General features: G+C 35.5%; 48 protein-coding genes and 2 tRNA genes (1 of these 50 running past the window's edge). 32 read left to right on the forward strand and 18 right to left on the reverse strand.

The genetic code is table 11. The features are described 5' to 3' along the window. On the forward strand, positions 1-1,452 hold a 1,452-nt coding region (locus HOO91_01205), incomplete at its 5' end, for a tetratricopeptide repeat protein (GenBank protein NOU16164.1). A gap of 157 nt (positions 1,453-1,609) precedes the next feature. Here the strand turns inward: HOO91_01205 and HOO91_01210 are convergent. Then, positions 1,610-1,683: transfer RNA gene (locus HOO91_01210), tRNA-Arg, on the reverse strand. Between the two features lie 141 nt (positions 1,684-1,824). Here HOO91_01210 and HOO91_01215 point away from each other — a divergent pair. Continuing rightward, positions 1,825-2,955, forward strand: coding sequence for an alpha/beta hydrolase (locus HOO91_01215; GenBank protein NOU16165.1), 1,131 nt, complete (start codon positions 1,825-1,827; stop codon positions 2,953-2,955). 173 nt (positions 2,956-3,128) lie between these two features. Further along, positions 3,129-3,872 (forward strand): toxin-antitoxin system YwqK family antitoxin, encoded by a 744-nt coding sequence (locus HOO91_01220; GenBank protein NOU16166.1) that lies wholly within the window; start codon positions 3,129-3,131, stop codon positions 3,870-3,872. Positions 3,873-3,887: 15 nt separating this feature from the next. Here the strand turns inward: HOO91_01220 and HOO91_01225 are convergent, their stop codons facing one another. Continuing rightward, entirely contained in the window at positions 3,888-4,580 is a 693-nt protein-coding gene (locus HOO91_01225) for an aspartate/glutamate racemase family protein (protein NOU16167.1), read from the reverse strand. Between the two features lie 480 nt (positions 4,581-5,060). On the opposite strand from HOO91_01225, the gene HOO91_01230 reads away from it, so the two are divergent. The 4 genes from HOO91_01230 (at position 5,061) to HOO91_01245 (ending at position 10,765) form a co-directional block, all read left to right on the forward strand. After that, positions 5,061-6,227 carry a DNA cytosine methyltransferase gene (locus HOO91_01230; GenBank protein ID NOU16168.1) on the forward strand — a complete coding sequence of 389 codons (1,167 nt, stop codon included), beginning with the start codon at positions 5,061-5,063 and terminating at the stop codon, positions 6,225-6,227. A 139-nt stretch (positions 6,228-6,366) separates the two neighbouring features. Next, positions 6,367-6,855, forward strand: coding sequence for an RDD family protein (locus HOO91_01235; GenBank protein NOU16169.1), 489 nt, complete (start codon positions 6,367-6,369; stop codon positions 6,853-6,855). A gap of 173 nt (positions 6,856-7,028) precedes the next feature. After that, the gene (locus HOO91_01240) at positions 7,029-8,981 is read left to right on the forward strand and encodes a DUF3857 and transglutaminase domain-containing protein (protein NOU16170.1); all 1,953 of its coding nucleotides are present in this window, start codon (positions 7,029-7,031) and stop codon (positions 8,979-8,981) included. An 11-nt stretch (positions 8,982-8,992) separates the two neighbouring features. Beyond that, positions 8,993-10,765 carry a DUF3857 domain-containing protein gene (locus HOO91_01245; GenBank protein NOU16171.1) on the forward strand — a complete coding sequence of 591 codons (1,773 nt, stop codon included), beginning with the start codon at positions 8,993-8,995 and terminating at the stop codon, positions 10,763-10,765. A 67-nt stretch (positions 10,766-10,832) separates the two neighbouring features. On the opposite strand, the gene HOO91_01250 is transcribed toward HOO91_01245, so the two are convergent. Next, a complete protein-coding gene (locus HOO91_01250) occupies positions 10,833-12,083 on the reverse strand; it encodes a hypothetical protein (protein NOU16172.1) in 1,251 nt (416 codons plus the stop codon). A gap of 291 nt (positions 12,084-12,374) precedes the next feature. Between HOO91_01250 and HOO91_01255 the strand changes: the two genes are divergently transcribed. From HOO91_01255 to HOO91_01275, 5 genes are all read left to right on the forward strand, one after another. Beyond that, complete coding sequence (locus tag HOO91_01255) at positions 12,375-12,863, forward strand: hypothetical protein (protein NOU16173.1); 489 nt, start codon at positions 12,375-12,377, stop codon at positions 12,861-12,863. A gap of 56 nt (positions 12,864-12,919) precedes the next feature. After that, complete coding sequence (gene dprA / locus HOO91_01260; protein NOU16174.1) at positions 12,920-14,005, forward strand: DNA-protecting protein DprA; 1,086 nt, start codon at positions 12,920-12,922, stop codon at positions 14,003-14,005. Positions 14,006-14,127: 122 nt separating this feature from the next. Continuing rightward, complete coding sequence (locus HOO91_01265) at positions 14,128-14,913, forward strand: TatD family hydrolase (protein ID NOU16175.1); 786 nt, start codon at positions 14,128-14,130, stop codon at positions 14,911-14,913. After that, positions 14,910-15,944 carry a type I asparaginase gene (locus HOO91_01270; GenBank protein NOU16176.1) on the forward strand — a complete coding sequence of 345 codons (1,035 nt, stop codon included), beginning with the start codon at positions 14,910-14,912 and terminating at the stop codon, positions 15,942-15,944. Before HOO91_01265 ends, HOO91_01270 begins: the two co-directional genes overlap by 4 nt. A 76-nt stretch (positions 15,945-16,020) precedes the next feature. Further along, positions 16,021-16,109 (forward strand) — tRNA-Ser (locus tag HOO91_01275). An 82-nt stretch (positions 16,110-16,191) separates the two neighbouring features. Here HOO91_01275 and HOO91_01280 read toward each other — a convergent pair. The 4 genes from HOO91_01280 to HOO91_01295 all read right to left on the reverse strand — a co-directional run bounded on the left by HOO91_01280 (position 16,192) and on the right by HOO91_01295 (position 21,005). Next, positions 16,192-17,313 (reverse strand): DUF5009 domain-containing protein, encoded by a 1,122-nt coding sequence (locus HOO91_01280; protein NOU16177.1) that lies wholly within the window; start codon positions 17,311-17,313, stop codon positions 16,192-16,194. A gap of 2 nt (positions 17,314-17,315) precedes the next feature. Further along, positions 17,316-19,763, reverse strand: coding sequence for an alpha-N-acetylglucosaminidase (locus tag HOO91_01285; protein ID NOU16178.1), 2,448 nt, complete (start codon positions 19,761-19,763; stop codon positions 17,316-17,318). Positions 19,764-20,005: 242 nt separating this feature from the next. Continuing rightward, positions 20,006-20,809 carry a PIG-L family deacetylase gene (locus HOO91_01290; protein ID NOU16179.1) on the reverse strand — a complete coding sequence of 268 codons (804 nt, stop codon included), beginning with the start codon at positions 20,807-20,809 and terminating at the stop codon, positions 20,006-20,008. Further along, complete coding sequence (locus tag HOO91_01295; GenBank protein ID NOU16180.1) at positions 20,778-21,005, reverse strand: hypothetical protein; 228 nt, start codon at positions 21,003-21,005, stop codon at positions 20,778-20,780. Before HOO91_01295 ends, HOO91_01290 begins: the two co-directional genes overlap by 32 nt. A gap of 125 nt (positions 21,006-21,130) precedes the next feature. Here HOO91_01295 and HOO91_01300 point away from each other — a divergent pair, with 125 nt between their 5' ends. The 7 genes from HOO91_01300 (at position 21,131) to HOO91_01330 (ending at position 28,781) form a co-directional block, all read left to right on the forward strand. Further along, the gene (locus HOO91_01300) at positions 21,131-22,561 is read left to right on the forward strand and encodes an alkaline phosphatase (GenBank protein NOU16181.1); all 1,431 of its coding nucleotides are present in this window, start codon (positions 21,131-21,133) and stop codon (positions 22,559-22,561) included. Between the two features lie 252 nt (positions 22,562-22,813). After that, positions 22,814-24,070: a hypothetical protein gene (locus HOO91_01305; GenBank protein NOU16182.1), complete on the forward strand. Its 1,257-nt coding sequence runs from the start codon at positions 22,814-22,816 to the stop codon at positions 24,068-24,070. A 20-nt stretch (positions 24,071-24,090) separates the two neighbouring features. Beyond that, complete coding sequence (locus tag HOO91_01310) at positions 24,091-24,609, forward strand: hypothetical protein (protein ID NOU16183.1); 519 nt, start codon at positions 24,091-24,093, stop codon at positions 24,607-24,609. Between the two features lie 164 nt (positions 24,610-24,773). Next, positions 24,774-25,727, forward strand: a complete 954-nt coding sequence (locus tag HOO91_01315; protein NOU16184.1) for a hypothetical protein — start codon at positions 24,774-24,776, stop codon at positions 25,725-25,727. 31 nt (positions 25,728-25,758) lie between these two features. Further along, a complete protein-coding gene (locus HOO91_01320) occupies positions 25,759-26,727 on the forward strand; it encodes a hypothetical protein (protein ID NOU16185.1) in 969 nt (322 codons plus the stop codon). A 54-nt stretch (positions 26,728-26,781) separates the two neighbouring features. Next, positions 26,782-27,360 (forward strand): hypothetical protein, encoded by a 579-nt coding sequence (locus tag HOO91_01325; GenBank protein NOU16186.1) that lies wholly within the window; start codon positions 26,782-26,784, stop codon positions 27,358-27,360. A 128-nt stretch (positions 27,361-27,488) separates the two neighbouring features. Then, positions 27,489-28,781: a hypothetical protein gene (locus tag HOO91_01330; protein NOU16187.1), complete on the forward strand. Its 1,293-nt coding sequence runs from the start codon at positions 27,489-27,491 to the stop codon at positions 28,779-28,781. Positions 28,782-28,827: 46 nt separating this feature from the next. On the opposite strand, the gene HOO91_01335 is transcribed toward HOO91_01330, so the two are convergent. The 4 genes from HOO91_01335 to HOO91_01350 all read right to left on the reverse strand — a co-directional run bounded on the left by HOO91_01335 (position 28,828) and on the right by HOO91_01350 (position 32,733). Continuing rightward, positions 28,828-29,208 carry a DUF1987 domain-containing protein gene (locus HOO91_01335; protein NOU16188.1) on the reverse strand — a complete coding sequence of 127 codons (381 nt, stop codon included), beginning with the start codon at positions 29,206-29,208 and terminating at the stop codon, positions 28,828-28,830. A gap of 156 nt (positions 29,209-29,364) precedes the next feature. Further along, positions 29,365-30,264: an oxidoreductase gene (locus HOO91_01340; GenBank protein ID NOU16189.1), complete on the reverse strand. Its 900-nt coding sequence runs from the start codon at positions 30,262-30,264 to the stop codon at positions 29,365-29,367. A gap of 127 nt (positions 30,265-30,391) precedes the next feature. Next, a complete protein-coding gene (locus HOO91_01345) occupies positions 30,392-32,215 on the reverse strand; it encodes a U32 family peptidase (protein ID NOU16190.1) in 1,824 nt (607 codons plus the stop codon). 74 nt (positions 32,216-32,289) lie between these two features. After that, a complete protein-coding gene (locus tag HOO91_01350) occupies positions 32,290-32,733 on the reverse strand; it encodes a nucleoside deaminase (GenBank protein ID NOU16191.1) in 444 nt (147 codons plus the stop codon). Positions 32,734-32,873: 140 nt separating this feature from the next. On the opposite strand from HOO91_01350, the gene aspS reads away from it, so the two are divergent. After that, a complete protein-coding gene (gene aspS, locus HOO91_01355) occupies positions 32,874-34,625 on the forward strand; it encodes an aspartate--tRNA ligase (protein NOU16192.1) in 1,752 nt (583 codons plus the stop codon). Positions 34,626-34,697: 72 nt separating this feature from the next. On the opposite strand, the gene HOO91_01360 is transcribed toward aspS, so the two are convergent. Next, a complete protein-coding gene (locus HOO91_01360) occupies positions 34,698-37,970 on the reverse strand; it encodes a peptidase S41 (GenBank protein ID NOU16193.1) in 3,273 nt (1,090 codons plus the stop codon). 380 nt (positions 37,971-38,350) lie between these two features. Between HOO91_01360 and HOO91_01365 the strand changes: the two genes are divergently transcribed. Beyond that, positions 38,351-39,193 carry a hypothetical protein gene (locus tag HOO91_01365; GenBank protein ID NOU16194.1) on the forward strand — a complete coding sequence of 281 codons (843 nt, stop codon included), beginning with the start codon at positions 38,351-38,353 and terminating at the stop codon, positions 39,191-39,193. Between the two features lie 77 nt (positions 39,194-39,270). Here HOO91_01365 and HOO91_01370 read toward each other — a convergent pair whose 3' ends face one another. Next, complete coding sequence (locus HOO91_01370) at positions 39,271-41,244, reverse strand: KUP/HAK/KT family potassium transporter (protein NOU16195.1); 1,974 nt, start codon at positions 41,242-41,244, stop codon at positions 39,271-39,273. A gap of 194 nt (positions 41,245-41,438) precedes the next feature. Between HOO91_01370 and kdpF the strand changes: the two genes are divergently transcribed. The 8 genes from kdpF to HOO91_01410 all read left to right on the forward strand — a co-directional run bounded on the left by kdpF (position 41,439) and on the right by HOO91_01410 (position 51,074). Next, entirely contained in the window at positions 41,439-41,576 is a 138-nt protein-coding gene (gene kdpF / locus HOO91_01375) for a K(+)-transporting ATPase subunit F (GenBank protein NOU16196.1), read from the forward strand. A gap of 61 nt (positions 41,577-41,637) precedes the next feature. Next, complete coding sequence (locus HOO91_01380) at positions 41,638-42,402, forward strand: hypothetical protein (protein NOU16197.1); 765 nt, start codon at positions 41,638-41,640, stop codon at positions 42,400-42,402. A 12-nt stretch (positions 42,403-42,414) separates the two neighbouring features. Beyond that, on the forward strand, positions 42,415-44,109 hold the full coding sequence (gene kdpA, locus HOO91_01385) for a potassium-transporting ATPase subunit KdpA (protein NOU16198.1): 1,695 nt from the start codon (positions 42,415-42,417) through the stop codon (positions 44,107-44,109). A gap of 12 nt (positions 44,110-44,121) precedes the next feature. Beyond that, positions 44,122-46,200, forward strand: coding sequence for a potassium-transporting ATPase subunit KdpB (kdpB, locus tag HOO91_01390; GenBank protein NOU16199.1), 2,079 nt, complete (start codon positions 44,122-44,124; stop codon positions 46,198-46,200). A 13-nt stretch (positions 46,201-46,213) separates the two neighbouring features. Then, complete coding sequence (gene kdpC, locus HOO91_01395; GenBank protein ID NOU16200.1) at positions 46,214-46,807, forward strand: potassium-transporting ATPase subunit KdpC; 594 nt, start codon at positions 46,214-46,216, stop codon at positions 46,805-46,807. A 12-nt stretch (positions 46,808-46,819) separates the two neighbouring features. Continuing rightward, positions 46,820-47,596, forward strand: a complete 777-nt coding sequence (locus tag HOO91_01400) for a hypothetical protein (GenBank protein NOU16201.1) — start codon at positions 46,820-46,822, stop codon at positions 47,594-47,596. A gap of 102 nt (positions 47,597-47,698) precedes the next feature. Further along, on the forward strand, positions 47,699-50,377 hold the full coding sequence (locus tag HOO91_01405; protein ID NOU16202.1) for a sensor histidine kinase KdpD: 2,679 nt from the start codon (positions 47,699-47,701) through the stop codon (positions 50,375-50,377). Next, the gene (locus HOO91_01410; protein NOU16203.1) at positions 50,370-51,074 is read left to right on the forward strand and encodes a response regulator; all 705 of its coding nucleotides are present in this window, start codon (positions 50,370-50,372) and stop codon (positions 51,072-51,074) included. Before HOO91_01405 ends, HOO91_01410 begins: the two co-directional genes overlap by 8 nt. A 60-nt stretch (positions 51,075-51,134) precedes the next feature. Here HOO91_01410 and HOO91_01415 read toward each other — a convergent pair whose 3' ends face one another. The 3 genes from HOO91_01415 to HOO91_01425 form a co-directional block, all read right to left on the reverse strand. Further along, positions 51,135-51,785 carry a DUF47 family protein gene (locus HOO91_01415; GenBank protein NOU16204.1) on the reverse strand — a complete coding sequence of 217 codons (651 nt, stop codon included), beginning with the start codon at positions 51,783-51,785 and terminating at the stop codon, positions 51,135-51,137. A gap of 40 nt (positions 51,786-51,825) precedes the next feature. Then, positions 51,826-52,812 (reverse strand): inorganic phosphate transporter, encoded by a 987-nt coding sequence (locus HOO91_01420; GenBank protein NOU16205.1) that lies wholly within the window; start codon positions 52,810-52,812, stop codon positions 51,826-51,828. A gap of 614 nt (positions 52,813-53,426) precedes the next feature. Continuing rightward, entirely contained in the window at positions 53,427-53,567 is a 141-nt protein-coding gene (locus HOO91_01425; protein ID NOU16206.1) for a hypothetical protein, read from the reverse strand. A 147-nt stretch (positions 53,568-53,714) separates the two neighbouring features. On the opposite strand from HOO91_01425, the gene HOO91_01430 reads away from it, so the two are divergent. Then, complete coding sequence (locus HOO91_01430) at positions 53,715-54,905, forward strand: RNA methyltransferase (protein NOU16207.1); 1,191 nt, start codon at positions 53,715-53,717, stop codon at positions 54,903-54,905. 35 nt (positions 54,906-54,940) lie between these two features. Here HOO91_01430 and HOO91_01435 read toward each other — a convergent pair whose 3' ends face one another. Then, the gene (locus HOO91_01435) at positions 54,941-55,267 is read right to left on the reverse strand and encodes a helix-turn-helix transcriptional regulator (protein ID NOU16208.1); all 327 of its coding nucleotides are present in this window, start codon (positions 55,265-55,267) and stop codon (positions 54,941-54,943) included. A 133-nt stretch (positions 55,268-55,400) separates the two neighbouring features. On the opposite strand from HOO91_01435, the gene HOO91_01440 reads away from it, so the two are divergent. After that, positions 55,401-55,871 (forward strand): SnoaL-like domain-containing protein, encoded by a 471-nt coding sequence (locus tag HOO91_01440; protein ID NOU16209.1) that lies wholly within the window; start codon positions 55,401-55,403, stop codon positions 55,869-55,871. 94 nt (positions 55,872-55,965) lie between these two features. Here the strand turns inward: HOO91_01440 and miaB are convergent, their stop codons facing one another. Continuing rightward, entirely contained in the window at positions 55,966-57,444 is a 1,479-nt protein-coding gene (miaB, locus tag HOO91_01445; GenBank protein NOU16210.1) for a tRNA (N6-isopentenyl adenosine(37)-C2)-methylthiotransferase MiaB, read from the reverse strand. Between the two features lie 176 nt (positions 57,445-57,620). Between miaB and HOO91_01450 the strand changes: the two genes are divergently transcribed. Continuing rightward, positions 57,621-57,671, forward strand: partial view of a YebC/PmpR family DNA-binding transcriptional regulator gene (locus HOO91_01450; protein ID NOU16211.1) — the 5' end (the start) only. It continues 699 nt past the right edge of the window; the window shows 51 of its 750 coding nt (coding positions 1-51); its start codon is at positions 57,621-57,623; the stop codon falls past the right edge of the window.

Raw genomic sequence — 57,671 nt, forward strand, 5'->3', positions numbered from 1 at the left:
AATGCAGTTGAGTTAAGAAAGACGCTATCTAAGGATATATACGAGTTGGACTACTATTATGAATATCTTGCTATAGCGTATTCCAAAGCAGGCAGGCTGAAGGAATTCATAGATATTTTCGAAAAGTCAGGTGACTTAAATGATAAACCAGATAAGAAGGCAATCATATACAACCGAATTGGCAATCTATTTGCTGATTCTAAAAAAGAACAGGAAGCGATTCCATATTATGAGAAAGCGATAGAACTTGATCCGAACAGGTCAATATATCTGGGTAACATGGGATTAACTTATACAAAACTTGAACAATGGCAAGAAGCCATAAAATATTACCAACAGGCAGTTGAACTGAGAAAGCAGTCACCTGACGATCCTTACGGTTTGGATTACTACTATGAATTTCTTTCAGAAGCATATTTCAAAGCAGGCAGACTGAATGAATTCATAGAAATTTTCGAAAAGTCAGGTGACTTAAATGATAACCCTGATAAGAAGGCAATCGTTTACAACCGTATTGGTAATCTACTTGCCAATTCTTATAAAGAACAAGAGGCGATTCCATATTATGAGAAAGCGATAGAACTTGATCCAACCAGGCCAATCTATTTATGTAATATGGGATTAACTTATACGAATCTCGGACAATGGCAAGAAGCCATAGAAAATCACAAAAATGCAGTTGAGTTAAGAAAGACGCTATCTAAGGATATATACGAGTTGGACTACTATTATGAATATCTTGCTATAGCGTATTCCAAAGCAGGCAGGCTGAAGGAATTCATAGATATTTTCGAAAAGTTAGGTGACTTAAATGATAACCCTGATAAGAAGGCAATCGTTTACAACCGTATTGGTAATCTACTTGCCAATTCTTATAAAGAACAAGAGGCGATTCCATATTATGAGAAAGCGATAGAACTTGATCCAACCAGGCCAATCTATTTATGTAATATGGGATTAACTTATACGAATCTCGGACAATGGCAAGAAGCCATAGAAAATCACAAAAATGCAGTTGAGTTAAGAAAGACGCTATCTAAGGATATATACGAGTTGGACTACTATTATGAATATCTTGCTATAGCGTATTCCAAAGCAGGCAGGCTGAAGGAATTCATAGATATTTTCGAAAAGTCAGGTGACTTAAATGATAAACCAGATAAGAAGGCAATCATATACAACCGAATTGGCAATCTATTTGCTGATTCTAAAAAAGAACAGGAAGCGATTCCATATTATGAGAAAGCGATAGAACTTGATCCAACCAGGCCAATCTATTTATGTAATATGGGATTAACTTATGCGAAGATCGAACAATGGAATGAGGCGATAGAATGCCACAAGCAGGCAATTGAGCTAAGGAAAAAGTCGCTTGACGATCCATATGGGTTGGATTATTATAATAGCTTTCTTATTGAAGTATATGATAAAATTGGTAAAAAAGACCCTTAAGTATGCATTAGTAGATTTAGGATTTATTCACAGTAATTATAAAAAATAATTAATCCTTTAAATTATTCATTAAGGAGCTCATGATCCCTCATTTATGGTTTATTTCTTGTAATGTTAAACGAAAACGAGAGTCCCAAATAATGGTAACTCTCGTTTGTGACCCCGGCGGGATTCAAACCCACGACCTTCAGAACCGGAATCTGACATTCTATTCAGCTGAACTACGGGGCCAAAAAAGTTTACAAATGTAAGTCCCTTTTTCCTCTTTTGCAAGGGAGTTGAGCCTTTGCATTTTCACTTACTCAAAGATCTCCTTTGCTTTAATTTTGACCCAACTCAGGTTTTGCTTACCTTTATCAAAACTTTACCAATATGCAAAGATTACCATTTTTACTACTTTTCGTTTGCCTTTCCGAAGTTATATTGGCTCAAGTTACATTTACAATAGAATTTCTGCCTGCTAAAACTCCAATAAAAGATACCATTTTCATGACATCCACTTTAAACAAATGGAATCCTCATGATAATGCGTATGCTTTTAAACAAACTGGCTATGGAAAATTATCATTAACAATTAATAATGCAATAGATTCCTTTGAATACAAGTTATGTAGAGGAAATTGGAACGAAATTGAGGTTGATTTAACAGGTCAAGATTTTAAAAATCGGAATTATACAACCAAACTTGGTAATCGAATTGAAATTAAAGTACTTGGGTGGAGAGATTTATCGCCCAAGCGAAAATCAACTGCTACAAAAGGAGTAAGTTTTGTTCCCACCAGTATTGAGATGCCTCAGTTCAACAGAAAAAGAACAATCAGAATGTATTTCCCTCCCAACTATTCATCGGGAAAGCGATTTCCAGTAATCTATATGCACGATGGGCAGAACTTATTCGATTCTGCAACATCATTTTCTGGGGAGTGGAAGGTTGACGAAATCCTAGATAGTCTTTACAAATATCACAATTTTTCATGTATTGTTGTTGGAATTTACAATGGCGAGAATCAAAGATTAAACGAGTTTTCGCCTTGGCATAACGATTCATTAAATGCAGGTGGAGATGGGGATAAATATGCAAAATTCATTGTTAAAATTTTAAAACCTTTTATTGATAGCCACTACAGAACCTTAATCGATAGGGAGAATACAGCAATCATAGGAAGTTCTATGGGTGGACTAATATCATTGTATATAACATTACAATACCCCGAAGTATTTGGCAAAGCGGCTATCTTTTCTCCATCACTATGGTTTTCTCCAAAGGTCTTTGAGATGATGCAAAAATATAATCTTAAAAAGATTCAAAAAATTTATCTAATTTCGGGAGCAAAGGAGGGTGAACAAACAGTGTACAATACCCTTAAAGCTGATAGTTTGTTGAGGAGTGTTGGTTTTGACGAGAATTACTTAAGATGTAAAATATCAAAGGATGGTGAGCATATTGAGTGGTTCTGGAGTCGTGAATTTGGTGATGCCGTTAGATATTTATTTAGTTTATAATAAAACAATTAAGTATGAAATGTCCATGTAAAAATGTACACCAAAGGTGATATTGTAATATGGACATTTAGCTTCGCTGAACCCTTCGGGGTTCATGAGAATAAATTTGTAAATGAAACTAAATTTGAAACTGAATATTATTGATAATATATAACTTAAAAAGATATTAACTCATGAATAGAATAATTTCAATTTCATTTATTGCTATTTTAGCATTAAGCAGTTGCATAAATAATAATAGTAATAGAACTCCTGGTCAACCCTATGAGGAGTTTGAAGGCACAGTGGTTGAAGGTCTTAAAAAGATTTATAATGCCGAAGGAAAACTTGAAACGGAGATTCCTTATAAGGATTCATTACCAAATGGAATACAGAAGGAGTATTATAAAACAGGCCAATTATTCCGTGAAACCCCTTTAACTAAGGGTAAAGCAAACGGCATTGTTAAAGAGTATAGCACTAATGGTAAAATTTACAGAGAGATGCCTGTTGTAAATGGCAGGGCAAATGGTATTATTAAGAAATATTACGAGAATGGTACTTTGTTTTCCGAGGCTCCTTTCGAAAATGGACAACCTGTTGCAGGTTTAAAGGAATATAATGATAAGGGAAATCTTTTAGAAACTCCTAAAATGGTTTTCAATGCTAAAAACATGACAAGAATTGATGGGACATACATCTTGGAGATTTCATTATCAGACAAGACTATTAAACCCGGCTATGCCCAAGTTTTGGTTTTTGATAATAAGGAGATTGTTAATAAAATACCCACTTCTGATGGCAAGGGAATATTAAAATTTTCAATACCAGCAGGTGCGATGATGGTTAAAAAGTTAACCTTTGAGGCAAAGTATACAACTCTTCGTAATAATGTTTGTATAATCCGTGATTCGTTTAATTTAGTGATTGGCAATTAAACAACCTATTCCATGCTATTCGCATAAGGCAAAATCAACAATTGCTTTCACATGAATTTCAAGAGTATTGAATACTGGTATATTTATATCAGATTGTGTGATTAGCAATGGAATCTCTGTACAACCAAGGATAATCCCTTCAGCACCCTCCTGCTTAAGATTTGACATAATTTGTAGGAATTGTTCCTTGGTTTTATCAATAAAAATATTTTTAATAAGTTCTGTGAAGATAGAACGGTGAATAAATGCCCTCTCTCTATTATTTGGAATTAGGGTTTGAATTTGAAAGTTACTTAAACGATTTTTATAAAAATCCTCTTCCATGGTGATTTTTGTCCCCAATAACCCAACTTTGGTAAGACCTTTTTCTCTTATTTTATCGGCGGTTGCTGAACCAATATGCACAATTGGTTTGGAAATTTTATTTTGAAGATCATCTGCATAGAAGTGAAGCGTATTTGCACAAAGGGCAATACAATCGACCCCTGCACCTTCGAGTTTTTGAGCAGCATCGGTTACCATTTTAAGAACCCCAGCATGATCATTTTTTTGATTTAAATCAGCAATATCGGCGTAGTTGAAAGAATATAATAGACAACGAGCAGCATTTAAACCACCAACCCTATCATTAATACCTTGATTTATTAAGCGATAGTATTCTATGGTTGAAATCCAACCAGTACCTCCAATTAACCCAATGGTCTTCATAGTAATTGTTGTTTTAAAAAGTTTTTACATACGGATAATCTTGACGGTAAATGCGATTAATAGAAAAGTTATTTGATTTTGGACAATCAAATATATTCTTAAAATTCTTTTAAATTCTACTTTTGAATATATCTATTACATATATAATGTCAGTTCGATGTAAGATGTCATCCTGAGCGAAGCGAAGGATCTAATTATCTATAAAACAGATGCTTCACTTCGTTCAGTATGACAAAGCATCAATCTATTGTTATGCTTAAAATCAAGATGTTATACTTAGATCAAACTCACGTTATATAGCATTTTAATAATTAATGGCAGAAAATTTTTCGTATTTCCCTGAGCCCATTTAATGTTCTCCTAAAATAATTTGTTCTTGACTAGCGATAATTGATAGTTGCAATTTAATGAAAGCCCAATGTTTTAATTAGTTTTAAGAATCACTAGCTTTTGAGATTACCATTTTATATATTTGGCAGCATGGAACAACTTAAATTTATCGATCTTTTTTGTGGGGTTGGTGGTTTTCATATCGCCCTTGAATCTATTGGGGGTACTTGTGTTTTTGCTTCTGACATTGATGAAGAATGTAGAAAGGTTTACTTTGATAACTTTGGACTTGAACCTGCTGGGGATATTACTAAGATTGATGAAAAGGACATTCCAATGCATGATGTTCTATGTGCAGGATTTCCTTGCCAAGCATTTTCCAAAGCAGGTTATAGGAGGGGGGTTAACGATCCCCGGGGAACACTTTTTTTTGATATTGTTCGTATTGCAAAGTTCCATAAACCGAAATACTTGATTCTTGAGAATGTACGAAATCTTGCTAGCCACGACAAGGGCAACACTTGGCGTGTTATTCGTTACAACCTTCGAGAGTTAGGCTATAATGTTTCTGATGAACCAATCATTTTCAGCCCTCATTATTTAGGAATTCCTCAGCACCGCGAGAGGGTATTTATACTCTGTAAACGTAAAGATTTAGGCGATTTACCCATTTTTACTTTTGATAAAAAAAATCGACCAGCAAGTGATGCTTTTTCAATCCTTCAGCCAGATGATGAGATAGTTAATCTGGAAAAACATAAGCTGAGTAAACGAGAGATTGCTTTAATCAACCTTTGGAACGAATTTTCATCAATAGTAAAAAACGAACTACCGGGCTTCCCCGTTTGGAGTGAGTGGTTAAAGGAGTTAGACGATATCGATTATCTCCACTTCTATCCAAAATGGAAGCAGAATTTTATTTATAAAAATAGCAAATTATACTCTGAGCATAAAAAGGAGATAGATTCTTGGCTAATGAAAGCCCTAAAAAATAAAGATTTTGTAGGTGCTAAGGCTAAATTCGAATGGCAGGCAGGGAAGGTTTCCTCGCCTAATCTTTGGGATACAATAATGCATTTTCGCCCATCCGGATTGAGGGTAAAAGCACCAACACACTACCCAGCTTTAGTTGCCATTACTCAAACATCTATTGTTGGCTCACTTAAAAGAAGACTTACTCCAAGGGAGTGTGCCCGCTTGCAACGAATCCCTGATAGCTATAAATTACATTCGAACGATAGAGTTGCTTATAAGCAACTTGGGAATTCTGTTAATGTTGATGTGGTTATGATGTTTGCAAAACTACTGCTTAAGTAAATAACATGCCTATTAGTACATTCCTTACCAGATTTTACTATATAATATTTTTCTTAACACAAAGTTCAAATCCATATAACCTCACTGTTTTTTTATTATATTGCAAGGTGAATTCTTGATTAACCTAAATCTAAATTTTATGGAACAAGTACAAGTTGAAAAGAAATTCGCAGGTTTCTGGTGGAGATTCCTAGCGATTATTATCGATGGTTTAATCCTCGGTGTTGTGAAATGGATTATCATTACGCCCATTCTTGCTACGTTAGGCTTTGGTGCTTACAAGGCCGCTACATCAGGAGAAATGGATGAAACTGCAGCAATAGGCATGTTAGGAGCATTTGCAGGAGCAATGGCTATGGTATGGGTTTTCACAATTGTTGCTGGATGGTTATATTTTTCTCTTATGGAATCGTCAAAATTCCAAGGTACAATAGGTAAACTTGCACTTGGTATAATTGTAACCGATATGGAAGGGAATAAAATTAACTTTGGAAAGGCAACTGGTCGCTATTTTGGTAAAATAGTTTCAGGTATTATTCTATATATTGGTTTTATGATGGCTGGATTTACTGAGAAAAAACAAGGATTACACGATATTCTTGCAGGCACATTAGTTTGGAAAAAATAGAAATTGAAGATTTCTTCAAGAAAGGGAGTCCGTAACGACTCCCTTTCTTTATTCAATAAGGTAAACGAATCGCTTCATTATATTTAAGAACTTTTTATAGCATAGTCAAACTTTTGCCAAATTTGATAGTCTATATAACATTAAGTTATAAATAACCTCTAAATCAAACAATCATGCGTATTAAGTTACTAACCTTATTTGTTCTGATTTTATTTGGCTCTCAGGCATCAGCACAAACTGTTGAATTGCTTCGACAAGCAGGAACAACAAAGGAATACCCAGGTGCAGGATACATTGTTGTGTACGATAGTACCAGCGTTAATGTACAGGAAACAGGTTTGAGTTATTATAGCAACTCCAGACTTTTCAAAGCCTTAACTCTAAGTGGAGCAAAAGAGCTTGCAGTAATTAAATTTGATTACGATCCTCTTACCGCATTTATTCGAATTGAAAAGGTGCGTATTATCAGAAGTAATGGAGGCGTTGAGGTGATTGCTAATGATAAAGTATATGACTACCCAGCCCCGGCCCATTCAATATACTGGGGAGCCCGTCAGAAAATGATTGCTATTGGACGGTTAGAGCCAGGGGATGGTGTTGAAGTTAGGTTTTTTAAGAAAGGATTTGCTTATGCACTGTTAGCTCAACAGGAATTAAGCGATGAGTACTATATTCCTCCAATGCGTGGTCATTTTTACGATATCGTAGAGTTTTTCGCTTCATTTCCGATTAAGGAAAAAGTATATAATTTGATAATCGCCAAGGAGAAAAAACTACAGTACAAGTTTTATAATGGTAAAGTTGATGAGAAGGTAAGCGAAAAGAATGGTAAAATTTGCTACACATTCTCAGTAAAGAATATCATGCCAATTAAGCAAGAGCCAAAAATGGTAGCACTTTCAGATGTTGCTCCTAAACTTCTTATATCCACCAGTCCCGATTGGGAGACCAAATCGAAATGGTTTTGCGGTGTAAATGAAGATTATGGGAGTTTTAAATCTATTCCCGAAATCGATAAAAAGGTAAAAGAGATATTAAAGGGTGCAAAAAATGAGATGGATTCAATCTCAAAATTAAATCATTGGGTTGCTGATGAAATCCGCTACAGCGGTCTAACGATGGGAAAAGGTGAAGGGTTCACTCTTCACAAAGGCGAAATGGATTTTAATGACCGTTGTGGTGTTTGTAAGGACAAGGCGGGAATGCTTATTACCATGCTACGCTCAGCGGGATTCGTTTCATACCCCGCAATGACTATGGCTGGTTCGCGTATTGACCGAATTCCTGCCGATCAGTTCAACCATTCGGTTACGATTGTTAAACTTCGGAGCGGAGAGTATAAATTACTTGACCCAACATGGGTTCCATTTACTCGTGAAGAGTGGAGTAGCCGGGAGCAACAACAAAATTATTTGATGGGTTTGCCCGAAGGTGCTGATCTAAAGGAAACTCCAATATCATCTCCGGAAAATCACTATTTTAGAATTAATGGCACATCTCAATTAGCAAACGATGGCACTTTAACGGGTGAATTTATTCTAGTTGCTGAGGGGCAATCTGATGCCAACGTTAGAAGTCTCTTTACACGTAGCTATAAAGCCGATTGGCAGTCGAATTTTGAGAAGGAGTTGATGAAAATATCACCAAGAATCGAAATTATTGAGATGAGCTATACTGATCCTTACGCTTATCTTCTTCAACCAGTTCAAATCAAGGTGAAATACAGAATTCCTAATTATGCAATTGCTACAAAAAACGAAATTATTTTCACACCAGTTCTAGCATCAAATCTATTTGGTAGCCGTCATAGCCATATTGCCTTCGATCCATCTATCGAAAATCGAAATTATCCGTTTGTTGATGCGTGCTCTAAGTTGATAGAGTTAAACGAGGTTATTACACTTCCAACAAATATGACGATAAAATTTAAGCCAGAAACAATACAATCGAAGGGTAGTGGTGTCGATTTTGAATCAACCTATACGCTCGATGAAAACATGCTAAAGTTTTCTCAGAAAGTAGTGCTAAAAAAGCGAATCTACCAACCTGAAGATTGGCGGTCGTTCAGAGATGCAGTAAAGTATCAGAACGAATTTGCAAATACACCAGTAGTCCTTAAATTCTAATACCTACAATTATGAACTCAAGATATTTTTTAGGACTACTACTGATTGTCTTTGCTTCATGTAGTTCCCCTTTAACTCAAGAACAGAAAAACGCTGATGCTGTTTATCTTAAACAGATAAAAGAGTACACATTGAATTTAGATGGTTCTTCCAGCTATCATTACTACCATAAATTCCGTTTTAACTCTTATCTTTCATTTAACAGATTCTTTGGAGAAACCTTTGTTGCTTATAATCCGGAATATCAAACATTAAGGGTGAACAAATCTGAAACTAAGATGGCGGATGGAAAAAAGGTTAAATCACCAGAGAATGCTTTTAATGAGGTACTACCATCCTTTGCTGCCGATGCTCCTGATTACAATAATTTGCGTGAAATGGTAATAACCCATGTTGGCTTGGAAAGAGAAGCTGTTGTTGAATTGGATTATGAGATACAAACTAAGGCAAGTTTCACTCCTTTTATTTCTGATAAAGTAAACCTTTGCGAATCATCGCCAGTGAAAGAAGTTGAAGTGATTGTTAGAGTGCCAAAAGGTGTAAAATTGAATTATAATTTGATAAATAAACCTGCTGGTTTGACCTGCAAAAAGAGTACTAAAGGGGAATATGATGTATATTCATGGAAGGCCTACAACTTGAGTGCAATGTCGCATGAACCATTACAGTCCGAAGGATTTACGGCCTACCCAGCACTTCAATTTAGTACGGTAGATCTGTTAACTGCATTCAATTACTTGAAAGGCAACTTAACAAAAGGTTTTACAGCGGATGAATCCGCAAAAAACCTTTTGGCATCAAAGGAAAAAGGATGGGAAAAAGTAGAATTAATAAAAAATTATGTTGTTTCAAATATAAACACATATGTTGTTTTACCGCAATTAGCAGGGTACCGTTTCCGTTCATCCGAAAAGGTTTGGCAGAGCAATGGAGGCATAGAGGCTGAAAAAGCAATTCTGCTTACTGCGTTGTTAAAAAATGCTGGGTTTAATACTCAAATGGTGATTGCAGGATACCCCCATTTCTTAAACAAAGAAGTTGGACGCCCCAATTCATTCGATAAATTTTGGGTAAAAGTTGAATTAGATGGTGAAACCCGATTTTTTTCGGCGGTTGAGGAGCATTCAAAAATTCCAGGTCAGAGAATACCCATTGCAATTGTAGATGATATCTCCAAAGTTAACCTTGAGATTTCTCAAAAACCAAATTTAAAACTCAATTTTAATTCGGATTTAAAAATATCGGCCGAAGGAAAAGTAGATGGAACAGCCTTTATTAAAATGAATAGTTTTGATGATAGTAAGGATTTACTGAGGGGTATCTCATCTTCTGATTATACATCGACAAAAACTTCTTGCACGAAAGATTCTATTTTCTATTCTGCATCTTTTACAAATTCAAATCTTGTTAAAAAAATTGATGGGTATTACATAATGAATCTTCCTTATATTGCTCAGGGAATTGCAGCAAATGGTATCGAAGAACTCCCCCTAGCAAGAATTACAAGCATTGAACTATTGGGTTCAATCAACGAATCGTACACATTCGTTTTTACCTTGCCCAATGGATATAGTTTAATCTCACCAATTAATGAAACAAAGGTTGAGAATAGTTTGGGGATGTGCGATATTACTCGAACAGAGAAAAACGGTAAGATAATGATTACTAGAAAATTGATTGTAAACAAAGCAATTATTCCTGTTGAGAGTTATTCTGATTTTCGTCAATTAATGACCATTTGGGCAGATAAGAACCTTAATAAGGTGATTATAAAGGTTGAATAGATTAGTAATGATAATGAATAGAAAAACCACCTTAATAGGTGGTTTTTCTATTATGAGTAAGACGTCATTATTGTGGTGCTTGTTCCGCAGAAAAGCCTATTTTCTTAAAATCATCCCAGAATGAAGGGTATGAATTACTAGTAATTTTGGGATTTTCAACAATAACTTGAATGCCCGTAACTGCTATGGGTGCAAAAGCCATTACCATACGGTGATCGTCAAAGGTTGAAATCTCAATAGGTTTGCTAGATATTTTTTTGATTTTACCATCAAAACAAAGCGTTTCCTGATCGTCTTGAGAATCAATGGTTAAATTTGCTCCGAATTTAAGGAGTTCAGATTGAAGTGACTTTATCCGATCATTATATTTTAAGTGTAAATCTTTAACCCCTTTCATACGGAAGGGAATTTTTAGCATAACGCAAAGTACAGCAAAAGTTGGAACTATATCAGGATTATTGGTAAAATCGTACTCGAAATATTTCAAAACTTTCTTACCCTTTGTAAGTACAATGCCATCCTGAATATATGAAGTTTTCACCCCAAACTGCTCAAAGAGTTCTTTTATTACGGAATCGCATTGAACGCTGTCTACATTGATTCCTTTAATTGTAAAATGGCATTTTTTGGATAAAGCAGCAATCTCATACCAATACGATGCGGCACTCCAATCGGCCTCAACTGAAATTTCCGAACCATCCTTGAATCTAGATTCAATCAGAAGTTCGCTCATATTCCAACCAGAATTTATTCCAAGGTATTGTAATGCTTTTAATGTAAGTTCTATATACGATGAATTTGTAATTATATCCTTCATTTCAAGAATCACTGAGTTTGGTATACTTGAAGATAAAATCAATGATGCTGAAATTGTTTTTCTACTAATACTGCTATCAACTTTTAGTATTGTATTTCCTTTAAAACCTTTTCCAATTAGTTTAAACGGTGGCAATCCTTCTCTTTCAATAAAAGAGATATTGATGCCTTGCTTCTGAAGCAGTTTAACTATCTTTTCTAAAGGATGATCTTTAGTTTTATCAGAACTTGTAATTATCCATTCACCCTTAAAAAAATTGAAAAATGAACGTAGGTGTCTTAACGCTTTTCTAGCATCGCTTTCCTCAATTGTTTTTTTAATCTTAGGAACACTGTCAAAGATGATTTCAACATCTTCCTTTTCAGGTAAGTTTTTTTGGTCAGCGTTTGAGTGTTTGATTACTCTAAAAATTAAAACCTTGTTACTAATGCTTTTAACGGGAGAAAGGGTAATTTCTCCCACAAGGTCATTATCAACCTTTGAAACTATATACTTTAGCATATTATATCAATTTGAAGAAAAAACAGTCCAATGTCAAAAGTAAGAATTTAATATTAAAACAATTACCTTTTTCTCAAAATGAAAACATTTATAATTTTAAAGTATGTAAATGTTTGCGATAGATATTCATAATCTCATTGTATTAAAAATTATAGATGTAATCTTTTCGCTTTTTTAAGTATCTTTACTGTTGCGGTAGTTAATTTAAGTTTGGATAATATGAAATCATTTTTAAACTTTGAATTCTCAACTTGCTCTGGCTGCATTTTTCTTATCAAATATAAATGAACAATGAAAATTCAAAATGAAAGTACTGTTGTTAGAATTCAAGTGCTTAAATCCGTTTTTGCTATTATTTTATTGTCATGTATTGGTATTTTATATACTACAAACATAGAGCCATATAGTATTAAGTATCTTGGTTTGTCTAACCTAGGGATTATACTAATTCTAATTATTGCATATTTTGCGTTTTACTTCTATCATCTAATAGTGAAAACATCATATTTTTTCTTTTCTGACGAGGGGTTTAAAATTATCTTCCGATTTTACCCGTTACGACCAATAAACCCCAAGAAGAGTTCAATCGAAATCCCTAAAAATCAACTTTACAAGTATTCAATAATTAAAACACTTATAAGAGAAGAGGTTGTTGTATATCAAAAAACAGGCAAGCAGATATCTAAATATCCCCCATTTAGCCTAAAAGGTTTGAAGAAAGAACAAAAAGCCATGCTGATCCAAGCGCTAAACTCCTATGTACAGGAAGACATCACATAATTAATTCATAAAGCATCTTGGTCGATAATCTACTTAAATATAAGATAGGAATCGAAATGATTCCTAAAGTTGGAAGTATCAATGCTAAAAAGTTGATAGCTTATTGTGGTGGCGTTGAGGAGGTTTTTAAACAAAGTAAAAAAGCCTTACTCAAGATTCCTGGAGTTGGAGAATGCCTTGCAACGGAAATTATAAATCAAAATATTCTTAGCAAGGCAGAGCAAGAGGTTGAATTCATTGAAAAATATAATATTCAGGCACTTTTCTATTTAGATGCTGATTATCCTGAACGTCTCCGCCAATGTGATGATGGCCCTATCGTTCTATTCGTTAAAGGTAAAAATGAAATTAATTTTAACAGAGAAAAGTACATTAGCATTGTTGGAACCCGAAAGGCCACCGATTATGGTAAAAAAATCTGTGAAGATATTATTACAGGACTATCACAAAAAGGGTACAACCCAATAATTGTAAGTGGTTTGGCTTATGGGATTGATATTGTTGCACATAAATCAGCTCTTAAAAACGATTTGCAAACGCTGGCTGTCTTGGGTCATGGACTTGATACGATTTACCCCGTTTCGCATCGAAATGTGGCAAAGGATATCGTTGAAACGGGTGCTCTTTTAACTGATTTCCCATCAAAGACAAAATTTGATAGAAATAATTTTATTAAGAGGAATAGGATAATTGCAGGATTATCCGATGCAACAATTGTTGTTGAAAGCGGATCCGAAGGGGGGGCTTTGATAACAGCTGATTTGGCCAATTCGTATAATCGAGAGGTATTTGCTGTACCGGGGAATGTGGGAGCGAAATACTCCATGGGTTGTAATCAACTCATAAAATCAAATAAAGCAGCACTAATAGAGACTTTTGAAGATATTGAGTATCTTTTGGGTTGGGAACCAGTAAACATTCAGAAACCACCAAAACAAATTGTTCTTTTTTCAGAGTTGTCTGATGATGAGCAGAGAATTGTAGAGTACCTAAAGGGGGTGGATCAGGAGTCAATAGATATTATATGCATTAAATTACAAATGCCAGTTTCTAAGGTATCATCCTTGCTATTAAACCTTGAATTTGCGGGTGTTGTTAAGAGTAAACCTGGGAAAGTTTTTTCTTTGAACATCTCAAAATAAATTCTTTTATATTTTGTGGCGAAGTAAGATGCTACCTTATTGCCCTTGTGTGACCAGTTGAGGACAGAACATATTAGGTAAAGTTTTGTTAAGTTTGCAGCCTGTTTAATAAAAGTTATTTAATGATACTTGTTGATTCACACTCCCATATCTTTGATAAAAGTTTTGACATAGATCGCTCTGATGTTATTGCCAGAGCTGCTGATGCAGGTGTAAAATATCATATCCTTCCAAGTATTGATTCTAAATGCACCGAAAAGGTAATAGAGGTATCGAAGCAATACAAGAATATATGCTTTCCACTTATTGGCTTACATCCAACATCAGTTGATTCTGGTTTTGAAGCAGAACTTTTGCACATTGAGACAATGATTCCAAACTATAAATACTATGGGATTGGTGAAATTGGAATAGACCTATATTGGGATAAGACCTACATTGAACAGCAAAAAATTGCATTTAGACATCAACTAAGATTAGCAAAAAGCCTTCATTTGCCCGTTGTCATCCATTCTCGAAATTCATTCGATGAAATATTTGAGATTGCTGATCAGGAAAATGATGCAAATCTTCGTGGAGTTTTTCATAGTTTTTCGGGAACTCTTGAGCACTACAATCATATTATAGAATACAAAGGTTTTAAGGTTGGAATTGGGGGAATTGTTACCTATAAAAATGGCGGGATAGATAAAGTGGTTGCTAAGATGGATATATCGAATATTTTACTTGAAACGGATTCACCATATCTAGCACCAGTCCCTAAAAGAGGTCAGCGAAATGAAGGGCAAAATCTAATCTATATTGCGCAAAAGGTATCAGAAATACTAGAAATTCCCTTGGGGGAGGTTGCAAAAGAAACCACTAAAAACACACTTGAACTCTTCAATATTAAAACAGAAGAATTATGAATGGAGAAGGTATTTCAATTCTAATTATATATACCGGTGGAACAATTGGAATGAAGCAAAACCCCGAGACTGGGGCTCTAATTCCTTTTAATTTTAATCAGATAGAAATTGAGGTTCCGGAATTAAAAAAATTTCACTATAAACTCGAAACAATATCTTTTAATCCTCCAGTTGATTCATCCGATATCTCCCCCGATTTCTGGATTAAACTCGCAGTAACCATAAAAGAGAACTACGAAAAATACGATGGATTTGTAATACTACACGGCACTGACACCATGTCATTTACCGCATCAGCATTAAGTTTTATGCTTCAAAATCTTGATAAACCTGTTATACTAACTGGCTCCCAATTACCAATAGGGATGCTGCGAACCGATGGAAAGGAAAATCTTATAAGTGCTATTGAGATTGCTGCGGCATCGCATAATGGACAACCCTTGGTCCCCGAAGTGTGTATATTCTTTGAGAATAGATTATTTCGTGGGAATCGGGCTACAAAGCATAATGCAGAACACTTTAATGCCTTTAGATCCGATAACTACCCACACCTTGCCGAAGCCGGGATCAACATCAAGTACAACTTTGCTTTTATCCATTATCCAACCAGCAAGCGTGATTTGATAATTCATACCAATCTCGATAATAATATAGGTATACTTAAACTCTTTCCCGGAATAACTGCCGAATTTGTTGATTCAGTGTTAAATTCACCTAGCATTAAGGCTATAATTCTTGAAACCTTTGGATCTGGAAATGCGCCAAGCCTTTCATGGTTTTTGGATAAAATCAGAGATGCAGTTAGCAGAGGTGTTGTTGTTGTAAACGTTACTCAATGCCATGCAGGCAGCGTTGACATGGAGAAGTATGAAAATGGCTTGATTTTAAAAAAAGCAGGCGTAATTAGCGGATACGATATTACTTTTGAAGCAGCTGTTGCTAAGTTAATGCTACTACTAGGGAAGAAATTAACACCAGATATAATAAAGCAAGAAATGGCGAAATCAATGAGCGGGGAGATATCAAAATAAATACTTTGATTTATTATTTGATTGTGGTATAGTTTTTTTTTGTAATTTGCGCCCCTATTTGAAACAAAAACTCCAAGGAGAGATGGCCGAGTTGGTCGATGGCGCACGCCTGGAAAGTGTGTAAGCTCCAAAAGGGCTTCATGGGTTCGAATCCCATTCTCTCCGCACACTCAAAAATTCCTCGCTCTATACTGCGAGGAATTTTTTCTTCTATTAAATCTGTTCTATCTTTTTATTTTTTCAAAGATTAAACCTTTAAGAATATCTTATTTCTATAAAGAAAATAAAGTACAAGCCAGCCTGTTAGAAGATAAGCAGACGCATCAATAATTGGTTGAACTGGCGAGGAGAAAAGATGGATTATACCCGAAAATGCAAAATCTTTAAACGCCGAAAAACCACTAAATGCTGGTTGACAAAGATATATGGTTATTGAATTCATGCCAATAACGACCAATGGGAATGCCCATTTTCTATATTCAAACGCATCTATAATAAGATAAAATATTGACAAAAATATCAAGCTTAAGCCACCTGCACAAAAAACAAATGAACTCGTCCACATCTTTTTGTTAATCGGAAATACCTCATTCCATAAAACTGCAATCAGAACAAGAGCAACTCCGCCAATGAATAAAGTAATACCCTTTTTATACTTAGCTAGTTTAAGAGACTCATCTTTTAGGAAAAACCCTGTCATTGCACCAAGCAGTGCAGTTGCCACAGCCGGTATGGTAGAAAGGATTCCTTCAGGATCCATAATGGTATCGAATAAACGGCCGGGCAAAAGCAAACGGTCAATATATGCTGATAAGTTACCATCCATTGTAAGTACTCCGGCTCCAATACCCGGAACAGGCACCAGCATCATAATAGCCCAGTAAAAAAGAAGTATTCCAGCAATCCAAATTATTTGACCACGTTGTTTAAAATGCAGCACAATAAGTGCAGCAAAGAACCACCCCAAACTTATTCTGGCTAAAACACTCGCAAACCTTATTGGCCAATCAAAACTCAAAGCTCCGTTATAAATTATGCCTAGCACAATAAGTACAATGCACCTTTTTATCAAATGAATGTAAATTGATCTCATGCTGTCGCCACGTTCTTTCCGTTTCATGATAGAAAAAGGTATTGAAACGCCAGCAAGAAAAAGGAACAAAGGGAATATGAGGTCATAAAAATGAAAACCATTCCATTGAACATGGTCAATTTGTATACGAAGCCAATTAAATATAGGCCAATTGGTGTATTTTGCCAATGCTTCGATGATGCGTTCGCCACCAGCAATCCAAATCATGTCAAATCCCCGGAGAGCATCGAGTGATAACAACCGTTCTGGTTTGTTAGTTTGGAGATTAGTGTTCATGGCTAGTTCTTTTTGAAGTCGATGTTTTTTATTGCTAATAAATCCCATTCATAGTAATTCCATTTGAATGTAAGTTGCAAGTTACCCGAAAACCCTACTTTTGGTTTCGTTTTAATAAATATGCAAACTTCAGTTATATCCTCCGAGTTTTCCTCTTTCCAAACCTTTGATTCTATTATATCATCGTAATTAAAGATAAATTTTCCCACATTATAGAATGCGGAGGTCAATGTATTCACCACTAAATCTTTCGTCAACTTAGCATTTTCTTTGGTTAATGGATTTTCAACAAAAGGTTTTTCGGCCTCCTTCAAAAAGTATTTTTTATACAAAGCTTTGCTAATTACAACAGAGTTACCCTGTGCAGTAGCTGGATATAAGTTATTTTGATGTGTCCAATTATCCTCCCATGTATAAAAATCTATGCTACCCGTTTTTTCGCCTGATAGCTGTTTTTTAAGCGCATCAAAGTAGATTTTCCAACGCTGATAGTAAAAATCTTTTAACAGACCGGACCATTGCTTCATGGCATATTCATGCAATATTATTGAACATTTATATGTTCCCCATAAGGTTACCTGCCTACGAGCATTAAATTCAAACAATTTTTTTTCATCATCCGATGTCCCAATTTTTTTAAACCCTTCAACCCACCTGCCAAATAAAAATTCATTCCTTGTTCCCAACAATGTGTCCATATCATCGATTAATTGTAGGAATGATGCGGTTCTTTCCTCGAACAATTTCAAATCCTTGCTATTGTATGCATCTACTATTTCCTTATGCAGAGTTAATGAACTATTGCAAAGTACCTGTCGGGTAACATCTACGATATCGTACTGAAAAGCATCAATATTTTTAAGATCGTCAGAACATTCAATGAGAAGTTTCCATGCTTTTTGGAGATCAAGCGGGTTATAATAAAGTTTTGTTCTTCCTCCAAGCCACGAAGTGCTTACATCGAGTGAGGGACGGCAACCAACAGCGGCATCAATAGTTCCTTCCTGATTTATCGGTCCTCGATACACCGTTTTTCGAAGAATATTCCATGCCTGTTCGGCCCTTTCGTTTCTGCTTCCATAGCGATAATAGGTATAATCTTTAATCCACTGGTCGATATCAGGTGATTTATCTTTCCAAGCCATATCAAATAAAGCATCCCATATTATAGGGTTGTTGTCGGTACCTTCAGCCATTATTCCAATCCCTGTAAGAGCCTTTCCTTTATCCGAATTCATTGCCTGAAATGGGGCAGAGCATGTTTCTTCCAAACGACCATACATGCCCGTTTTATTTCCAAAATTTTGTAAGATATTCCACACCCATGGGAACTTGGAGTAGCATTCACGCCGTGGCCAATTAGGCCGTCCTTCGGCAAACAAATCAAGAATGAGGGTCTTTGACGTATCTGCACCCTCAAGCAAACCATCTTTGGGATTATCCCACCATCCCTGCAATACCCAAACAGAACCAGGAACTGCCTTTTGCATTGCTGTTTGAACGGCTTTTGCACTTGCAGTTATATCAATGCCTTCCATATTCCCGCCTTCATGAAATGGATCACCGCCATAAAACAACGTTTTTCCGTAAAGTTTTTCCATTTCGGCATAGTATACCCCTGCCATTTGAGAAAATAAAGAATCAGTAGGATCAAGGGTTGAAGGTCTTATAAAACCACCCCAATCACCACCATCAATAATATGATGACTAGGATATTTTTCCTTCAATTTGGCGGGAACCATTGAATAAAACCCCTGAAATACAGGTGTCATACCAAGTTCGTGCATTCGCAGTAGGATTTTTTTCTGAAGTTCAGCTCGGTTGTCGATCCACTGCTGCGATACGGGGCCTCCCCATCCTTCGATATTGCCCATGAGCCACCATGCAGTATACGCAGGGCCAGGGATGAATTCTTTAATTTCAACATCGGTAAATCCAAATTTTTTCAAAGTATTTTGCCAAACTGCCTCCGTTCCTGTTATTGCCAAAGGCATATTAACACCGTTCATAGCCATCCAATCAAGCTCGCGTTGCCATTCATCCCAACCCCAGTATGCCATTGAATAGCTATATGTGCAATAATTGAAATAGTAGCGCCACTTAAAAGGAGAGGTAATTCGCACTCTTTCCTTTACCGCTGGAAGTTTTTCAGGCATATTCATGTTATTGCCCGAACGGGAAATAAAACAATGGCAATACTGTTTCAGGTAGTAGTTAAAAGCCGTTGCTGCAACAACTGGCGATGAAGCACTGATTCTAATTTTATTGCCTTCCGAAACAATTTCAAAAACATCTTTACCATTTTCTTTTGAAATGGAATCTAGCAAAAAGTATCGCTCTTGATCAGGAACAATCCTTTGTAATATCTGCCGAACTGAAGGAAATGGTTCTTTTCTTGTGCACGAAACGAATACCAATATTGAAAATAGTAAGAGAAAACATTTTTTCATCCGTACAAAATATTTAGTTTATTAATAGTTAATATGTTACAATCATGTCATTAACACTCATTATTGAGCGGATGGAACACCCTAAGTTTGTTCATGGGTGTTTGCGTCAGCTGCTTTTACATGGGTGTTTCATTGTAACTAATCTTAGATGTTATAATTTCATTCTTAATTTGAAAACCACCATTCGCATTTATAATTTGGAAAATCCGAGTATTTATTATTGCTTTAATTTACATATCCTGCTAATTCGGTAGCGTTTTGGAGGCTGTTCCTGATCGTCCTCCCATTCCTGATGAATTCCTTGCTCTAATATATCCTTCGGCAAACGGAACATCAGCTTCATATCCTCGGAGTGTTGCAATGATTTCGTACATTCCAAACCATTCCTGAGGTGATTGGGATTTGTGGCATAATGTTGCCTCTTTTTTCTTGCTAATAACACTTGTGATATCGATATAATCGGTAGGAACAAATCGAAATGTCATAGTATGAGGACTATTGCTTGTTTCGTAAAAATAGAGGCTGAATGTGAAACATTTATCCTGAAACACTCGCCATGCAAGAAGCCCTGTTGCCTGATGGTCTGAATGCACATCTAAAGGCCATGGTGCAAGCACAACGGAGGGGTTAATACGTAACAGAATTGTTTTCAATTTTTCAACAGTAGCGGAATCAACTGCTAGGGAGGCATCTATTGCTCCAAAAAATTCCACTTTAGCCCCTTGTAATGCTGCGGCATTGCGAGCCTCTTGGGTTCGAATAGTTCTTGCCTCCAGTTTATTTTTGTTCCAAATGCCAAGTTCTCCACCGGTCATGGTAAGAATAATAACCTCTTCCCCAGAAGCCACGGTATTAGCAATTAAGCCCCCACAAGAAGCTTCAGCATCATCGGGATGAGGAGTTATGACCACCACTGTTGCATACAGGTTAAAATTACCTACTAATAAGATAAGATAGATTGCCAAACACCAAGTTAACAGTGCCTTTTTATTTAGCCCAAGAATACAATGACGCTCAGCTACGGTTATTGAATATCTCCATTTCATTATAATATTTTTTTTCAATTATAAAGTTTCCATTAAAATGCTTACAAAGCATAAACATACGTAAAAAATTTAAAAACTGAATACGTTTACTTTCAAATATCCTCAATGCGACTTTGCCAAAGACACAATCATTATTTCTTTCAACAACACCCTGAATAGCCCATAAATCATAATTACTAAACTTATTACTATTCATATTTTTATATATTTTATTCTTGTAACTTTTTAACCATAATAAGTATTATACTTAATAAGAAAACAATTTATAATTCACTGATGTTTTCATCAAATATGCTATACTTGTAAATTAAAATGAAAATCATGAAACGAGCACTTTTTTTAATTGCTGCATCTTTTATAATGGTAACTAGTTGTCAGCATGGTTCTGAAAATAAAAATATTAGAGCAAAATACGTATTCCTTTTTATTGGCGATGGAATGGGCTTGCAACAGGTTAATGCTACACAAGTATACATTGATTCTGTTTTGAAGAACCATCAGAACATATCATTTATAGACTTTCCAGTCCAAACCTTTGCAACAACGTATGCTGCAAATCAGTACATAACATGTTCTGCTGCTGCAGGAACCGCATTATCTACAGGTAGTAAAACCTCAATAGGCACATTAGGATTAAATTATAACCATACAGATTCTCTGTTTAGCATTGCTAAAAAAATTAAAGAGAAAGGATTTAAAATTGGCCTTTTAACAACAGTAAGCATCGATCATGCTACCCCCGCAGCGTTTTATGCTCATCAAGGTTCTAGAGGTAGTAGCTATGATATCGCCAAAGATCTTATAAAAAGTAAATTTGATTTTTTTGCTAGTGGAGGACTTCTTGATCCATTTGGGAAAAAGTTAAAGGACTCTGTTGAGTCAATTTACTCCTTGGGGAATAGAAACTCATTTGTTTTTACAACGAATTTAGCAGCTATAGATTCCTTAAAAAATAAACATCATTCGGTAGTTTATTCAATTCCCAACCCAGCATCAGAAAGTTCAATTAAGTATAGGATTGATCAGGATAGTACCGATATAACCCTTGCTGATCTTACCAAAAAGGCAATTCAAACTCTCAATAATTCAAAAGGATTCTTTATGATGGTTGAAGGTGGTAAAATAGATTGGGCTTGTCATGCAAATGATGCAGCAACTATGTTGAATGAGGTAATCGATTTTTCCAATGCTGTTTCGAAAGCTGTTGAATTTTATAATGCACATCCTGATGAAACTCTTATTATTGTTACGGCAGATCACGAGACCGGAGGATTTTCGCTAGGCAATAAAGAGAATAAGTATAGCATTAAGCTATCATTGCTTAAGAATCAAAAAATCTCAAAAGAACAGTTTCAAATACTAGTAAAGAATTATTTTAGCAGAGTTCCAAAACCCACATTTAAGGAAATGCTTAATCTTGCTAAGGAAAAAACAGGACTTGGTAATGAAAATCTATCGCTTGGGTTGACTGAGAACGAGATTAAGAAATTAAATGAAGCATACGCCAATTCAATTAAACCTAACAAAGACTCAAAAATAAAATCAACATATCTTTCTGAACCTAATGAGATGTTCTCTAATACTTGTATTGATATTTTAAATAGGAAGTCAGCAATAGGCTGGACAAGTACTTCTCATACAGGATCCCCTGTTCCTGTTTATGTTTTAGGTATGGGAGGAACTCAATTTACTGGTAGGATAGATAATACTGATATTCCAAAGAAAATAGAGAAAGTAATTGGACTACAATGAGTATTTCTTTAAGAAAATTGGACATGAATATCGGAATCTCTACAAAACAATCAATTAGGATCGCTAAATTAAATATATTAGTAATAAAACATAACAAACTCTTTGCTAATAATTGAGGGTTTGTTTTTTTTTGTATTTTTACTACTTGATAAAAAATAAACTTTATCGTTTCTTAAATGGAGTCCAGAAACCATATAAAAACGGGGCGTCTTCGAAAAGCCTTACGAGTAGATAATTTTAAAATACCTCATTATGATGAAAAGAATTTTACTATTTTGTGTCATCGTCTTTATAAGCATTAGTATTGCCTCCGCTCAAAAAGTTGATAACAGAAAGATACAGGACATAAAATATAGAAGGAGTTCCTTGCACACTATTTTATTGGAATCCGACAGATTTCCCTTCAAAGATACCGTTGTAGCAGCTTATTACAAAGCACCCTTTCCTGATAAATATAATAATCACGATGTAGGTGATAAATCTTTTAATCCAAAAGATTATGGAATAAATGGTGATACTACATCAAACAATATTCCAAAAATTATCGAAAAATACTTTGTCGACAAAAAAGTTGCCAACCAAATGGTTGCAAAGTGGTTTAATAGACAAGAAGATGGAACATTTGATATGTCCCTTATAGGCGAAAGAGGTTCTTACAATGCCAGTGAAATGCAAGCTAAAATTGCTTCAAATTCAGCAAGAGGGTTAGCTTCTTTAGCTGATGCTGGCGAAGAACTAATTGGCAATACTTTTGTTGTTGTTTCTAAATTAAATTTTGTCAAAAACGAGATACCCGCTAAAATAGCTTGGGAGGCATCAAAAATTGCTACTGCAAAAATCTCTAATAGTATGCTTAGAAAAGTTGCTGAATTTACAGCGGAGCAGGTTTATAATAAAGCCAGAGAAGGTTATTCTGTTTGGACAACTTCTTACCTATATAAAATAGCATGGAACGATTCAATTTCATCAATTTTCTACAACGATTATTGGATGGATATAAACAGCATCGATCCTGCAAAGAAAGAAAAATTTGACAATACGGATTTGTTTAGTTTGAATTTCATTGGTTCAGAAAAATCTAGAAGTTTAGTTATGGGCTCCTTTAGAGAACAAAGAAGCGCAGAAAGGCTAGTGGAAATTGCAACTATCAGAACAATTGATAACGTTTACTCTAAACTACAGAAGAAATACGATGTATTTAAAACCAAGACGCCTTTATATACAGGAGATCCTATTACAGCTAAAATTGGCATGAAAGAAGGGTTAGAAAGTGGCGATAAATTTGAAGTATTAGAACAAACTATTGACAAAGAAGGTAGGACTAAATACGTTCGAAAAGGTACTATTAAGGTAGATGGTAAACAGATATGGGATAATCGTTACCTTGCAGGTCAAGAGGAGGTTGCCGATAGTACAGTTGCTGCCGATAATAAGCCCAAACTTGACCGTACTTTCTTTAAAGGTGGTAAAGATTTCTATCCCGGTATGTTAATTAGACAAATTAAATAATAACCTTAAATTTTTAACAGATGAAAAGTATTATTAAACTAAGCAGTCTTCTACTTGTTATGGTATTAGGCCTATCGATCAGTGTTAATGCCCAAGCAAAGAAAAAGGCAGATAAAGACACTGAAGATTTTGTTTATGAAATTGAAGGTGTAAGTGTTGGAACACAAGGAACCTACCTAATTAAAGTTTGGTCATATTCAAAAAAACCAACTGTTGCTATTAATCAGGCAAAAAAGAATGCTGTTCACGGTGTTATTTTCAAAGGTTTTTCCGGAAAACCAGGTGTTCCTGGACAAAAAGCGTTAGCTACTCCTGCTATTGAGGCAGAAAAGAAAGCCTTTTTTGATGAATTTTTTGCTGATAAGGGAAATTACAATAGATATGTTACTGAATCTGGCGATGGCTCTGTTGCAGCTGAAGATAGAATGAAAGTTGGGAAAAAGTACAAGATCGGAGTAGTTGTATCTGTTAATGTAAGTGACCTGAGAAAAGCGCTTGAAGATGCAGGTGTAATCAAAGGGTTAAATTCTGGATTCTAATAATATTTATAGTCGACTTCTGTGCCACTTTTTATTTGGGATAAAAAATGGCACAGAATTTGAAAAAGAATATTTGGAAAGTTGAAATTGTCGATTTTTAAAAAAAGAAGTTTATTAATAAACATAAAGGAAGAATCGAATAGTAACTAATTAATATATTTATTATGAAGAACAAATTAATATATCTTTTCATCTCTGCCCTCTTACTTGTAAGTGTATCTGGTGCATTTTCGCAAGCAAAAAAGCCAACCATTATGGTTGTACCTAGTGATGTTTGGTGTAATACCAATGGTTATATGCTTGAATTCGATAATCAAGGAACAAAAGTTAAAGTTCCTGATTACAAAAAAGCACTACAAGAAAATGCTGATTTGCTTTTAGCTATAAGTAAAGTAAATGAATTAATGGCAACAAGAGGTTTTCCTCTAAAGAATTTAGAATCTGCCTTAAAAACTTTGCAGGATCAAGCGGCTGAAGATGCTATGCTAACAAGCAAGGGTGGCGCAGAAGTAAATGAAAGTCCAATAGACAAACTTAAAAAAGTTGCCAAGGCTGATATTTGGATGCAAATAACCTGGACTGTAAACCAAACAGGTCCTAAAAAGTCAGTTACTTTTAACTTACAAGGACTCGATTCCTATACCGACAAACAAATTGCTGGTGCATCAGGAACAGGAAAACCTTCTTTTTCAGCAGAATTACCTGTATTGCTAGAAGAAGCCGTTTTAGCTCATATCGATAACTTTAACGTTCAACTCCAAGCTCATTTTGATGATATGTTTGCAAATGGGCGAGAGGTTATTCTACGTGTAAAAACATGGAGTTCATTTGATGGTGATTTCACCACAGAATATGATGGTAAGGAATTAACTGAGGTTATCGAAGGTTGGATAACAGAAAATACTGTTCAAGGAAGATTTAGCACTACTGATGCTACTGAAAATATGTTGCTTTTTGAGCAAGTTCGAATTCCTCTCATGGATGCAAATAATAAAGCAGTAGACACCCGTGGTTGGGCGCGTAATTTGCAGAAGATGCTAAGGGATAAGTACCAACTTGACTCTAAACTTATGATGAAAGGGTTAGGACAAGCTCAATTAGTAATAGGTGAAAAATAATAAGCACCATTAATTACCTAAAATAAAAGTTATGAAGAGAATTTCAATATTATTCTTGGCGCTGATTGCTCTACCTTTTGTGAGTTTATCTCAGAATAGTCAAGGCAAAACTGACGATATGGGAAGAGTTGCCCTTACAGCTTTCGTCCCGGAGCAAGCAGAAGGTATACCAGCATCTGCACGTCAGTTACTTCAAGGTAAAATGCAACAAATTGCTGTACAGAATGGAATTGGAGGATCTGGTTCTAACCCACGTTTCTTTATTGTTCCAATGGTAAATGTGTTGACCAAAGAGATAACACCAACAGCACCACCTATGCACGCATTAACACTTGAGGTTGTATTTTATATTGTAGATGCTTCTAACCAGACAATTTTTAGCCAAACCAGCATAACTGTAAAAGCTGTGGGTGCATCTGAAGATAAAGCGTATATAGCAGGTCTAAAGAATCTCAATGTTAAGGCAGGGCAATTCAAGGGTTTTGTTGAAACGGGAAAAACCAAAATAATGGAGTTTTATAACTCACAATGCGATGTTGTTATGAAAGGCGCTCAAGCTCTTGCCGGTCAAAAGAAGTATGAGGAGGCTCTTTTCGGCTTACTAAGCGTACCAGATGTTTGTCGCGAATGCTTTGACAAGTGTATGGATTTATCTATTGAGATTTATAAACAGTATGCAAACTATAAGTGTACGGAGTATATGGCAGGAGCTAAAGCATCTTGGGCTGCTATGAATAGCGATAAAGCAGCTGAATTTCTTGGCAAGATTACTCCCGATATGGAGTGTTACCCTCAAGCCGTTCAACTTACTGAAGAGATCACACAAAAAATGCTTGCTGATGGTGCAAATGTATGGACTTTCAAGATGAAACAATATGATGATTCAGTTGACAAAGAGAAACTGATGATCCAAGCGGGTAAAGATGTTGCCGTTTCTTGGGCTTATTGGGGTGCTTCTGCCAATTTTAACTGGGATTGGAACTGGCTTTACAAAAAGTAATTATTATTAACTCAAATATTTTTTTAATCTAAATTTTAATTAAATCAAATGACCATGAAACTAGCTAAAACCTTTTTATTTGTTGGAGCAATTGCTCTATCAGTAGCCCTTGTAAGTTGTGGTGGTTCAAAACCAGCAGCTAAAGATGACTCAATGGGAAAAGAATTAAATATTCCCTGTAGCGATAATGAATTTCACGCTGATCAGAAGTTTTTCCGTGGCACAGGTACAGGAACCAGCCAAGATCTTAGTACTGCTAAGAATAAAGCAAGCATTGATGCAAACAGCAATTTAGCTGCTTCAATTAACCGTACCATTAAAACCGTTACAGATCGTTATACCAATGATCGTCAAATTGGAGAAGGTTCAGAGTTTGAGCAAAAATTTGAGCAGTTAACTCGCGACGTTGTTAACCAAGAGTTGAACAATGTTTCAACTGTTTGTAGCAAAACATTCAGCAAAGATGGTAAGTATACCATTTACATGGCTGTTGAAGTTGCTAAGGATGAGTTGTTAAACAACATTAAAGACAAGATTAGCAAAGATCAAAAACTTCAACTTGATTATGACAAGATGAAATTTGAGAATATTTTCAACGAGGAGATGAATAAACTTGCTGGTGAAAAACCATAATCTTTATTAAACAAAACCCCAATCGGCAACCCTTCGGGGTTGCTGATTGCTATATAAGGATTTCATTCCAATCGTTTGAGGTTACATCTTATATATTAAAATTCAAATAAACCCAAACAAATTAAATTATGAAGAAGTACTTACTATTGGTTGTTGCCTTAATTGCTTCTGCTGGAATAAGTTTATCTCAAGATAAAATTATTGAGAAGAGCGGAAAACAACCAAAATGGGTAAATAATTTAGAGAAAGATTATATAATTACAGTAGGGAGTGGTGCTACAAGCCAAGATGCTCAACAAAATGCGCTCACAATGGTTAAGGAGCGAATAGTATCATCTGTTGCTGAGAATGTTAAATCAAAAACTGAATTAAAGAAGGAAGAAGCTAATTACAATAATAACATTTCTGTATTTCTTGAAAAATTTGCTTCACAAACAACAACCGAATCTGGTAAAGTACCATTTTTACAAGGTATATCCCTTTCAAAAGTGCAGGAATTTTATTGGGAAAAATTGCAACGTAAGGACAAAAGCGTATTCTTTAATTATCATATTAAATATCCTTTTCCTGAATTGGAACTTAACAAACTTGTTTATGATTACAAAACAAGAGACGCAGAACTTACAAAGCAACTTGAAGATCTCCTAGGCCAAACTGAAACAGTTGAGTCTGTTGAGCAGATTGAAAAAAATATAGGGGAACTAAAAGTACTCATAGATTACTTTATGGATGGTAGAAAAAACCAAGCAGAACTTGGAATTACGAAGTTTCAATCCCTTCTTGCATCAATAGAACTTGTTGAGGTAGAAAGCAATCTTGGAGAGTTAAAATATGCCTTACGCTTAGGCACAAGGACTATTAGCACGGTAAAAAAACCAATTACAAAATCAGAATGTGCTCGTATCACTTCAACAATTAATAATCAGACTAATTGGTTGGTTAAGTACGATTATGCCAACTGTTATGAGGATCCAGAGAATAACATTCTTGTTAAATATCGTTTTGGAAATTCTGATGTTCAAAAGAAGTTTTACTTTGATATTTCAGTCAACAAAGCCAGTATTTTTGTGAATGAACCTTTTCATTTTACAACCACAACAAAAGGAGATGTTACAATTGATGCTTCAATCTTAGACATGATTGTTGTTTCAAAATATGATTCGCCATTTACTGTTCTAAAGGTGGTAGTTGAATTCAAAGGTTTAACTCCTGTTATAATTGATGGAATTAACCAAAGTTTCACAGGAAAAGGCAATCATAATCTTAAACTTAATATTGGTCAAGCCATTAAAATCGATGAAACCTCTTCGATCGGGAAAACAATATCTTTTTTATCGGGATCTATATACTACCGTTCGAATACAACTGGAGAGGAAAAAACATATAAAATATACAATCACAGCTATACTACAGATTGGTAAAAGAATTATAATAGCAGAAAAAAAGGCCCGAACATCGGGCCTTTTTTTATTCTTTATATACCTGAAATTCAAATGGGACTTTAACATGTTCGGCAAGGTCAAAACCAGCTTCTTTTATATCAGTATCCTCATCATTATACTTCCAAATCACTTTAACCTTATGTCCTAAACTAGCGAGTTTCTCAATTTTTTTGAAAACCTGAAAAAGTAATTTAGAACTGGGGGTATTATAGTAAATCATCTTAAACCGAATAATTGTCTCCGAATTAGGATCTATTGTATATGCATCCCACCACTGTAAAATGGGTTCATAGAATGCTTTTGCATCTTCTGGTAATGAATTACCAGAAAACTCAAATACTCCATTAACCTTATCGAGAATTATTTCTGGGTATTGGCTTGTAGCCTTATATTTTAATGCTTCCATATCTAATCAGTTAAGATTCCGACACTATAAAATTAGTGCTTTTTTAAGTAAATACCTGCTTTTTTTATATCTTTTTTATGATTGAACTAATAAGTTTAATCTTAATATAGCTTTTTATAATGTCAAAATTAATTAATAAATAATAGTAAAGGTATACTATTTTTTGAATCGTGCAAACACACCCAATGGTAGACGCCTTGAATTTCTATCGGTTACAAAAAGTTCACCGTATTCAGGTTTGTCTATACCAAAGATGGATTTAGCAAAGTTCTCTGCAATTAATGCTGAGAAACCTATAGAATAAATATTTAAAATCAAGAAACTATTTTTGGGTGAAAGTATTTGATTGCAATTTTTGAGCAAATTATTAATGCCTTCTTCTAATTTCCACATTTCTCCCTCAGGACCTCGTCCAAAAGCAGGAGGATCAAGGATTATCCCATTATAAATATTTCCACGACGACATTCCCTGCTAACAAACTTTACCGCATCATCAATGATCCAACGAATATCTTGTTGACCTGATGCCTCCATGTTTTCCCTAGCCCAAGAGACCACCTGTTTAATGGAATCAAGATGGGTTACATCTGCTCCTGCTGCTCTAGCAGCAAGTGATGCCCCACCTGTATAGGCAAATAGATTTAAAACCTTTGTATTAGGTTGTTGGAATCCTTTTATTGTATCGTAGATATAGTTCCAATTTGATGCCTGTTCGGGAAATATCCCGATATGTTTAAAAGATGTTAATCCCAACCTGAATCGCAGGTTCATTTCCTGATACTTATAATCAATGTACCACTGTTCCTTGAGTCCTGGTTTTAATTTCCAGTCCCCTTTTTCGCCTTCGTTCTTAAAATTGGAGCCCTTGTCCGATTTCCCATTAATAAAATATGCATCAGCCATTTTTTTCCACTCATCATTGGATAAGGATTTATCCCAAATTGCCTGAGGCTCAGGACGAGCGACTATCCTATTTCCAAACCGTTCCAACTTTTCGAAATCACCACTATCTATAAGCTCATATTCTGGCCAATTTGTTGGACTTAATAATTTCATAGATTTATAATTAGATTAATCAATTGACATGTTAAAATTGCTTTGATTAAGTTGATTGCAATTGTAGGCTTTCTTTATTTTGTAAATATCCTTCGGAATTATTTCACTACATAGGTATTTCATTAAATTAGATTTTTGGCGATTTAACCTTCATTAAACAATTTTTACAATCAAATTCCAATGGGTAAAGATTGTTATTATCTTTTAAAAATAGATCACCAGTTGGTTTACCGTTTTGTTTTATTGGACAAATTCCAACTTCGTATTTAATACAGTATCGCATTACCATCAGCTCAGCATCAGGAATATTTTGCTGGAGTTCAAACGCATCATCAATTGACAAAACTCCTTGGCGATTATAAAATGTCTTAGATAAACTATTTGAAACATTTCCTTTATACGAAAGTTTATTGGTAAAATATTGACTTTTTACTCTCACCTTTTTATTATTGGTCTTACTAAATTGTTCAAATCTTGTATTAGTTAATTTATTAATCAAATCCCTGCGTATTTGATTGATAGTTGAGGTGGGAATAAAAACAGGCTTATACATGTTAATCTCAACAATTTCGATTTTAAAGATTGTATCGCCTGCCTTAGAAAGTTGAACTCTTATATTCTCAATAGATTTCTCAGAATTTAGTGCAAGATCAAAATTACTATTTACAATGATTGAGGCAGAATTACCATCTTCGTCTAGTGCTGAGAATACAAGTCCTGCCTCTGTTTGCTCAACTTTTAGTTTACAATTAATCCAGCGATTACGATTGCTGCTTTTTAGAGCATTATTGAAATCATGATCAAAATTACGAAATACTTCAACCCCAATTTTTATATCTTTCATTTCACCATAAGGGAATATTTTATTTGATTCAACCCGATTTACCCTTAATCCTGTTAAAATCCCCTTAGAGTTGATAAAGCAAAGCCCATCGCCATTTGCCAAAGGCGTTTTCCCCGAAATTGTAAACCAGCCATTTCCATAAGTCGAAACAACCCCCAACTTTTTACCTGTTGATTTTTGGGTATCCATTGATGATTGTTCTTTTTGCCTCTCATTAATAAAATGAGTGGTAAAGCCTCTATTGAAGCTGCGCTCTGGATCAGGAGAAAAGGATATTCCCGTATGTCCAGATGATGAACGTTTCAGATTTGAGTTATTTCCCACTATTTTATTTAGAAGTTGGTTGTAGTGGCTTGTAATATTCTTAACATAATTAATATCTTTCAATCTCCCTTCAATCTTAAATGAGGTTATTCCTGAATCTATTAAATCTGAAATATGATTTGAAAGGTTAAGATCCTTTAATGAAAGTAGATGTTTGTTTTTTACAATGATTTTTCCCGATGAATCAACCAAATCATAAGAGGAGCGGCATGGTTGGGCACAAGCACCCCGATTAGCACTACGACCCGTAATCGATTGGCTAAAGTAGCATTGACCACTGTAACTAACGCATAAAGCACCATGAATAAAAAATTCCAAATCGATTTTGGTTTGGTTGCGGATATTTTTTATCTCTTCAAGGGACAACTCTCGGGCAAGTATAACTCTATCAATCCCTACACTTTCCAAGAATTTAACCTTTTCGAGTGTTGTATTGTGCGTTTGAGTGCTAGCAAATATTGGAATGGAAGGTAAGTCCATTTCAAGAATTGCCATATCTTGAATAATAATTGCATCTACCCCAATACTATTCAATGATTCAATTAGTGATTTGACCTGTTCAATCTCGTTTTCGTAAATTATCGTATTTACAGTTACGTAGACCTTAACATTGAATGGATGTGCATATTTAACAAGTTTTTCGATATCTGAAATAGAATTACCTGCATTCTCGCGAGCACCGAATTGATTTGCCCCAATGTAAATGGCATCGGCACCGTGATTAACAGCCGCAACACCCGTTTCGTAATCCTTTGCCGGGCAAAGAAGTTCAAGATATTTCATCAAGTTAAATCTGTATCAAAAATAGTTTTTAAGAATGATAAACGCTTTTAATTATATTCTGTGATAAAAATAAATTAACGCTTTTTAGTAAAGAAATTGGAGACGAGCGATGAACAATTATCTTTTAAAATATCAAAAGTAACTGTAGTTTTTGGATGGAGGATAGTTTTTTCAAAAAGACTATAACCCCGTTTTGGATCTTTTGCGCCATAAACCAATCTGCCTAGTTGTGCCCAGTAAAGGGCTCCTGCACACATTGGACATGGCTCAACGGTAACGTAAAGAGTACATTGATCTAAATATTTTCCTCCAAGGTAATTTGTAGCAGATGTTATGGCTTGCATTTCGGCATGAGCTGTTGGATCATTTAGCGTTTCGGTTAGGTTATGAGCCCGTGCAATAATTTGATTCTGGCATACTAAAACCGCACCAATTGGAACTTCATCTTTATCCGCTGCTTTTTGGGCCTCTTTCAAGGCTTCATGCATATACCTCTCATCTATTTGAGAATTTTCCATGCTTTTAAATATTGTGCAAAGGTATAAAGATGTAAAAATGTATAACCTTTTAAAGGCATCATTTTTTTTATCAACTTCAGTCGTTGTTTTAAAACACGGATATTTCTTTTTACTTTCGCATGATTAAAAAAAACAGAGAGATGTACAGAACTCATAATTGTGGTGAACTCCGATTGAAAAATATTGGACAGCCAGTAATGCTTAGCGGATGGATTCAAAAAATCCGTAATCTAGGTGCGATGACATTTATTGATTTACGCGATCGATATGGAATAACTCAACTCGTTGTTGATGATAAGAGCGATTCCTCGTTACAGAGTTTAATATCAGGACTTGGGAGAGAGTTTGTTGTAAAAGTTGAAGGAAAGGTTATTGAGCGGAGTAGTAAAAACAGCAAAATCCCAACTGGTGAAATTGAAGTTAAGGTTGATGGCGTTACTATTTTAAATTCCTCTGAAATTCCTCCATTTACCATTGAAGATGATACGGATGGAGGTGATGAGTATAGAATGAAGTACCGTTACCTTGATTTAAGGAGAAACCCAGTAAAGGAAGCTTTAATGTTAAGGCATCGGATGGCTCAAGAGGTTAGAAAATACCTTGATAGCAAGGAGTTTATTGAGGTAGAAACACCAGTCCTAATAAAATCCACACCCGAAGGTGCTCGTGACTTTGTTGTACCATCGAGGATGAACCCGGGTGAGTTCTATGCATTACCACAATCACCTCAGACTTTCAAGCAACTTTTAATGGTTGCTGGATTTGACAAGTATTTCCAAATTGTTAAATGTTTCCGTGATGAGGATTTAAGGGCTGATAGACAACCTGAGTTCACTCAGATTGATTGTGAGATGTCGTTTGTTGAGCGTGATGATGTGCTTTCTACTTTTGAGGGGCTAACTAAGCATCTATTTAAGTTTGTAAAAGGGATTGAGTTCAATGAACCTTTCCAGAAGTTGTCCTATCAGGATGCAATGAAATATTATGGCTCCGATAAACCTGATATTCGCTTTGGAATGCAATTCGTTGATTTGACAGATAAATTTAAAGGTAAAGGATTCGTTGTATTTGATAGTGCTGAGTACATCGGAGGTATCTGTGTAACGGGTTGTGCAAGTTACTCTCGTAAACAGATTGACGAGTTAACTGAATTTATCAAAAAACCACAAATTGGCGGGAAAGGGTTGGTGTACATAAAAATGGAGGAGGATGGTTCAATAAAATCATCTATTGATAAATTCTATACACCAGAAGATCTTAAAGGAATTGTCGCTCAGATGAATGCTAAAAAAGGCGATTTGATCTTAGTAATGTCTGGTGATAAGAAGAAAACGCTTACGGGTCTTTGTGAACTTCGCCTTGAAATGGGAAATAGGTTGAACCTTCGTGATAAAAATAAATTTGCTCCACTTTGGGTGGTTGATTTTCCTCTGCTTGAATGGGACGATGAGGTTAAGCGATTCTTTGCTATGCACCACCCATTCACATCACCAAATCCAGAAGATATTCCATTATTTGACACTGATCCAAAAGAAGTTAGAGCGAATGCTTACGATTTAGTAATTAACGGGGTTGAGATCGGTGGCGGGTCAATTAGGATACATGATAAGCAGTTACAGCAAAGAATGTTTGAAGTATTAGGCTTTACGCCCGAAGATGCAGAAGCTCAATTTGGCTTCCTGATGACTGCTTTTAAATTTGGTGCTCCTCCACACGGTGGGATTGCTTTTGGTTTCGACAGGTTATGCTCACTATTTGGCGGTGCTGATTCCATTAGAGATTATATCGCATTTCCAAAGAATAACTCAGGGCGTGATGTTATGATTAACTCTCCTGCACCTATTTCTTCAGAGCAATTGAAAGAACTTAGCATCGAATTGAGAAAGGTTTAGTCCTTATCAAAACTAAACATAAAGACACAAAGTTTCAATATTTCTCTGTGTCTTTATATAAATTTTTTCTTCTTATTTTTTCTGATTATCCAACTGTTTAATCAGTTCATCAACAGCAGCCTTAAGTTGGGTATCATTGCCATTAGCAGCATCTTCGGGGGTAATCATAACTTTGATATCTGGTTCCGTCTGGTGATTTTCCAAATAGTTTCCATTCATGTCTTTAACACCAATTTGGGGGATACCAAAAACTAAAGAGGGATCTTGTTGATCTTCCCACCAAACGGCGGTCATTGTACCTGGGACAGGCATACCAACAAGTTTCCCTATATTTAATGTTTTATATGTATAAGGGAAAGCATGAGCATCGGAATAATTCCCTTCACTAACCAAAACGATTGATGGTTTACTCCATTTTGAGATAGGTTCAGAACCAATATATTGCCCACGTGGGACAAAGTTCGCATAACGTTTACCGCTAAGCAATGTGGCTAAATCATCATGAAGCCAACCACCCCCATTAAAGCGGGTATCAATAATGATTGCTTCTTTATTAATATCTCGACCAAGTAGTTCGGAGTATACTTCCCTAAAACTTTCGGAATCCATTCCTCTTACATGGATATAGCCAATTCGACCATTCGAAAGTTTTTCGGCTTCAAACTTTCGGGTTTTTACCCAGCGCAGATATAGCAGTTCGTTTTCTTCCCTGATACTGATTGCTTTAACAATTTCAGTCCATTTCTCACCTGTTTCAGGATTTAATAAATCTAAAAATACCTGTTTATCTGCTTTTCTATTAAGTAGAGAATAAAAATCTTTATCGGCGACAATCTCTATACCATCAATCTTTTCGATTATTATTCCTGCTTTTATTTTACTTTTGGCTCTAATCAACGGGGACTTCTCAATTACTTCAGCAATTTTTACACCATTACCCCTATATGTATTATCGTAAAACACTCCTAAACTACCTGTTTGATCTGCATTATCGGGTTTGGAATAGTACCTACAGCCAGTATGCGATCCATTTAACTCACCAAGCATTTCGCTTACCATTTCAGAAAAATCGAAGTTGTTATTAATATTAGGTAGAAATCTTGAATATTCTTCTTTGTAGAATTTCCAATCGACATTATGTAAGTTAGGATCGTAGAATTTTTTGCTTATTTGACGCCAAATATGCTCGAAAAGATAAGCTCTTTCGGCTGGGTAGTTTATATCAAATTCGGCCTTAAAGTTTATATTCGAAAGTTTATTTGATGATATCTCAACCTTCATTAAACTTCCATTAGACAGAAAAAATAAGTTTTTGCCATCTTTATCCATTTGTAAATTACCTGCAAATCCATCAATTTTAAGCAGAAGTTTTGTTTCATTATCCTTAATATTTCGAACCCAAAGATCATACCCTTTCTCGAATTTACTTAAGTAGTAAAGTTTATCACCCTCTGGTACAAGTATGGCATCGGAGATATTGGAAGAGTTAATCGTTAACCTAACTTTTCTATCATCCAGATTATCTAATTCGAATTTTAGAGTTTCAGTGACCTTTTCCTTTTTTTCATCTTTGGTTTTCTTGTCCTTTGAATCTTTTTCCTTGTCAGTTTTCTCTTTTTCTTCTTTCTCCTTCTTTCTCTTTTCCTTTAATAGTTCCCATTCCTGTTTTGTAAGGTTAAACTCATCGAAAGCCTCTTGGGTTAAGAACATACCATAAATATCAAATTCGGACCCCCAGGAGCCATGGCTTCTCATCCCCATTTTATCATTAAACCATATTACTGATTTTCCATTCATCATCCACTTTGGGGAGTTATCAGCATAACCGCTTTTTGTGAGGTTGGAGAATTTTCCAGAGCCATTGGCGTTAATTAAACCCACTTCAGTATCAGGCCAAGATGGGTATTCATTGAAACATGCTAAAAACCATTTACCATCTGGAGACCATTGATACCATTGGTCTCCATCGCTATAAGAGTAGTTGAATCTGCCATCAAGGATGGTTCTAATTTGTTTTGATTCAAGGTTGATAACACAGAGCGTTGTTCTTTCTTTTAAAAATGCCACTTCTTTACCATCGGGTGAATATGCAGGCTGGAATGTTTCATCAGATAATTCAACAATTGGCTCCTCTTTTAATAGCGTTGATAGCGAAAAGTTAGGCTCGTCTTTTGAGAATATACTTGTTTGATAAATCTTCCAGCTGCCATTCCTTTCAGAAGCGTAAAGCAGTTTTTTTCCGTCTGGGCTAAAACTAACCGACCGTTCCTGTTCAGATGTTTTTGTTATACGTTTTGTTGTTCCATAATCAGTTGAGGTTACAAAAACATCACCCCTTAATATAAATGCTATCTCTTTTCCATCAGGCGACACAGACATTTCTGTGGCACCTTTTGTACGAGTTTCATAGCTTAACGTGGTTTCAGTTTGATCCGAAAGAATATTGATATTTACCTTTTGAGGCTGCCCACCAATTGTCTGCGTATATAATTCTCCATTATGCTGGTAACAAAGAAGATCGTTGTTTGATTTAGTTAAAAATCTAACAGGATGCTTATCGAAGAATGAAATTTGTTTAGGCTCTCCTCCCTGTTCCGTGCTTATTGTCGCTACATTAAAACTACCCCATTGTTCAGTAAGATAAAATATAGATTTACTATCAATAGAGAATACAGGATTTCTATCTTCTCCATTAAAAGAGGTAATTTTTTCATGTTTACCCGTTTCGGTATTATAAATCCAGATATCTCTAGTAACAGCTGATTTATGATGTTTTCTCCACGGATCTTCATAACCTTTCCTATCCTGATAAACTATTAATTTGCCATTAGGACTAAAATTAGCATCCTCTGCTGGGGTGGTTAATATTTGATTAACCCTACCACTCGTTGTAGGTACGGAATATAGTTCGGATAGAATATTATCTGGAAATTGAATATTTTTTGAGTTATCCTGAATTTGAGCTGAGAAAATTATATTTTCCCCATCGATACTGAATGTTGATGGGTATTCATTATTTGAGTGGAAGGTTAAACGGGTTGGTATTCCTCCTTCAATTGGAATTGTAAATACATCATAATTGCCAAACCTATTCGATGCAAATGCAACTGTTTTCCCATCTGGTGACCAAACCGGCATAAAATCGTATGCGGGGTTGGTTGTCAATATTATTGCGGTTCCACCCTTTGTATCAACTTTGTACAAATCACCTTTATAGTTGAATACAATTGTTTTTCCATTGGGAGAAACTGCAGGATATCTCAACCATAGAGAACCATTTACTTGTCCAATTCCAATTGTAATAATGTAAAAGAATAAACTGATTGAAAATATTTTTTTTAACATAAATAGGAGGTTTTTGTTATTACTCTATGGTAAATTAAATATTTTAATACTAAATTATAATTGCCAAAGATAAATAAGTAAATTGCAAATAGTCAATTTATTTGAAAGAAAATAAAATCTTATATTCATTTACCTTGGCCAATTATTTAAGGTGTAATAGTTCTCATTATTTAAATACAGTAGTATTTTTTAGTTGTATATTTAATAAGAATGATAGGCGATTAGATAGTATTATAAAATTTAATTTGACAAAATTTAATTTAATTTATAAAATTATATTGACTTTTATTATTGTTTCTTTATATTTGACCAATATTTAACAATCAGATTATCTGATTTGTATAAGACCGAAAAAATAATAATTAAATACATAATTTGTCATGAAAAAAATTTCACTTTCAGAAATTGAGGTTAATGACCTTCTAGACCTTTACCAATCGGAGATTGATAGAGCTCAACGTAGAATTAATAATTTAAAAACCATTATTGTAAAATTATCGGAAGGACAATCAATTGAGCCATTAGAAGAAACACCAGTTAAGACAAAAGGGAAAAGAGGTAGAAAACCTAAAGTTAAACCTATTGAAGTAAAAGCCGTAAGCGAAATAAAAGATAAAAAAGGAAAAGTTGTAGCGAGCGAACCAAAAAAGCGAGGAAGAAAGAAAAAAATTGTTGAAGTAATTGCTGTTCCACAAAAAGATATTAAGAAAGGAAAGGTTCTTGAAGTAAAAGAAGCTCCAAAAAAAAGAGGAAGAAAGAAAAAGATTGTTGAGGTAAATGCTGCTTCCGAAAAGACAGAAAAAGTTATCAAGTCTAAGGTTGCTAATGTTAAGAAAGGGAGAAAGAAAAAAGTTGTTAAAGTAAAAGCAGTTCCAAAGAAAAGAGGTCGTAAGCCAAAGTCGATGCGTAAACCGATTAAGGGAGGCAAGGGCGAAAACAAGGTAAAATGGAATGATTTTATAACTGAAACCATTACTTCCAAAGACTCAATGATGTTAGCCAGTTCAATAACACAGGCGGCTCTTGAGAAATTTCAAATCCCAAGTAACGACAGAGATAGAGTTCGAATGGCTATATCTACCACACTTACTAAGATGGCAAATAAGGACAAGGTTCTCCAAACATATACTCAGAAAGGAATTAGAGGAGCATTCTTTGGTCTTACCTCATGGTTTAACGAAAATGCTGAACCCATAAATGATTACCAAAAGAAATTAATGTAATTTATTTCCCAATAATAAAATAGAAAGCCGGTTTAATCCGGCTTTCTATTTTTAGAATACTGACGATAGGGTTTTTATTAATATTTTTTTATACGCGTTAATTCAATTTTATTAACGGGCTGATACACCAAAGGAACATGTTCAACAAGCACGTCACTTTTATCCAAACCAAATGCTTTTTCATCACTTTGGCCAAGTTTATATAAGAAAAAGTAAGAATTCAACAATAACCCTTCGCGAAGTGCAAATTCATTTTCTACCGAAAGGTATTTGTGAATAACAACAAATTTAAAATCAAGTTCAGTGTTGTATTTGTTAGAACGATCGGGGCGGGTATACAGACTCAGCTCATTGCTAGCTATTAGCTCCTGAACAATCCTTTTAAAATACAATTCGGTTTTGGGTTGGATTCGAAAACCAACATTAATGTTTATCTTGATTAGTTTCCCTTCTAGCAGTTCAATAATATCATATGTCAGTGTATACGGATGTTCTATTCGGTTAATATGAACGAACCAATATACATCCGCTCTTTTAGGCTTCTTTCCAAATATTGATTTTATAATTTTCTCCTCAATTTCTTGACTAGAATTGGCTTTTGTGAGATAGATTAAATGTGTTGAAAATTTAGGAATGCTCTGATCTTCACTTAATAACTCTATTTTAGACAGATATTTATTAATCTCAATAAATTTGGTAAATCGGTTGTTTATTTTCCGGGCATAGTACCAAACATACATGGTTGTGAATATAAATAGTTCGAAAAATAAAAACATCCACCTCTCTTTTATTTTTACAACATTGGCAATGAAGAAGGAGGTTTCAATTGTAGCAAACAGAATAAGTAAAGCGTATACCAAGAATCGATTCCACTTAATCTTGTATAATAAATAGTAACTAAGAAGTATGGTGGTCATCATCATAGCAATGGAAATTGAAAAACCATAAGCAGCTTCCATGTGAGCGGATGATCTAAAATATAAAATCATTAAAATACAACCACCCCAAAGTATGGCGTTTACACTTGGAATGTAAATTTGTCCTTTGGTATTTGATGGTTGCCTTACTGCTATTCTAGGCCAGAAATTAAGGTTCATTGCTTCGCTAATTAAAGTATAACTTCCGCTAATCAATGCTTGAGAGGCAATGATGGTGGCTGCTGTAGCAATGAGTATGCTTGGTAATAAAAACCAAAGAGGAATCATTTCGAAAAAAGGATTTCTCCCATTTAGCATTCCACCACCTTGATGTATTACCCATGCAGCCTGTCCTAAATAGTTAATCACTAGGCTAATCTTTACAAATGCCCAAGTGATACGGATATTTTTAATGCCACAGTGTCCAAGGTCAGAATACAAAGCTTCAGCTCCAGTAGTGCAAAGAAAAACTGCACCTAAAAGCCAAAATCCGTTGGGGTAGTTAGCTAGAAGATTATATGCATAGTGTGGACTTAAAGCCCTTAATACATCAGGATAGTGTAATAATTGTGAAAGGCCTGCAATAAAGAGCATCGAGAACCATACGGTCATTACAGGGCCAAATATTTTTCCTATTACTTGGGTTCCAAATCGTTGAAAGAAGAATAGTAATGAGAGAATTGCTATTACAATGCCAACAGTAAGATTATTTCCTGCAAGAATTGAGTTTTCAAAACCTTTAACCATTCCTAACCCTTCAATGGCTGATGCGACGGAAATTGGAGGTGTAATAATTCCATCGGCTAATAATGCTGTTGCTCCTAGTATAGTTGGAATAACCAATCTCTTTCCATACCTGCGAACTAGAGCATATAAAGAGAAGATACCACCCTCACCATCATTATCGGCTTTCAGGGTTAGCCAAATATATTTTATTGTGGTTTGAAAGACCAAAGTCCAGAATATGCAAGATACACCCCCGTAAACTAGATTAATATCAATAGGTCTATCCCCAATTACAGCTCTTAATGCATACAAGGGACTTGTTCCAATGTCACCGTAAATGATTCCAAGAGCGACTAATAGAGTAGCAATAGTTACTTTGTTGCTAATCCCATTTTTAATCTTTTCCAATTATCAAGTTTTTAAGCTGGCAAAGGTCATTTTAATGGTATAAGCAAAATGTTAAACTTGTAGTGAATAGTATAAAGAAAATATAAAGAGTTATTAAAAAATCTCTTTACAAAATCTTTATTCACATCAATTCATTTTTTACAAAACCCTTATAAGTTTCGTCATATTTTTGTAACGTCTAAAAATGATATTGTATGAATGCAACAATTTTATTAACAACAACACAAACCTTTGGAGCAAATAATTCAACAGGTTATGTAATTGGAGCTGTTATAGCCCTATTTATACTAGGATACCTTTTTTACTCACTTTTTAAACCCGAAAAATTTTAATTTGAAATATAATAGATGATTTTTTTATTCATCTTGAAGTTTCTTATAGAATTTATAAACTATGAAAAACAAAAATATTTTGCTCGTTGGGTTTATCACTTTAGCCTGCTTTACAAATCTTCTTGTAAATGCGCAAACAAGTGAACCAACTTCTCCATTCAAAGTAACCGCAGATTTGGTAAGCCATTTTGTATGGAGAGGTTCGATGGCAACTGGAAGTCCTACCCCTAACTTTCAACCAACCTTAGCTTTTACAAAAGGGAATTTTGAAATTGGTGTTTGGGGATCAACAGATTTTGTTGGAAGTTATAAAGAAGTCGACCCATATATGTTTTTAACTGTTGGACAATTTAAATTTACAGTTACAGATTATAATTGGAATTTTGATAACGTTAAATACTTTAACTATAAGAATAGCGAAACAGGTCATCGGTTTGAAGGTACGGTTGGTTTTACTGGTTCAAAGGTTTTGCCAATAAGTATCACGTGGAATACAATGTTTTACGGTTTAGATAAGAAGTCTGTCGACTCAACCAAACAGGCCTATTCAACTTATATTGAACTAGGTTATTCCAAGGGAGCTGCCAGTTTCTTTTTTGGATTTACCCCATGGGCAGGTTATTATAATAATTATGGGGTAACAATTTTTGACCCCGAAGCTAGTAAAAAAACATTTTCAATAGTCAATATTGGTGTTAGCATAACAAAGAACCTAAAAATTAATGAAACTTTTTCTTTGCCGCTCAAGGCTACTTTAGCAGTTAACCCTTCGGCTACATATACCAAGAAGGATTATGCACACCTAGTATTTGGCATAACATTCTAAAAAAATAGTAATATGACAACACAGGATATTATTCAGATCATTCTATACTTTGCCCTATTAATAGGTTTCACACCTATTTTAGGCAATTATATGTATAAGGTATTTACAGGGCAAAAACATATCATGTTGCCTGTCTTTGGGTGGCTCGAAAAGATGACCTATAAATTAACTGGGGTAAATTCAGATGAGGAAACAAATTGGAAGTCATATACCTTCGGGTTGCTTATGTTTAACTTGATTGGACTTATTTTTGTGTTTCTGATTCAAATTATTCAGGCCTATTTGCCGATGAATCCTGCGCATCTTTCAAATGTTTCGTGGCACTCAGCGTTCAACACATCTGTAAGTTTTATGACCAATACCAACTGGCAGGGATACGCAGGAGAAACAACACTCAGCTACTTCGTACAGATGATTGGGCTAACTGTACAGAACTTCGTTAGTGCCGCAACTGGAATTGCTGTTTTAATTGCGCTAATAAAGGGTATTTCCCGAAAAACTACAGATAAACTTGGTAATTTTTGGACAGATCTAACGCGTTCAACCTTATATATACTTTTGCCGCTTTCTATTCTGTTTGCTATTATACTAGTTGGACAGGGTGTTGTTCAGAACTTTAAAACATACGAAACAGTTCAAACTTTGCAACAGGGTGCACAGCAAGTAATTCCGATGGGACCTGCAGCCTCACAAATTGCCATCAAGCAATTGGGCACTAACGGTGGTGGATTTTTTAACGCGAATAGCGCACACCCTTTCGAGAACCCAACCCCTTTCAGCAATTTTCTTGAAATGTTAGCAATACTGCTTATTCCTGCTGCATTAACCTATACGTATGGAAGAATGGTTGGCTCAACACGACAGGGATGGATAATTTTTACTGCTATGATGATTTTATTGGTTGCAGGCTTAAGCATTTCTTTATATGCTGAGTATTCCGCTAATCCAATTTTCGGGCATTTACACCTGATGGAAGGTAAGGAAACACGTTTTGGAATCACTAATAGTATTCTTTGGGCAAATGCTACCACTGCAGCATCAAATGGTTCTGTAAATGCGATGCACGATAGTTTTTCGCCTTTAGCAGGAATGGTTGCCATGATAAATATTATGCTGGGTGAAATAATTTTCGGTGGTGTAGGTGCTGGGTTGTATGGCATGGTAATATTTATAATCCTCACAGTATTTATTGCTGGATTAATGGTTGGTCGTACACCAGAGTATTTGGGCAAAAAAATTGAAGCATTCGAGGTGCAAATGGCACTGATTGCCATTCTTGCTCCAAATATTGTAATACTTATTTTCTCTGCATGGGCATCTGTGTGCACCCCCGGACTCTCAAGTCTTAATAATGCTGGACCTCATGGCCTCTCCGAAATTTTTTACGCCTTTTCTTCAGCAGCCGGAAACAATGGCAGCGCTTTTGCAGGGCTTAACGCCAACACTGTATTTTATAATCTTACTATTGGTATCGGAATGCTCATCGGTCGTTTTGGAGTGATTATTCCTGTTATGGCAATAGCAGGAAGTATGGTTAAGAAGAAAATTACCCCACCTTCCTCTGGAACTTTTCACACCGACAATTGGTTGTTTATTGGATTATTAATAGCGATAATCCTTATCGTTGGCGGGTTAACACATTTTCCTGCGTTGTCGCTTGGTCCAATCGTTGAACATTTATTAATGAATAATGGAATAACCTTTTAATTCCTGAATAAAATGAGCACAAAAAATAAGTCAAGCCTTTTTAATAAAAAAATATTATTGCAGGCTTTAAAAGATAGCATAACCAAGCTAAACCCTGCTTTGCAGATTAAAAATCCTGTAATTTTCATTGTGGCAATAGGTGCCATTCTTACAACAATCATATTATTGATTGGTGTTTTTCAAGGAAACTTTTCGTCCTTTAATCTTCAAATCGCTATCTGGCTTTGGATTACAATTTTATTTGCCAACTTTTCCGAAGCCATTGCCGAAGGTCGGGGAAAAGCACAGGCCGATAGTTTGCGTAAAAATCGTACACAGGCAAAAGCCCGAAAGTTAGAGGGTAAACAAGAAATTTCTGTATTTGCAACTGAACTAAAGAAGGGTGATATCGTCATTTGTGAAGCTGGAGATGTAATCCCTTCGGATGGTGAAGTGGTAGAAGGCATTGCAAGTGTTGATGAATCGGCAATCACGGGTGAATCTGCTCCAGTTATTCGTGAAAGTGGAGGCGACAGATCCGCAGTTACGGGAGGAACAAAGGTAATCAGCGATCATATTTTAATTCGAATCTCATCAGAATCTGGCGACACATTTCTTGATAGGATGATATCTTTGGTTGAAGGTGCTAAACGCCAGAAAACGCCAAACGAAATAGCCTTATCAATTCTTCTTTCGGGTTTGACAATTATTTTTCTAATGGCGGTGGTTACCCTTCCGGCATACTTTGGATATAGCCTAACCGCTTCGGGTTTGCCAATGTCGCAAAACTTAACCATTCCTGTACTAATTGCCTTGTTGGTATGTCTTATACCTACAACCATTGGAGGCTTGCTGAGTGCAATTGGTATTAGTGGGATGGACAGGCTTATTCAGCATAACGTTATCGCTACCAGCGGTCGTGCAATTGAAGCTGCTGGGGATGTTGATGTGCTTTTACTTGATAAAACGGGAACAATCACGTTGGGCAATCGTATGGCTACCGATTTTATTCCCGCTGAGGGAGTAACGATTGAAGAACTTGCTGATGCAGCCCAACTTTCATCATTATCGGACGAAACACCTGAGGGACGTTCGATCGTAGTTCTTGCCAAAGAACGATTCAATATTCGTGGTCGTGAGGTTTCTCAGTTAAATGCATCGTTTATTCCTTTTACAGCGCAATCGAGAATGAGCGGTGTTGATTTAAAAACCGATGACGGTACTACTCATAAGATCCGTAAAGGCGCATCGGAGGCCATCCGTACGTTTGTGCAAAACAATAATGGTTTTTTCCCTCAAAAAATTAAGGATAGTGTTGCCGAATTGGCTCGACAAGGAGCAACACCTTTGGTTGTAGCAGAAGATAACAGGATACTTGGGATTGTTCATCTCAAAGATATTGTAAAGGGGGGTATTAAGCAGCGTTTTGCCGAACTTCGGAAAATGGGTATTAAAACAGTAATGATTACAGGCGACAATCCATTAACAGCTGCTGCCATTGCAGCCGAAGCAGGCGTTGATGATTTTATGGCCGAGGCCACTCCAGAAGACAAACTACGTCGTATCCGTGAAGAACAAGCTAACGGACATCTCGTAGGTATGATTGGCGATGGTACTAATGATGCACCTGCTTTAGCTCAAGCTGATGTTGGAATTGCCATGAATACAGGAACTCAGGCCGCACGTGAAGCAGGTAACATGGTTGATCTCGATAGTAATCCAACCAAACTAATTGAAGTAGTGGAGGTAGGCAAGCAGTTGCTTATGACCCGCGGATCACTAACTACCTTTAGCATTGCCAACGATGTAGCAAAATATTTTGCCATTATTCCTGCTATAGCTATTGGTTTATATGCTGGAAAAACAGGAATTGGACCGCTTTCAGCTCTCAATATTATGAATCTTGGTTCACCTCAAAGTGCAATTCTAAGTGCAGTAATATTCAATGCTATAATCATTATACTCCTAGTTCCTTTAGCGTTAAGGGGCGTTCGTTACAGACCTGTTTCGGCTAATGTGGCTTTAACACGTAACCTATTAATATTTGGATTGGGTGGGATTATTGCACCTTTTATTGGGATTAAACTTATTGATATTTTAATTAACTTGTAAATCAATAAAAAAAATGAAAACACTCATCATATCCTTAAAAATCTTCCTGTTCTTTACCATACTAACAGGAGTTATTTACCCACTTTTTGTTACAGGAATAGCACAGTTGACATTTTCTAAAAAAGCAAATGGAAGTTTGATAACTATTGACAATAAAACCATTGGGAGTGAACTTATCGGGCAACAATTTGATAGTTCCATTTATTTCTCTTCACGTCCCTCAGCAATTTCATATAACCCTTTACCATCAGGGGGCTCGAATTATGGGTTAACGAATATCAATCTAAAAAAATTGGTTAATGAACGTAAACATCAATTCATAGCTTTTAATCGATTAGATAGTTTAACCGTAGTTCCTTCCGAGATGCTATTTGCATCAGCAAGCGGATTGGATCCGCATACATCACCCAGTGCAGCATTGCTTCAGGTCAATAGAATTGGCGAAGCAAGAGGATTTAATTTATCTCAAAAGCAACAATTAGTTGATTTGATTAAAAGTAAAACGGAAGAAATGCAATTTGGTCTTCTTGGAGAGCCAAGAATTAACATCTTAGATTTAAATATTGAACTTGATAAACTTGATCGGAATAATACAAACAACAAATAAAAACTATATTATATGAAACCCTCAATCCGCAGTAAAAAATTTACAATGGGTATGGTGCTATTCTTAGTGATCATTTTATTATTATCGATCTCATCAGGTTTCTACCTTAACAGATTATCGAGTAAAACAAGTGCAATCCTAAAAGAAAACCATGTTTCCGTTGTTTATGCCAGAGACATGTCGGTAGATCTAATCAATATCAATCAGGGAATTCTAAATTGCTATTTAACCAATAAAAACCCTGATACTGTTGCGATCAACGAAGAGTTTAGGTTATTTGACAAATCGCTGATATTAGAAAAGAACAATATAACGGAGATTGGTGAAAATGCCCTTGTATTAAGCATTGAACAGAACTTTACTAATTACCGCGATTCTGTTAAAGAATTTGCAAAATCACCAAATCCACTACTCAAGGTTCTTAATCTTCAAAAAAAGTTTGATATTCTTTACCAACAATTGATGCAACTGTCTCAAATGAACGAGAAAGCCATCGAAGTCAAAACTGATGATGCAAAAGTTTCGGCAAAGAACGCTACCTTACAAATGACTTTTATAGCAACCTTGTGTTTTTTGATTGCTTATGGATATACCTTTATCTTTTCATCGTATTTCAATGATCGATTTTTTAAATTGTATAATGGGATTAAAGAAGTTGTTTCCAGTAATTACAGGCAAAGGCTTGATCTTAAAGGCAATGATGAACTTGGCGAAATATCGTTGATTATTAATGAGATGGCTGAAAAGTTAGATAAAACTGACCATAGTAATAACATTTCAATAGATTGATCATTTAGAGATTTAGGCTTAGGATAATTGATGAAGTAGTGGTCTGTATATGAAATTAAACCAAACCACTGAGTTTCGAAACTTGAAAAGAATGAATAACAGATGAACCTAGATGAGAATCGTCCAGATCCTGACGAACTTCTTGCTTCGTTAAAACTTGAAGAGGAAAAAAGCAAGAGGGGAAAGTTGAAGATATTCTTTGGAATGTGTGCGGGTGTGGGTAAGACCTTTACAATGCTCCAGTCTGCGCATACAGATAAAACGAAGGGTATAGATATTGTTATTGGGTATATTGAATCGCATAGTCGCCCTGAAACCAATGAACTGATTAAAGGATTGGAGCAGATCCCTCGCAAAAAATACGAGTATAAGGGCTCTTCACTTGAAGAGGTTGATATTGATGCAATTGTTACTCGAAAACCACATGTTGTACTTATCGATGAATTTGCGCATACCAATGCTCCAGGGAGTCGCCATTTGAAACGATATCAGGATGTAATAGAGATTCTGGATAGTGGAATTGATGTGTATACAACCGTAAACGTTCAGCATATCGAAAGCCGTTCCGACACGGTTGCCCAGATAACGGGCATCACCATTCGCGAAACATTACCCGATGAGGTTTTTGAGAGTGCCGATGATATTGAACTTGTTGATATCACTCCCGATGAGCTCTTGCAACGCTTTTCGGAAGGCAAAGTATATGCCCCGGAACGCTCCAGAGAGGCGATTCAGAACTTTTTTCGTAAAGGAAATATTACTGCTCTTCGCGAAATGGCTCTGCGTATTGTAGCAGATAGGGTCGATAAGCAACTTCGCCAGTATATGCAGAGGAAGCGTATTCCAGGCCCTTGGAAATCGGGGTTACATCTAATGGCAGTGATTGGCCCTAGCCCTGAATCGGCAAAGCTAATTCGGTGGGCAAAAAATCTATCATCAACAATGGGAGCAACGTTGTTGGCTTTATATGTTGAAACACCAATAAAACTAACAACTACCCAGCAAGATCAGCTCACAAAAAACATCAATCTTGCTAAACAGCTAGGCACCGAATTCACAACAACATCAGGCGATGACATCGTGAAGGCAATTCTCAACGTTGCTCAAAAGGAGAATATTTCTCATATCGTTATTGGTAAACCAAGGCATCGTACCCTTTACTCGATGCTGGTTTTGGGAAATTTTGTAAATAAACTAATTAGGCATAGCGGAAATATAGATGTATATGTTATGGGGTCGAATGCACCCCAGGATAGCCAGTACATGAAATATATTGGATTTCCTGCTTTTACATCAAACTTTTCTCAGTATTTCCTTGCGGGATTAATTACTATCATAACTGCTTTGGCTTTCTTCCCATTTCGAGAACTTGTTGCCTATCAGATAGTAGCCTTTACTCTTCTTTTTATAGTTTCAATTCTCTCTATATTTATGGGAATTGGTCCTATTCTCCTCTCGGCTACCTTAAGTGCACTTCTTTGGGATTATTTTTTTATACCACCATCTTTTACATTACATATAGGTAAACCAGAGGATGTGTTAATGCTGGTTATGTATTTTTTAATAGCTTTACTGAATGGGGTTTTAACTGCAAGGGTTCGTAATCAGCAACGATTGACAAGGGAGAGAGAAGAACGTACTAATGCTCTTTACAATCTTACTAAAGGATTATCTTTTGCCTCGGGAACTGATGAGGTTGTAAAAGTCTCTGCTGATGGAATAAATAAGTTCTTTGGGTTTAACAGCGCAATCATTCTTCAGGAAGGGATCAATGAACTTAACCCTAACATTGTAAATAAGACGGACTTAAAATTTTCAACTTCAGAATTAAGTATCGCATCTTGGGCGTTTCATAATCTGAAGAAAGCAGGTAAATACACTGATACCTTGCCCTCAACCGATTTTACATTCTATCCACTAAATACCAATAGAATGCATCTAGGTGTTGTAGCAGTTAAACATGTTAAGGCTTTCAATGCTGATGAGGAAGTTTTCTGGGATACATTTAAAACTCAAATTTCTAACGCTTTAGAACGAGAATTCTTGAATGATCTAGCTCGTAGGGCATCAATTCTGAACGAATCTGATAAGTTGTACAAAACACTGTTTAACTCCATATCGCACGAGCTTCGAATTCCTGTTGCAACTATTATGGGTGCTTCCGATTCGCTTTTGACGGTTAATCACGATGAGCAAACACATAAAAGTTTATGTAACGAGATTTTCACCGCTTCGGAACGCCTTAATCGCCTTATCGAAAATCTTCTTAATATGTCAAGGCTTGAATCTGGGAGGATATCTCCTCGGCTCGATTGGCACGATGTGAACGATTTGGTAAACAAGGTTACCGAAAACCTGAAAACGGAACTCCAAAATTTCAAATTGGAGGTTGTGATTCCCGATAATATGCCTTTGGTTAAGATTGATTTTGGATTGATTGAGCAGGTAATTCATAACCTATTATTCAATGCAACTCAGTATTCGCCGCATAAAACCACAATTAGAATCAAAATATACTATGATAAGCCTAATTTGATTATATTAGTCATGGATCGTGGCCTTGGTTTTCCTAAAAATGCTATTCCTTTTGTATTTGATAAGTTCTATAGGGTTGACGGAACAAAATCAGGAGGTACAGGTTTGGGCTTATCTATTGTTAAAGGGTTTGTGGAAGCCCATAACGGAACTGTAAAAATTGAGAATAGGCAAAATGGGGGATCAAAGATTACAATTAAAATCCCCACGGGTATACCAGATCTTGGATTAATCAAAGATGAATAATTCTATGAGTCTCGAAAATTTAATATTGGTTATTGACGATGAAGTTCAGATTAGGCGTCTACTTGAGATTACCTTAAATGCGGACGGGTATAAGGTGAAAGAAGCAACAACTGGGAAGGATGGCTTAATTGCAGCTGTTACCTATAGCCCTTCGCTTATCATTCTTGATTTAGGCCTGCCCGATGAGGACGGAAGTATTGTTTTGAAACGGTTACGGGAATGGTATAAAAACCCAATTATTATTCTCTCAGTCAGAAATTCAGAGGATGATATTATTAATGCGCTGGACAATGGTGCAAACGATTATCTTACAAAACCATTCCGAACAGGAGAGTTACGAGCCAGAATAAGATCCGCCTTTCGATTGATTAAAATTGAAACGGAGAATAATCCGATACTCACATTCCAATCTTTAATTATTGATTTAACAAATCATTCGGTAAAGAAGAATAACGAATTGTTAAAATTCACAACCACAGAGTTCTCTCTTCTGGCACTACTCGCTAAAAATGCTGGGAAAGTTTTAACTCACCAGTATATACTAAAAGAGGTTTGGGGTTATGGTTATATCGATCAAACCCAGTATTTACGAGTATTCGTAGCACAACTTCGTAAAAAAATTGAGGATGACCCTGCTAAACCGAAATTCATCCTAACCGAATCGGGGATTGGGTATAGGTTTAGCGAACTACTTTGAGTATCCTCGTAATAGTTTCTATTTAAGTTGAAGGAATAGTTTATGTATCGCAGTAAATAACTACGCCATCTTCACAAGAATTGTCTTGATAGCATCTGAAACATCTTCCGCTTTATCAACAGCTTTCTCTAATGTTTCAAGAATTTCCTTTTTCTTAATTAGTTCGAATGGATCCTTTTCGTTCTCAAAAAGCAATGAAATACCCATATGGTATAGTTCATCAGCTTTATTTTCTAAAGTATTAATTGAAATACAGGATTTGGTGATTTTATCCTTATTACCACTCGGATCAGTTAAATGATTGACTGAAAACTCAATTTCTTTTGCTGCTTGATATATAATTTCAGCAAACTCTAAATAAACAGGGATGTAGGTTTTAGGTTTGTAAAGCCTGATTCTTTGTGCAACACCATTAATTGTATCAACCACATCGTCAATATTCGATGCGAATTGCTGAATATCCTCCCTATCGAATGGAGTGATGAAAGATTTATTTAATTGATCAAATATGGTATGCGTAACATCATCACCAATCTTTTCGAGTTCCTTAATCTGTTTTATATAGGTTTCTTGCAGTTCAATATTTTCTGTGCCAAGTAAAAGTTTTAATACTTCGGCAGTTTTAATTAGGTTTAGTGCGTCCTTCTCGAATAGAGGATAAAAAGAATGATCTTTTGGCACAAAGAACTTTAAAATTGTATCTATGTTCATTTTAATAAGTTTATAATATTAATATTCATTGCATTAGTTATTACTGAAACCAAACAAGTAGGTAGTAAACCAATGCGCTTACTACAGCTGAAATTGGAATTGTGAGAATCCAAGCCCAGAATATTTTAGTTGTAACGCCCCATTTCACAGCAGAAACCCCTTTTCTAGCACCAGCTCCTATAATTGCTCCTGTTATGGTATGGGTAGTACTTACAGGTATTCCAAAATGGGTTGCACCAAAAAGAGTTAATGCACCTGCACTTTCAGCACAAAACCCTTCAAATGGTTTTAGCTTGGTTATTCTTTGTCCCATTGTTTTTACAATTCGCCATCCTCCAAACAGGGTTCCGAAAGCAATTGCTGCCTGACAGGATAGTACTATCCATAAAGCTATTGGCGTTTCTTTTGTTACCTGACCAGCAACAAGTAGAGCAACCCAAATAATACCCATAGATTTTTGAGCATCATTTCCACCATGACCTAAGCTAAAAGCAGCAGCTGAAAGAAGTTGCAATCGTCGAAAGTGCTTATCAACCGTAAATGGTGTATAGTTTCTACTCAGATAAAGAACTAAAGCAGATATTAGAAAAGAGATAATCATTCCAAGTAATGGTGCAATAACAATAAATGCAACGATTTTAAGAACACCGCCTATAACAACTGAGCCAAATCCTGCTTTTGCAACTGCAGCACCAACAAGACCACCAACTAGTGTATGCGATGAGCTGGATGGGAATCCCCACCACCATGTTACTAAATTCCATGAAATAGCTGCAACTAATGCAGCTGCAATAACTGTTAAACTGATTACATCTGGGTTTACAACCCCTTTGCCCATTGTTGTTGCTACTTTTAAAGGGAAAACAAGAAAAGCTACAAAATTGAAAAATGAGGCTAACAAAACGGCTGAAAAAGGTGATAAAACTTTTGTTGATACAACAGTGGCTATTGAGTTAGCTGAATCGTGGAATCCATTGATAAAATCAAAGATTAGCACAAAGGCGATTACAACATACAAAAGGGTCATACTATAGTTATATTGATATTTTAATAAAGTCGATCAAAGTTGAAATGTTAAACAAAATCGCAAGGATAAACTATTAAAAATCAGTCAAATATAATTTATCTTGCTAAATATTAAAGGATTGTAAAGTTCAATATTAAGAATATATTAACCAAGTATTTCAATTAAAATGTTTAATGAGGTGTTGTGAAACATTCTATTAATACATGTAACAACATTTCAGAGGTTATAAAATTAAACCTTATTTAGGGATTTGATTTTGGAGGTTCAAAATGGTGGAATACTATCAACTTAAAAATTTCAATGTTCAAGATATAGAAATTTGTAACAATTTAGCGTACAAAAAAATCGCACGCAAAGTCGCAAAGAGATTAAGGTTTATTCCGTAGAGGTTAAAAGGCGAAATGGTTATAAGAAAAGCAACAGCAAAAACATACAAAAGTAGTATTATCGAAAAAACAGAGAAATTTGAAATGAAAGCAATTAATAAGCGCAAAGGGAAAAAACATTTAGTTTTTTCTTCTTCGCGAACTTGGCGACTTTGCGAGAATTATTAGTGCAAGAATAGCATGTGTAATTGATTTTTTTAATTGCTCAAAAACACAATAAAAATTTAGCTAGTAAACCTCGCCAAGATTAACAACCTTGCTTAGAAGAATTAAAAACAATCCTGTTGGTAAACCCACAATAAATAAGTATTGTAAATCTTCGTTGTATTTACTTAGGTTTTTTTTCAACTTCTTAACCATTTTTTTCATAGCTCCTGTTTTTACTTATAGTGTAAATTTACAATCACAATTACCCCAAAGTCATTTTTTCAGTATTAATTTAAAGTTAAGTTTTTATGGGTTGACTATCTTTACCCCATATATTTTGATATAATGAAGGATAGAAGTTTTACCAGCATGGTTGATATTATCGCCAAGGGTTTTTATGAGGTGATGGAGGAGGGGAGATATTTGGATCAGGTAAGTTCTCATTGGATTAAGCAAAACTCTGAGTGGAATGGTTTTACCAAAGGATTTTTTGCTGAATCGTTGATGGAAGTTGTGCGTTGGTGGAGACTTCTGGAAACATCTGTAAACATCACTTTAGGGGCAAAGTCTAAAGATTCGTATAGATTGATGGTACTTACCTATTTTCTGGTAAAGGCAAAAGATGAGCGAGTTAATGAGTTCTTTCAACCCTCGTTACGAGACGATATACTGAAATATTATGAGCAGATAAAAGATAATAGAATCATTTCTGAGTCTGTCCCTGATTGGCTCGATAGCTTAGCCACGAGTGAACTAGGAGATTCATGGAACAATGAGATAAAAGCGTTGAACTCCCTGCCCCCCATTGTTTTACGAGCAAATACCCTTAAAACAACAAGAAGCGATTTGTTTAAACGACTTGCTGCTGAGGGGTTTCATGTTAGTAATTTAGACTATCCCGATGCGTTAATACTGAATAAACGAGCAGACATCTTTAAATCAAAAACCTTTTTCGAAGGGCTTTTCGAGGTGCAGGATGCATCATCGCAAGGGGTTGCACCATTCCTTCAGGTTGAACCCGGAATGAGAGTTGTTGATGCCTGTGCTGGGCATGGAGGTAAAACGCTTCACATTGCAAGCCTGATGAAGAACAAAGGGAAAATTCTGGCACTTGATAATGCTGATTGGAAACTCGAAGAGTTGATGAAACGGGCTATCCGTGCTGGTGTTTCAATAATAGAACCACGTCCGATTACTACTACAAAAGTTGTTAAACGTCTAAAGGATAAGGCTGATAGACTTTTACTTGATGTTCCCTGTTCAGGTTTGGGTGTTCTGAGGAGAAATCCCGATTCAAAATGGAGGCTAACCCCAGAAAAAATCCAAGAAATTAAAGTATTACAAGCATATATTCTCGATAAATACTCACAGATGGTTAAATCAGGAGGTAAAATGGTTTACTCTACATGTAGTATCCTCCCATCTGAGAATCAGCAACAGGTACAGTCATTTCTTTCTAGAGTTAATGGTTCATTTATCCTAGAGGAAGAAAAATCGATCTCTCCTGCACTCAGTGAGTTTGATGGATTTTATATGGCAAGAATGAGGAGAGTGAGTTGATAATTAAGTGAAAAAACAAGTATAAAACAATAACCTTAAATCTCAAATTTCTCTCCCCACTGAGACATAAGCTGCATAACTGGTAACAATTTCTCTCCTTCTTTGGTTAAGGAATATTCAACCTTTGGTGGTATAACCTCATATACTTTTCGGTTTACTACACCGCTTTTCTCAAGTTCTCTCAATACTTGTGTTAGCATTTTATCGTTTATCCCCACCAATATTTTTTTTAATTCTCCATATCTCTTTGGACTCTCTCTTAAATTCCAAAAAACTAAGCCTTTCCATCTGCCACCAATAACAGATAGCGTTAAATCTACAGGACAATAGTAAAATGTTCCATCTAATTGATATCGTTTCATAAACAAATTATTTTACAGCTAAAATAATATAACCTCTTAATACTTACTAAATGTATAGTGCTTTCTTTTTGGGTAGTATATTGTATTAATAAAGCAGTTGACGCAATTTTGCATCATAAATAAAACTAAAAAAATGGAAAAAGAAGAAGTAAAAAAAACGGCATTATCTGTATCATATGCCATCTTAGATGGAAGATGGGACGACTTAGCCAATTTGTTAGATGATAACTTCACCTACACTGGAGATGGTTTTATTTTCAGTAAAGATGAGTACATAGGTTTTATGCAGGATATGAAGGCTGCATTCTCGAATTTAAGAATGGAATTTCCTCACATTCTTGTGGATGGTGACCAAGTATCTGTTCGATTTATTTCTAGAGCAGTAAACACTGGTAAATTTATGGGAGCACCTGCCAATAAAAGGAATTTGGAAGTCCATGGCATTTTTATTAGAAAAGTGAAGGATGGTAAGGTAATGCAAGAATGGCAGACGACAGACTTATTGGGGGTAATGAAACAAATTGGTTTCGGTGCTTTAATGGGGTATTCTGTTTTTGTTGGATTATTTAATGTGAAACAAAAACGACCTGTTAGAAAACACTAGGCAAAAAACTCTCAAAGGAAACGAGTAGATTTGTCTATTCGTTTTTTTGTTTTCATTAAAATAAATAGAAAAGGCTGAAAATTAGCACATCTTCCTATTCTTCAACGATTCTTCCCAACAACGTAGCTGGTGTACAATCCGTAATTTCTACAAACACGTAGTCACCAATCTTATAGTTTAATCTTGGAAAAACAACAACTTTGTTTTGTGATGTTCTGCCAAAGAAATCATTAGTTGATTTTTTTGATTCTCCTTCAATTAACACCTCAAAACTTTTACCAATCTCTCCTTTCTTACTGTCTTCGGAAAGTTTTCCTTGGAGTTCAATAATTTCTGTAAGTCTACGGCTTTTTATATCCTCTGGAACATCATCGGGTAATTTACGGGCGGCCTTAGTGTTTGGTCGCTCTGAGTATTTGAACATGAATGCAAAATCAAATCTTGCCCACTCCATAAGGGTAAGCGTTTGATCATGATCAAGCTCTGATTCGGTGCAAAAGCCAGCAATAAAATCGGTAGATATGGCGCAATCTGGAATAATAGTACGAATGGCCTTAATCCTATCCATGTAAAACTCTTGAGTATATCCTCTATTCATCAATTCAAGGATTCGTGTTGAACCTGATTGAACTGGCAAATGGATATGATTGCAAATGTTTTCATACATGGCCATGGTATACAAAACCTCGTTGGTAAGATCTTTGGGATGAGAGGTCGAAAATCTTACACGTAATTTGGGGCTTAGCCTTGCTACCATTTCAAGCAGTTCAGGGAAATTTACATGGTGGGTTAATAGCCCACCTTCCTTGTTGATATATTGACCGATTATTCCGCCTTCCTTCTTTATGTAGTGGTCTTTTATGTAATGGCCAATAACGCCCTCCTCTTTCCAACTATACGAATCAACATTTTGACCAAGTAAGGTTACTTCGCGGTATCCAGCATCAATTAACTCTTGAACTTCTCGGATAATGGTTTTAGGATCACGGCTTCGTTCAGCACCACGAACGTAAGGAACTACGCAGTATGAACACATGTTATTGCAACCCCTCATAATAGATACAAAAGCCGAAACCCCATTCTTATCAAGTCTAACGGGACTTATATCACCATAAGTCTCTTCTCTAGATAGTAGAACATTAATTCCTTTCTGTCCAGCCTCAGCGGCTCTTAGAAGCACTGGAAGTTCGCGGTAAGCATCGGGGCCAACAACTAGATCAACTACCTTTTGTTCCTCAATCAAGTTCTCCTTTAATCGTTCTGCCATACATCCCAGCACGCCAACGAGTACAGATGGTTTCCGTTTTTTCACCTGTTTGAAAACATCTAGCCTTCCCCAAACCCTAGTTTCTGCATTCTCTCTGATGGAACAGGTATTAATAAGTATAACATCAGCGCTATTAATATCGTTGGTTATTGCATAGCCATTTGCATGAAGTATCGAGGCTATCACCTCACTATCGTTAACATTCATCTGACAGCCATAGGTTTCGATAAAAACCTTTGGTCTATCATCGTTGGGTTGATTATCAATATTATCGAATAGTGTACCCTGCTCCTCGTTGAAATCCATCGGATGAAAATTTTTACAAATTTAGCTATCTATAACAAATAACACTTTCTATATTTCATTTTTATCGTTTTAAATATTTATAACTTGAAAAAACAATTAAATTTGGGTCATTATTTTAGTAATATAAACATAATAATAGCTAATTTAGACTGGTGTAACTTAATATTAATCAACACATGTCAGGACATAATAAATGGTCGACCATTAAGAGAAAAAAAGGAGCAATT

The organism is Bacteroidales bacterium (genome assembly GCA_013141385.1).
Classification (GTDB): Bacteria; Bacteroidota; Bacteroidia; order Bacteroidales; family Tenuifilaceae; genus UBA8529.

Excerpts from the sequence above, each read along its gene's own strand:
- HOO91_01215 (NOU16165.1), top strand. The coding sequence starts at position 1,825 with ATGCAAAGATTACCATTTTTACTACTTTTCGTTTGCCTTTCCGAAGTT.
- HOO91_01220 (NOU16166.1), top strand. The coding sequence starts at position 3,129 with ATGAATAGAATAATTTCAATTTCATTTATTGCTATTTTAGCATTAAGC.
- HOO91_01225 (NOU16167.1), bottom strand. The coding sequence starts at position 4,580 with ATGAAGACCATTGGGTTAATTGGAGGTACTGGTTGGATTTCAACCATA.
- HOO91_01230 (NOU16168.1), top strand. The coding sequence starts at position 5,061 with ATGGAACAACTTAAATTTATCGATCTTTTTTGTGGGGTTGGTGGTTTT.
- HOO91_01235 (NOU16169.1), top strand. The coding sequence starts at position 6,367 with ATGGAACAAGTACAAGTTGAAAAGAAATTCGCAGGTTTCTGGTGGAGA.
- HOO91_01240 (NOU16170.1), top strand. The coding sequence starts at position 7,029 with ATGCGTATTAAGTTACTAACCTTATTTGTTCTGATTTTATTTGGCTCT.
- HOO91_01245 (NOU16171.1), top strand. The coding sequence starts at position 8,993 with ATGAACTCAAGATATTTTTTAGGACTACTACTGATTGTCTTTGCTTCA.
- HOO91_01250 (NOU16172.1), bottom strand. The coding sequence starts at position 12,083 with ATGCTAAAGTATATAGTTTCAAAGGTTGATAATGACCTTGTGGGAGAA.
- HOO91_01255 (NOU16173.1), top strand. The coding sequence starts at position 12,375 with ATGAAAATTCAAAATGAAAGTACTGTTGTTAGAATTCAAGTGCTTAAA.
- dprA (NOU16174.1), top strand. The coding sequence starts at position 12,920 with ATGATTCCTAAAGTTGGAAGTATCAATGCTAAAAAGTTGATAGCTTAT.
- HOO91_01265 (NOU16175.1), top strand. The coding sequence starts at position 14,128 with ATGATACTTGTTGATTCACACTCCCATATCTTTGATAAAAGTTTTGAC.
- HOO91_01270 (NOU16176.1), top strand. The coding sequence starts at position 14,910 with ATGAATGGAGAAGGTATTTCAATTCTAATTATATATACCGGTGGAACA.
- HOO91_01280 (NOU16177.1), bottom strand. The coding sequence starts at position 17,313 with ATGAACACTAATCTCCAAACTAACAAACCAGAACGGTTGTTATCACTC.
- HOO91_01285 (NOU16178.1), bottom strand. The coding sequence starts at position 19,763 with ATGAAAAAATGTTTTCTCTTACTATTTTCAATATTGGTATTCGTTTCG.
- HOO91_01290 (NOU16179.1), bottom strand. The coding sequence starts at position 20,809 with ATGAAATGGAGATATTCAATAACCGTAGCTGAGCGTCATTGTATTCTT.
- HOO91_01295 (NOU16180.1), bottom strand. The coding sequence starts at position 21,005 with ATGAATAGTAATAAGTTTAGTAATTATGATTTATGGGCTATTCAGGGT.
- HOO91_01300 (NOU16181.1), top strand. The coding sequence starts at position 21,131 with ATGAAACGAGCACTTTTTTTAATTGCTGCATCTTTTATAATGGTAACT.
- HOO91_01305 (NOU16182.1), top strand. The coding sequence starts at position 22,814 with ATGATGAAAAGAATTTTACTATTTTGTGTCATCGTCTTTATAAGCATT.
- HOO91_01310 (NOU16183.1), top strand. The coding sequence starts at position 24,091 with ATGAAAAGTATTATTAAACTAAGCAGTCTTCTACTTGTTATGGTATTA.
- HOO91_01315 (NOU16184.1), top strand. The coding sequence starts at position 24,774 with ATGAAGAACAAATTAATATATCTTTTCATCTCTGCCCTCTTACTTGTA.
- HOO91_01320 (NOU16185.1), top strand. The coding sequence starts at position 25,759 with ATGAAGAGAATTTCAATATTATTCTTGGCGCTGATTGCTCTACCTTTT.
- HOO91_01325 (NOU16186.1), top strand. The coding sequence starts at position 26,782 with ATGAAACTAGCTAAAACCTTTTTATTTGTTGGAGCAATTGCTCTATCA.
- HOO91_01330 (NOU16187.1), top strand. The coding sequence starts at position 27,489 with ATGAAGAAGTACTTACTATTGGTTGTTGCCTTAATTGCTTCTGCTGGA.
- HOO91_01335 (NOU16188.1), bottom strand. The coding sequence starts at position 29,208 with ATGGAAGCATTAAAATATAAGGCTACAAGCCAATACCCAGAAATAATT.
- HOO91_01340 (NOU16189.1), bottom strand. The coding sequence starts at position 30,264 with ATGAAATTATTAAGTCCAACAAATTGGCCAGAATATGAGCTTATAGAT.
- HOO91_01345 (NOU16190.1), bottom strand. The coding sequence starts at position 32,215 with ATGAAATATCTTGAACTTCTTTGCCCGGCAAAGGATTACGAAACGGGT.
- HOO91_01350 (NOU16191.1), bottom strand. The coding sequence starts at position 32,733 with ATGGAAAATTCTCAAATAGATGAGAGGTATATGCATGAAGCCTTGAAA.
- aspS (NOU16192.1), top strand. The coding sequence starts at position 32,874 with ATGTACAGAACTCATAATTGTGGTGAACTCCGATTGAAAAATATTGGA.
- HOO91_01360 (NOU16193.1), bottom strand. The coding sequence starts at position 37,970 with ATGTTAAAAAAAATATTTTCAATCAGTTTATTCTTTTACATTATTACA.
- HOO91_01365 (NOU16194.1), top strand. The coding sequence starts at position 38,351 with ATGAAAAAAATTTCACTTTCAGAAATTGAGGTTAATGACCTTCTAGAC.
- kdpF (NOU16196.1), top strand. The coding sequence starts at position 41,439 with ATGAATGCAACAATTTTATTAACAACAACACAAACCTTTGGAGCAAAT.
- HOO91_01380 (NOU16197.1), top strand. The coding sequence starts at position 41,638 with ATGAAAAACAAAAATATTTTGCTCGTTGGGTTTATCACTTTAGCCTGC.
- kdpA (NOU16198.1), top strand. The coding sequence starts at position 42,415 with ATGACAACACAGGATATTATTCAGATCATTCTATACTTTGCCCTATTA.
- kdpB (NOU16199.1), top strand. The coding sequence starts at position 44,122 with ATGAGCACAAAAAATAAGTCAAGCCTTTTTAATAAAAAAATATTATTG.
- kdpC (NOU16200.1), top strand. The coding sequence starts at position 46,214 with ATGAAAACACTCATCATATCCTTAAAAATCTTCCTGTTCTTTACCATA.
- HOO91_01400 (NOU16201.1), top strand. The coding sequence starts at position 46,820 with ATGAAACCCTCAATCCGCAGTAAAAAATTTACAATGGGTATGGTGCTA.
- HOO91_01405 (NOU16202.1), top strand. The coding sequence starts at position 47,699 with ATGAACCTAGATGAGAATCGTCCAGATCCTGACGAACTTCTTGCTTCG.
- HOO91_01410 (NOU16203.1), top strand. The coding sequence starts at position 50,370 with ATGAATAATTCTATGAGTCTCGAAAATTTAATATTGGTTATTGACGAT.
- HOO91_01415 (NOU16204.1), bottom strand. The coding sequence starts at position 51,785 with ATGAACATAGATACAATTTTAAAGTTCTTTGTGCCAAAAGATCATTCT.
- HOO91_01420 (NOU16205.1), bottom strand. The coding sequence starts at position 52,812 with ATGACCCTTTTGTATGTTGTAATCGCCTTTGTGCTAATCTTTGATTTT.
- HOO91_01425 (NOU16206.1), bottom strand. The coding sequence starts at position 53,567 with ATGAAAAAAATGGTTAAGAAGTTGAAAAAAAACCTAAGTAAATACAAC.
- HOO91_01430 (NOU16207.1), top strand. The coding sequence starts at position 53,715 with ATGGTTGATATTATCGCCAAGGGTTTTTATGAGGTGATGGAGGAGGGG.
- HOO91_01435 (NOU16208.1), bottom strand. The coding sequence starts at position 55,267 with ATGAAACGATATCAATTAGATGGAACATTTTACTATTGTCCTGTAGAT.
- HOO91_01440 (NOU16209.1), top strand. The coding sequence starts at position 55,401 with ATGGAAAAAGAAGAAGTAAAAAAAACGGCATTATCTGTATCATATGCC.
- miaB (NOU16210.1), bottom strand. The coding sequence starts at position 57,444 with ATGGATTTCAACGAGGAGCAGGGTACACTATTCGATAATATTGATAAT.